Source organism: Stenotrophomonas sp. YJH_SMC_14-1, assembly GCF_059372275.1.
In genome coordinates this window covers 1-57671 of the sequence record NZ_JCAFVK010000008.1, presented here as the reverse complement: position 1 = coordinate 57671, position 57671 = coordinate 1, and the positions used below count along the sequence as shown (strand labels likewise).

Annotated in this window: 46 protein-coding genes, 1 rRNA gene and 1 riboswitch (1 of these 48 running past the window's edge); of the genes, 16 read left to right on the top strand and 31 right to left on the bottom strand. The window is 66.5% G+C overall.

The window, feature by feature from the left end; genetic code table 11:
* From cls to AC5P9P_RS16380, 7 genes are all read right to left on the bottom strand, one after another.
* Positions 1–524, bottom strand: the 5' end (the start) of a protein-coding gene (cls, locus tag AC5P9P_RS16410; RefSeq protein ID WP_005414897.1) for a cardiolipin synthase. The gene continues 895 nt to the left of window position 1, outside the view; the window shows 524 of its 1419 coding nt (coding positions 1–524); its start codon is at positions 522–524; its stop codon lies beyond the left edge, outside the window.
* Between the two features lie 125 nt (positions 525–649).
* Entirely contained in the window at positions 650–898 is a 249-nt protein-coding gene (locus AC5P9P_RS16405; RefSeq protein ID WP_005420350.1) for a hypothetical protein, read from the bottom strand.
* 491 nt (positions 899–1389) lie between these two features.
* Positions 1390–1557, bottom strand: a complete 168-nt coding sequence (gene rpmG, locus AC5P9P_RS16400; RefSeq protein WP_169411268.1) for a 50S ribosomal protein L33 — start codon at positions 1555–1557, stop codon at positions 1390–1392.
* A 10-nt stretch (positions 1558–1567) separates the two neighbouring features.
* Positions 1568–1804 (bottom strand): 50S ribosomal protein L28, encoded by a 237-nt coding sequence (gene rpmB, locus AC5P9P_RS16395; RefSeq protein ID WP_005411638.1) that lies wholly within the window; start codon positions 1802–1804, stop codon positions 1568–1570.
* Positions 1805–2275: 471 nt separating this feature from the next.
* Entirely contained in the window at positions 2276–3013 is a 738-nt protein-coding gene (locus AC5P9P_RS16390) for a retron Ec48 family effector membrane protein (RefSeq protein ID WP_495232962.1), read from the bottom strand.
* Positions 3010–4191 (bottom strand): reverse transcriptase family protein, encoded by a 1182-nt coding sequence (locus AC5P9P_RS16385; RefSeq protein ID WP_495232961.1) that lies wholly within the window; start codon positions 4189–4191, stop codon positions 3010–3012. Before AC5P9P_RS16385 ends, AC5P9P_RS16390 begins: the two co-directional genes overlap by 4 nt.
* A gap of 423 nt (positions 4192–4614) precedes the next feature.
* Positions 4615–5508 (bottom strand): LysR family transcriptional regulator, encoded by an 894-nt coding sequence (locus AC5P9P_RS16380; RefSeq protein WP_288419070.1) that lies wholly within the window; start codon positions 5506–5508, stop codon positions 4615–4617.
* Positions 5509–5616: 108 nt separating this feature from the next.
* Here AC5P9P_RS16380 and AC5P9P_RS16375 point away from each other — a divergent pair, with 108 nt between their 5' ends.
* The 5 genes from AC5P9P_RS16375 (at position 5617) to AC5P9P_RS16355 (ending at position 12274) form a co-directional block, all read left to right on the top strand.
* Positions 5617–6006: a RidA family protein gene (locus tag AC5P9P_RS16375; protein WP_414497836.1), complete on the top strand. Its 390-nt coding sequence runs from the start codon at positions 5617–5619 to the stop codon at positions 6004–6006.
* 203 nt (positions 6007–6209) lie between these two features.
* The gene (locus AC5P9P_RS16370) at positions 6210–6542 is read left to right on the top strand and encodes a hypothetical protein (protein ID WP_495232960.1); all 333 of its coding nucleotides are present in this window, start codon (positions 6210–6212) and stop codon (positions 6540–6542) included.
* 56 nt (positions 6543–6598) lie between these two features.
* Positions 6599–7852 carry a TolC family protein gene (locus AC5P9P_RS16365; protein ID WP_495232959.1) on the top strand — a complete coding sequence of 418 codons (1254 nt, stop codon included), beginning with the start codon at positions 6599–6601 and terminating at the stop codon, positions 7850–7852.
* Positions 7849–9054 (top strand): efflux RND transporter periplasmic adaptor subunit, encoded by a 1206-nt coding sequence (locus AC5P9P_RS16360; RefSeq protein ID WP_495232958.1) that lies wholly within the window; start codon positions 7849–7851, stop codon positions 9052–9054. Before AC5P9P_RS16365 ends, AC5P9P_RS16360 begins: the two co-directional genes overlap by 4 nt.
* Positions 9055–9064: 10 nt before the next feature.
* Positions 9065–12274 (top strand): efflux RND transporter permease subunit, encoded by a 3210-nt coding sequence (locus AC5P9P_RS16355; RefSeq protein ID WP_495232957.1) that lies wholly within the window; start codon positions 9065–9067, stop codon positions 12272–12274.
* 133 nt (positions 12275–12407) lie between these two features.
* On the opposite strand, the gene AC5P9P_RS16350 is transcribed toward AC5P9P_RS16355, so the two are convergent.
* The 9 genes from AC5P9P_RS16350 to AC5P9P_RS16310 form a co-directional block, all read right to left on the bottom strand.
* Positions 12408–14180 (bottom strand): DUF885 domain-containing protein, encoded by a 1773-nt coding sequence (locus tag AC5P9P_RS16350; RefSeq protein ID WP_049403624.1) that lies wholly within the window; start codon positions 14178–14180, stop codon positions 12408–12410.
* Positions 14181–14492: 312 nt separating this feature from the next.
* On the bottom strand, positions 14493–14840 hold the full coding sequence (locus tag AC5P9P_RS16345) for a lipid-A-disaccharide synthase N-terminal domain-containing protein (RefSeq protein ID WP_005414908.1): 348 nt from the start codon (positions 14838–14840) through the stop codon (positions 14493–14495).
* The gene (locus AC5P9P_RS16340) at positions 14840–15562 is read right to left on the bottom strand and encodes a glycosyltransferase family 2 protein (protein ID WP_033835348.1); all 723 of its coding nucleotides are present in this window, start codon (positions 15560–15562) and stop codon (positions 14840–14842) included. Before AC5P9P_RS16340 ends, AC5P9P_RS16345 begins: the two co-directional genes overlap by 1 nt.
* A gap of 89 nt (positions 15563–15651) precedes the next feature.
* The gene (locus tag AC5P9P_RS16335) at positions 15652–16617 is read right to left on the bottom strand and encodes an NAD-dependent epimerase/dehydratase family protein (protein ID WP_005411650.1); all 966 of its coding nucleotides are present in this window, start codon (positions 16615–16617) and stop codon (positions 15652–15654) included.
* 45 nt (positions 16618–16662) lie between these two features.
* Entirely contained in the window at positions 16663–17397 is a 735-nt protein-coding gene (locus AC5P9P_RS16330) for a suppressor of fused domain protein (protein WP_024957791.1), read from the bottom strand.
* A gap of 125 nt (positions 17398–17522) precedes the next feature.
* Positions 17523–18446, bottom strand: a complete 924-nt coding sequence (locus tag AC5P9P_RS16325; RefSeq protein WP_033835350.1) for a ParB/RepB/Spo0J family partition protein — start codon at positions 18444–18446, stop codon at positions 17523–17525.
* On the bottom strand, positions 18446–19243 hold the full coding sequence (locus AC5P9P_RS16320) for a ParA family protein (protein ID WP_005411653.1): 798 nt from the start codon (positions 19241–19243) through the stop codon (positions 18446–18448). Before AC5P9P_RS16320 ends, AC5P9P_RS16325 begins: the two co-directional genes overlap by 1 nt.
* A gap of 113 nt (positions 19244–19356) precedes the next feature.
* Positions 19357–19995 carry a 16S rRNA (guanine(527)-N(7))-methyltransferase RsmG gene (gene rsmG, locus AC5P9P_RS16315; protein ID WP_495232956.1) on the bottom strand — a complete coding sequence of 213 codons (639 nt, stop codon included), beginning with the start codon at positions 19993–19995 and terminating at the stop codon, positions 19357–19359.
* A 39-nt stretch (positions 19996–20034) separates the two neighbouring features.
* Entirely contained in the window at positions 20035–20634 is a 600-nt protein-coding gene (locus AC5P9P_RS16310) for a 4'-phosphopantetheinyl transferase family protein (RefSeq protein WP_049403623.1), read from the bottom strand.
* 84 nt (positions 20635–20718) lie between these two features.
* Here AC5P9P_RS16310 and AC5P9P_RS16305 point away from each other — a divergent pair, with 84 nt between their 5' ends.
* A complete protein-coding gene (locus AC5P9P_RS16305; protein ID WP_005411656.1) occupies positions 20719–20970 on the top strand; it encodes a GlsB/YeaQ/YmgE family stress response membrane protein in 252 nt (83 codons plus the stop codon).
* Positions 20971–21042: 72 nt separating this feature from the next.
* Here the strand turns inward: AC5P9P_RS16305 and xth are convergent, their stop codons facing one another.
* The 4 genes from xth to AC5P9P_RS16285 all read right to left on the bottom strand — a co-directional run bounded on the left by xth (position 21043) and on the right by AC5P9P_RS16285 (position 26735).
* Complete coding sequence (gene xth, locus AC5P9P_RS16300; RefSeq protein WP_033835352.1) at positions 21043–21810, bottom strand: exodeoxyribonuclease III; 768 nt, start codon at positions 21808–21810, stop codon at positions 21043–21045.
* Positions 21811–21941: 131 nt separating this feature from the next.
* Positions 21942–23351: a coniferyl aldehyde dehydrogenase gene (locus AC5P9P_RS16295; protein WP_049403622.1), complete on the bottom strand. Its 1410-nt coding sequence runs from the start codon at positions 23349–23351 to the stop codon at positions 21942–21944.
* A 213-nt stretch (positions 23352–23564) separates the two neighbouring features.
* Complete coding sequence (locus AC5P9P_RS16290) at positions 23565–25229, bottom strand: MFS transporter (protein WP_033835354.1); 1665 nt, start codon at positions 25227–25229, stop codon at positions 23565–23567.
* A 78-nt stretch (positions 25230–25307) separates the two neighbouring features.
* Positions 25308–26735, bottom strand: a complete 1428-nt coding sequence (locus AC5P9P_RS16285) for a DcaP family trimeric outer membrane transporter (RefSeq protein WP_005411660.1) — start codon at positions 26733–26735, stop codon at positions 25308–25310.
* Between the two features lie 245 nt (positions 26736–26980).
* On the opposite strand from AC5P9P_RS16285, the gene acs reads away from it, so the two are divergent.
* From acs to AC5P9P_RS16270, 3 genes are all read left to right on the top strand, one after another.
* Positions 26981–28924, top strand: a complete 1944-nt coding sequence (gene acs, locus AC5P9P_RS16280) for an acetate--CoA ligase (protein WP_005411661.1) — start codon at positions 26981–26983, stop codon at positions 28922–28924.
* 79 nt (positions 28925–29003) lie between these two features.
* On the top strand, positions 29004–29669 hold the full coding sequence (locus AC5P9P_RS16275) for a response regulator transcription factor (protein WP_005411662.1): 666 nt from the start codon (positions 29004–29006) through the stop codon (positions 29667–29669).
* A gap of 233 nt (positions 29670–29902) precedes the next feature.
* Positions 29903–29992: riboswitch (yybP-ykoY riboswitch) on the top strand.
* 88 nt (positions 29993–30080) lie between these two features.
* On the top strand, positions 30081–30656 hold the full coding sequence (locus AC5P9P_RS16270; RefSeq protein ID WP_033835355.1) for a manganese efflux pump MntP: 576 nt from the start codon (positions 30081–30083) through the stop codon (positions 30654–30656).
* Positions 30657–30812: 156 nt separating this feature from the next.
* Here the strand turns inward: AC5P9P_RS16270 and AC5P9P_RS16265 are convergent, their stop codons facing one another.
* Both AC5P9P_RS16265 and AC5P9P_RS16260 read right to left on the bottom strand, forming a co-directional pair.
* The gene (locus AC5P9P_RS16265) at positions 30813–34259 is read right to left on the bottom strand and encodes a hybrid sensor histidine kinase/response regulator (RefSeq protein WP_043034414.1); all 3447 of its coding nucleotides are present in this window, start codon (positions 34257–34259) and stop codon (positions 30813–30815) included.
* Between the two features lie 135 nt (positions 34260–34394).
* Entirely contained in the window at positions 34395–36542 is a 2148-nt protein-coding gene (locus AC5P9P_RS16260) for a S46 family peptidase (RefSeq protein ID WP_049403620.1), read from the bottom strand.
* A 297-nt stretch (positions 36543–36839) separates the two neighbouring features.
* On the opposite strand from AC5P9P_RS16260, the gene AC5P9P_RS16255 reads away from it, so the two are divergent.
* Complete coding sequence (locus tag AC5P9P_RS16255; protein ID WP_197629166.1) at positions 36840–37553, top strand: GIY-YIG nuclease family protein; 714 nt, start codon at positions 36840–36842, stop codon at positions 37551–37553.
* Between the two features lie 67 nt (positions 37554–37620).
* Here the strand turns inward: AC5P9P_RS16255 and AC5P9P_RS16250 are convergent, their stop codons facing one another.
* The 4 genes from AC5P9P_RS16250 to glyQ all read right to left on the bottom strand — a co-directional run bounded on the left by AC5P9P_RS16250 (position 37621) and on the right by glyQ (position 46602).
* Positions 37621–41478: a translocation/assembly module TamB domain-containing protein gene (locus tag AC5P9P_RS16250; protein ID WP_495232955.1), complete on the bottom strand. Its 3858-nt coding sequence runs from the start codon at positions 41476–41478 to the stop codon at positions 37621–37623.
* Complete coding sequence (locus AC5P9P_RS16245; protein ID WP_005414924.1) at positions 41475–43271, bottom strand: autotransporter assembly complex protein TamA; 1797 nt, start codon at positions 43269–43271, stop codon at positions 41475–41477. The genes AC5P9P_RS16250 and AC5P9P_RS16245 overlap by 4 nt, the downstream gene beginning before the upstream one ends.
* 256 nt (positions 43272–43527) lie before the next feature.
* Positions 43528–45603 (bottom strand): glycine--tRNA ligase subunit beta, encoded by a 2076-nt coding sequence (gene glyS, locus AC5P9P_RS16240; protein WP_495227387.1) that lies wholly within the window; start codon positions 45601–45603, stop codon positions 43528–43530.
* An 87-nt stretch (positions 45604–45690) separates the two neighbouring features.
* Entirely contained in the window at positions 45691–46602 is a 912-nt protein-coding gene (gene glyQ, locus AC5P9P_RS16235; RefSeq protein ID WP_033835361.1) for a glycine--tRNA ligase subunit alpha, read from the bottom strand.
* 83 nt (positions 46603–46685) lie between these two features.
* Here glyQ and AC5P9P_RS16230 point away from each other — a divergent pair, with 83 nt between their 5' ends.
* Genes AC5P9P_RS16230 through AC5P9P_RS16220 form a run of 3 tightly spaced genes read left to right on the top strand, consistent with a single transcriptional unit; the run spans position 46686 to position 50201 of the window.
* Entirely contained in the window at positions 46686–48521 is a 1836-nt protein-coding gene (locus tag AC5P9P_RS16230) for a GspE/PulE family protein (protein ID WP_005414929.1), read from the top strand.
* Positions 48493–49239: a glutamine amidotransferase gene (locus AC5P9P_RS16225; protein ID WP_033835362.1), complete on the top strand. Its 747-nt coding sequence runs from the start codon at positions 48493–48495 to the stop codon at positions 49237–49239. The genes AC5P9P_RS16230 and AC5P9P_RS16225 overlap by 29 nt, the downstream gene beginning before the upstream one ends.
* Positions 49240–49289: 50 nt before the next feature.
* Positions 49290–50201: a BPSS1780 family membrane protein gene (locus tag AC5P9P_RS16220; protein WP_005411674.1), complete on the top strand. Its 912-nt coding sequence runs from the start codon at positions 49290–49292 to the stop codon at positions 50199–50201.
* Positions 50202–50308: 107 nt separating this feature from the next.
* On the opposite strand, the gene tatC is transcribed toward AC5P9P_RS16220, so the two are convergent.
* The 4 genes from tatC to AC5P9P_RS16200 form a co-directional block, all read right to left on the bottom strand.
* Positions 50309–51058 carry a twin-arginine translocase subunit TatC gene (gene tatC / locus AC5P9P_RS16215; protein WP_005411675.1) on the bottom strand — a complete coding sequence of 250 codons (750 nt, stop codon included), beginning with the start codon at positions 51056–51058 and terminating at the stop codon, positions 50309–50311.
* The gene (gene tatB, locus AC5P9P_RS16210) at positions 51055–51516 is read right to left on the bottom strand and encodes a Sec-independent protein translocase protein TatB (protein WP_111173474.1); all 462 of its coding nucleotides are present in this window, start codon (positions 51514–51516) and stop codon (positions 51055–51057) included. Before tatB ends, tatC begins: the two co-directional genes overlap by 4 nt.
* A 15-nt stretch (positions 51517–51531) precedes the next feature.
* Positions 51532–51759 (bottom strand): Sec-independent protein translocase subunit TatA, encoded by a 228-nt coding sequence (gene tatA, locus AC5P9P_RS16205; RefSeq protein WP_005420453.1) that lies wholly within the window; start codon positions 51757–51759, stop codon positions 51532–51534.
* A gap of 75 nt (positions 51760–51834) precedes the next feature.
* Complete coding sequence (locus tag AC5P9P_RS16200; RefSeq protein WP_005411678.1) at positions 51835–52728, bottom strand: lipid-binding SYLF domain-containing protein; 894 nt, start codon at positions 52726–52728, stop codon at positions 51835–51837.
* Positions 52729–52893: 165 nt separating this feature from the next.
* Here AC5P9P_RS16200 and hemH point away from each other — a divergent pair, with 165 nt between their 5' ends.
* The 3 genes from hemH to AC5P9P_RS16185 all read left to right on the top strand — a co-directional run bounded on the left by hemH (position 52894) and on the right by AC5P9P_RS16185 (position 57103).
* Positions 52894–53856, top strand: a complete 963-nt coding sequence (hemH, locus tag AC5P9P_RS16195) for a ferrochelatase (protein WP_062605303.1) — start codon at positions 52894–52896, stop codon at positions 53854–53856.
* A complete protein-coding gene (locus AC5P9P_RS16190; protein ID WP_033835365.1) occupies positions 53853–54707 on the top strand; it encodes an alpha/beta fold hydrolase in 855 nt (284 codons plus the stop codon). Before hemH ends, AC5P9P_RS16190 begins: the two co-directional genes overlap by 4 nt.
* A 290-nt stretch (positions 54708–54997) precedes the next feature.
* Positions 54998–57103 (top strand): methyl-accepting chemotaxis protein, encoded by a 2106-nt coding sequence (locus tag AC5P9P_RS16185; RefSeq protein WP_033835366.1) that lies wholly within the window; start codon positions 54998–55000, stop codon positions 57101–57103.
* 479 nt (positions 57104–57582) lie between these two features.
* Here the strand turns inward: AC5P9P_RS16185 and rrf are convergent.
* A 5S ribosomal RNA gene (rrf, locus tag AC5P9P_RS16180) occupies positions 57583–57671 on the bottom strand; the annotation flags it as partial.

Here is a 57671-nt window from a genome sequence, read left to right as displayed (position 1 = left end):
AGCAGCACGCGGCACTGCACGCCACGCGCGGCGGCACGCTGCAAGGCCTCGACAATGGCCTCGCCGACCGCGTCGTCGAACATCAGGTAGTACAGCAGGTGCACGCGGTCTTCGGCCTGGTCGATGTCGGCGATCAGCGTGTGCAGCGACTCGTCGTAGTCGGTCAGCAGATCGACGGCGTTGCCGTGTACCGGCATGAAATCGCCTTGGCGCTGCACCAACGGCACGATCTCGGCGCTGGCGGTGTCGGGCTGTGGGGTCCAGCGCAGGCGATGCTGCAGCGCCTGCTCCTCACGGATCACCTGCGAGGCCTCGGCCTGGCGGCGGATGCGCTCGCGCGACAGCCACGGATGGCCGAACAGCAGGTACAGCGGCAGGCCCAGCAGCGGTACGAAGCCGACCAGCAGCAGCCAGCTGCGCGCCGCGCCGGGCGTGGTGCGGGTGGGAATCCAGCACAGCGCGACCAGCCGGATCAGCCAGTCGATCAGCAGCAGGTAGGAACCCAGCAACCACTCGAACAGCATCGTGTCGCCCGTCGGGAGGTGATGGGCCATTCTGCCCACCGGCCCTTGTAGAGTCGAGCCATGCTCGACTGCCTTTCGTTCCGACCGCAGAGCAGCCGAGCGTGGGCTCGGCTCTACAGAATGGCTCAGTGCCGCACCGGCACCTCGCACAGCTGGCGTACCGAATCGGCATGGCGGCGGCCGTTGAGCGCCATGCAGGCAATGGCCTGTGCGGCCCGCTCCAGCTGTGCCTCTGGAAGCGGCGACGGCGCACCGTTGGCCAGTGCCAGATGGTGATCGCACAGCAGCAGCGCCATGCCCTCGATGCCTTGCAACATGCGCTGCAGGCGCAGCCAGCCCAGTTCCAGGTCCTGGCGGTGTGATGGGGTGTTCATGCAACCTCCTTCAACGGATCTGGCCACCGTGAAGGTGGCGGACGATGCGTGGTTGCAATACCGGGAACGGTAGCCACCAAACCGGCGGGCGCGAGGCCCCCACGCACCGTCCGCCATAGAGGCAGATGGGTCGCCCGCCGTCGGCGGAGCTTTCCGGCAACGGCGGGCGAGTTTACTGGCTACCGATTCGACGGGATTGCAAGCCCGGCCACTGCAACCGCAGCGGCCAGCCATCATGGGCACGGCAGGGCCTGTCGTTCCAATCGATTTGAACCGCGCGAAGCGCCGGAGCCGGTAGGAACAATCACTTATCGCATTCAGCCCTTCGCACCGGACAGGACGCCATTGGCGACAGCCTGCGCAGGGAGTGCGGCAGTGCCGACCAAGGTCGGCACCCACCACAGCAATGCAGGAAGTACCCCCGAATGCCAGGCATGAAAAAACCCGCCACAAGGGCGGGTTTCTTCGCGGGGATCAGCAATCCGTGCGGATTACTTGATCTTGCCTTCCTTGTACAGGACGTGCTTGCGCACGACCGGATCGTACTTCAGGAATTCCATCTTCCCCGGGGTGTTCTTCTTGTTCTTGTCGGTCGTGTAGAAGTGGCCGGTACCGGCCGAGGAAATCATACGGACCTTATCGCGCTTGCCTGCCATGATGCTTTACTCCTCAGACCTTTTCGCCGCGCGCACGCAGCTCAGCCAGAACGGAATCAATGCCGTTCTTGTCGATGGTGCGCAGTGCATGCGCGGAAACACGAAGCTTGACCCAGCGGTTCTCGCTGGCCACCCAGAAACGGCGCTCGTGCAGATTCGGCAGGAAACGACGACGGGTCTTGTTGTTGGCGTGCGAGACGTTGTTACCCGTCTGCACTCGCTTGCCGGAAACCTGGCATACGCGGGACATTGCGCACCTCGATAGTAGTAGTTGTCAGCCCGTAGCCCGGGAGACGGCGGCCTCGATGGTTGCCCACCACACGTCAAGAGAATCAAAGGGTTACGCTGGCGTTGGGCGGCCGGGGACGTGCTCCCGGGGGCGCCGCCCGGTAGAAAACCGGACACAGCGAGCCGCGCATTATGCACGCAATCAACGCGTTACGCAAGTTGCTTCATCGGTCTTGCCTGAACGAGGCCTGCCATTGTGTCTGCCCCCCGGCCACCCCATGGAGCCGCCTTAACCAAAGCGCCAAGTTCGGGCTAATCATGACCTTTGCTTGAGGCCACGATCTGCTAGAAAACAGCGGCACATTGGCGGCTCACTGCGCTGATCAGACCTGCATACCCATTCGTCGCCAAAGCACTTCAGCCGTCGGATTGATCTTCACGATGCTACCCCAGCCCCTCTCAGCCACATACCGGGAGTAGGGCTGGGCGGAGCTCAGCGATATGTCCTCTGAGGAGGAGCAACTACGTAGTCGGGGGGAGAAAACACCCTACAAAGAACAACAATGAAGTCAATTACATCGTCCTCTGTCTCCAAAAAATCCATTCGGGCACTTGGATCCATTTCAATGCTCAGCAAGGCCATGGCCTTAATTACTCTTTGCCGATGATCATCAAACTTAAATAGACTCTTCCTCGAGTCGTAGTACGCCGAAGATTCCCTGATCACGGCAAACAACTGATCAACCGCTCCGGTAAAAGATCTCGCGGCAAATCTCTCGTTAGCATGACTCCGCGGAAACATCAGCTCATAGATTGCGAATACATCGATCTTCCTGAGCACCAGCCTTGGCCTTCTGGATATTTCAGAAACTACAAATCTCTCAAAGAATGTCACGTGAGATATGGCATTTCCAAACATGCCAACCTGAGATGCAGACAGATAACTTCTAAATGCCAGATAGGCACCGGAAACTAGCATAACAAGAGATGCCAAAGCGGCTCCGGCCTTCAGCATCTCTATCTGCGGAGTGAAAAGTTCACCCAGGAAAACATAACAGTCCACCCTTCCAGTGCACAATTCGTATTCATTATAGTTTGAAGCAAGGGCGACGGTGAGATAGATCGAAAAATTCAACGACGCCGCGATAATAGCCACGACAGAAATCAAGAGATATCGCGACAAGAACTCATCCACAGTGCTTACAAGTCCGCCCAAACGCAGTGAGTTCACTCCGGCCTCCTGTAATCCGGACGATAGTGCCTTCTCATGTACCTGCGAAGGGTTTTTGCCCAGCCTGGATTCTCAACGGCTATAAGATCCAGCCTAGCCATAAGAACATTAAATTTGCGCCAATACCATCTTCCACCCTTCTTCGCTCCATACAAGTCCCTCAAACGATATGCAACTACAGTGGCAATATCGTAGTCAGCAAAGTTCGGCAAGGGTGATACAGACTTCAACTTCGACAATGAAGATTTGTGGGAGCTACTTCGAACGCGTGACAGCTTATTAATCAATCCCATTGATCGATAGTATCTCCGTCTAAATCCATGAGTTCTTCGCCCCTCCTCACTCGCGTCGTTGATGGTTTGACGGCTCACTGATTTGATTCGCTTAACCTCTGCCTTTGGAAGCACTGGATGCTTATTCGCCACATTTAGGCCATGCACGACCAGCGGCTCCAAGCCCGATACACTTACGGACGTCTTCGCATCATTGATTGACAGACCTTTTGACAAAAGGAACTGATCAACCATCTTCACAATGGGAGAAAAATCGTAGGCTGAGTTCCTGGATGAAATCGTGATATCGTCAACATAGCGCGTGTAGACGAGCTTCTTGTACCCAACAATATTGAATATCTTGCTTTCCACATCATATATAGAAAGCAAAGCGAGATAACTGGAAGTTATTCCGCCCTGGGGAAGTGAGCCGTCTCTTGTACATAGATCAGCAAGAAGAATCGCAGGTGCTCTAGACCAACCTAACTGCACTACCATGGTCTCTACCACGATGTCATGCGTAACGTTGTCAAAGAAATTTCTAATATCCAGCTTAACCATCGATCGCGCACCGCAGTGCTTTTGAGCACACGCGACGTGATCCCGGCTTTCCCCTGGTGCCAAGGCATCACGATGTATTCCGCCATATATGAATGGCGGCCATTTTATTACGCGCGGATTTTTGAAGAATCGATTTACGATGCGTCTTTGAATCAATCGAACATCACGGGAAGGGCTGTACACTTCTCGCCTTGTTCCATCCAGTTTGGCTGGCGCCTCAACCAGCCTGTACTTTGACGATGTATCTCGGGCGATTACGTCCGAGAGGAACTTCTCAGTACATCCCAAAGCTCTAGCGAGTGCGCGGTTTGACCTGATTGGTCCAGCAGATCCTCGCAGCGTCATGCTCCATGCACTTCCTGATGTTTGCTGTTATGGCCTAGTCGAATACAAAAATTGCCTTGGGGGCAAACCTAGCCAGTCCTTGATCCAGAACCGAAGAGGAGGTCGGATACCACTTTCATCAACCACGAAAAGGCAACAGCTCTCCGACCTCCCGGCTAGGTCACCCATCCCCCGCTCCTGAGGAACGAAGGGGCGGGAGACTCGAGGTCTCCCGGTAGAGCCCAAACGGGCGCCCGACGCCCGGTCAGAGCGTCAAGCAAAGCCTTTCCGTAATACACGGTTGATTGCAGTGAACGACCCAATTGGGCCGCGCGCCATCTATTTATCACGCCAAGTTCACAAAGACAACTCGTGCAAACTTAGATTATTGTTGTTTCTGTCGGTCCTGCATGTTTGTCAGCGAATCTTGGAACGAGATCAGCATCACCCCAACGCCTCCACCACCCAATCAATGAACACCCGCAGCCGCTGGCTCATGTGCCGGTTCGGCGGGAACATCACATGCATCGGCATCGGCGGCAGCTGCCAGTCCTGCAACACCGGCAGCAGCTCGCCGCGCGCCACGTGCGGCTCGGCCATGTAGCTGGGCAGCGCCACCACGCCCAGCCCCGCCAACGCAGCGGCCAGATAGGCGTTTCCATCATCGAAGCCGACCGTATAGCGGCCCTGCACCTCAACGCGCTCATCGCCGCGCTGTGCAACGAACACGCGTGCGCGGCCACTGCGCGGGCTGAGGAAGCCGACCATGTGGTGGTCGCGTCCTTCCAGCGCGCGCGGATCGGTCGGCAGGCCGAAACGCTGCACATAGCCGGGGCTGGCGTGGAAACCGATCGGCAGGGCGCCGAGCGGTCGCGCCACCAGTGCCGGGTCGGTCGGGGTGCCACCCCGGATCACGCAATCGACGTTGTCGGCGATGACGTCGACCTCGCGGTCGCTGACGCCGATGTCCAGCTGGATCTCCGGGTAGCGCGCCTGGAAATCCGGCAACGCCGGCACCAGCCGCAACCGCGCGTACGGCCCGGGCACATCCACGCGCAGCCGCCCGCGTGGCTGGGTGGCCGCGTCGCCCAGCCCGCCCTCCACTTCTTCCAGCTCGGCCAGCAGGCGGGCGATGCGCGGGTAGTAGGCTGCACCGTCGGTGGTGACGCTGACCCGGCGCGTGGTGCGGTTGAGCAGGCGCAGCCGCAGGTGTGCCTCCAGCTGCTGCACCAGCTGGGTGACCGTGGTGCGGCTGATCTGCAGCGTGTGCGCGGCGCGGGTGAAGCTGCCGGTTTCCACGACCCGGGCAAACGCCCGCATCGACTCGAAACGGTCCATGGCGGGCCATGATTGTTTGGAATTGGCAATCAATCTAGGCTGATCATCGCGGTTTATCCAGACAGCACTGGCGCGGAGGATGGCGTTCTCTCCCACGGGATCTTCCCCATGTCACAGCGTGATGTCGTTTTCCCCGCCGGCCGCCAGGCCCTGTACGAGCGCAACGGCTACTCGCCGGCGATCCGATCCAATGGCTTCCTGTTCGTCTCCGGCCAGGTCGGCAGCCGCGAGGACGGCTCGCCCGAGCCGGATTTCGAAACCCAAGTGCGCCGCGCGTTCGAGAATCTCAATGCGGTGCTGGCCTCCGCCGGCTGCACCTTCGATGACGTGATCGACGTGACCGTGTTCCTGGTCGATCCAGAGAAGAACTTTGAGAAGGCCTGGGCGATCGTGCCCGAGTACTGGGGCGAGGCGCCGCACCCGACCCTGACCGGCATCGGCGTGACCTGGCTGTATGGATTCCAGTTCGAGATCAAGGTGATCGCGAAGCTGCCGTGATACGGGTAGTGCCGGCCGCTGGCCGGCAACGCGGTGGGGTCGAAAAGCGTGTCGACCAAGGTCGACACCCACCAAGGCAGGAAGTCCGCACCCACCAGGGCAGGATGCCCCCAGGCCGTCCACCTGAACGGGAGATTCCGACGTATTCCCGAAGCGGCCATTGATATTGTATCCGGCGAAAACCGCTTGCTAGCCTCCCTTCCATGCGCCGGATCACCCGCCAACTGCGTACGTACCTGCTGATGCTGCTGATGGCGGCATTCGTGGTCGTGCCGGTGGCCGACGCGCTGGCCTGCACGGTGGAACCGCACGCCAGCACGGCGCACGTGGAGTCCGCACCGGATGCCGATGGCGATATCGACGGCAAGCATGTTGGTGCCTGTGGCCACAACCACTGCCACCACTCCAACCTGAGCCTGCCGGCCAGTACCCTCGCCGCCTTCGGTGCGCCACTGCCGGCGCGCTGGATGAATGCCGGCGACGCGGCGACCTATGCGGTCGCCCAGGATGAATTGACGCGTCCCCCCCGGGCGTGAGTTGAGCGCGTCCCGCGATTGCGGGCTCCCGTTTCACTCACAACCGGAATCCCCCTATGTCGATCCTGACACCTCGGTCGCCGCGCGCGGCCGGGCTGGTCGTCGCTGTGTTGCTGGGCCTGGCCCCGGCGGCATCGGTGATGGCGCAAGCCGCCCCTTCCTACGACGCCCTGCTTGAACGCCTGGACCAGCTGCCCGGCACCCGCGTGGGTACGGCACTGGCCGAGGCCGCCGATGCGCGCGCCGACCAGGCGCGTGCGTTGCCCAACCCTTCCCTGTCCTACTCCGCCGAAAACGCCTGGGGCACCGGCTCCTACGGCGGCATGGGCAAGGCCGATACCGTGCTCACCCTGTCCCAGCCGCTGGAGGTCTGGGGCCAGCGTGGCGCGCGCGTCCGTGCGGCCCGGGCCGAAGCACAGGCCGCCAACCTGCGTGGTGCCCAAAGCCGCAGCGACGTGGCCAGCCAGCTGGCGGTGGTCTACGCACAGGCGGAAAGTGCACTGCGCCGCTACACCCTGGCCGAAGAAGCACTGACCCTCACCCGCGCTGACGCCAACGCCGTCAACGCGTTGGTCAAGCAGGGCCGCGAACCGCAGCTGCGTGCGGTGCAGGCGCAGAGCGAGGTGGCCAACGCCAGCGCAGCGCTGGATGAAGCGCAGGCGTTCCGCGATGCCGCGCTGGCCCGCCTGGCCGGTGCTGCACTGCTGGATGCAGCGGTGCAGTCGATCAACGACAGCCTGCTCGACCGTGCGCCGCCGCTGCCGCGCGGTGCCACCGACGTGGCGCTGGCGGTGCGCATTGCCGAAGCCGAAGCCGATGCGGCGGGCAAGCTGGTTGAGGTGGAACGCAAGCGCGCCCTGCCCGACCTCAGTGTCACCGCCGCGCAGACCCGCTTCCGCGAAGGCGGCGAGCGCGCCTACAACCTCGGGGTCAGCCTCAGCATCCCGCTGTTCGACCGCAACCGCGGTGGCATCCGCGCCGCCAATGCCGACCAGCGCGCGGCCGAAGCACGCCTGGACCAGCAGCGCCGCGACAGCGAGGCCGAGCGCCTCTCTGCGGTGGCCGGGTTGAAGGCCGCCAGTAGCCGTACCCGCGCCGCCGATGAAAGCGTGGTCGCCGCCGAAGAGGCGTATCGCTTGGCCCGCATTGGCTTCGACGCCGGACGCATCTCGCAGCTGGAACTGCGCAGCACGCGCAGCGCCCTCATCGCCGCCCGCGGCACCGCCGTGGATGCGCGCCTGTCGCGCGTCGCCGCGGAAATCGATCTTGCCCGCCTGGAAGGGCGCGCACCCTTTGTGGAGGCTCCATGACTCTCTCCCGTACTTTCCCGCTGATCGGCGGCGTGCTGCTGACCGTCCTGCTGGCTGGCTGCGCCGGCAACGCGCAGACGCCTGCCAATGAAAACCCCGCTGCGGCCAAGGCCGGCACCGACGATGGCCACGGCCATGCCGCCGGCAGCAAGGAAGCCAAGGCAGAAACCGCGAAGGCACCTGCTGACGCCGACGAAGGCGTGGTGCAGCTGACCCCGAAGCAGATCAAGGCCTCCGGTATCGAAGTGGTCGCGATCGGTCGCGGTGGCGGTGGCTCCACGCGCCTGTCCGGCCGGGTCGAACCGTCGGTCGGTGCACGCGCCTCGGTGGCGTCGACCGTGACCGGCCGCGTCGAACGCGTTCTGGTCGCACCGGGCACCGCGGTGAAGCAGAACCAAGCACTGGCGATCGTGGTCAGCGGCGAAGCGGCGGTGTTCCGCGCCAATGCGCTGGCCGCAGCGGCCGAAGCCGAAGCCGCGCGGCTGGCCTATGGCCGCGACAAGGCGCTGGTCGACCAGGGCGTGGTCGCCCGCCAGGAGATGGAAGCCTCCCGTGCACGTTCGCTGGCGGCACAGGCCCAGGCTGCTGCCGCGCAGGCCCAGGCCGCCGCCAACGGTGCGCCCGATGCCAGCGGTCGCGTGCGCATCACCAGCCCGGTGGCCGGCATCGTCGGCAACGTGCAGGTCACGCCGGGCGGCGTGGTCGCCGCCGGCAGCGCGGTGGCCGACGTCGCCGACCCGACGATGAACGAGCTGGTGTTCACCGCACCGCCGGCGCTGGCCGCGCAGGTCACGCCCGGCATGAAGCTGGAAGTCAGCGTGCCGGGTGGCAGCTTCACCGCCACCGTCACCGGTTCGGCTGCCGATGTGCGCCAGCAGGGCGGCGTCGCGGTCATCCGTGCCACGCCGGTGGATGCGTCGCTGCCGCCGGCCGGTTCGCCGGTATCGGCGGTGGTGGTCACCGAAGGCCAGGACGGCTCGCTCAGCGTCCCGGCCGATGCAGTGCAGAACGTCGATGGCAGCAGCGCGGTGTTCGTCGCCGTCGAAGGCGGCTTCAAGGCGCAGCCGGTGCTGGCTGGGCGCCGTGCCGGTGACCGCATCGAGATCCTCGGTGGCCTGACCGGCAGCGAGCGCATCGTTGGCAGCAACGCCTTCCTGCTCAAGGCCGAACTGGCCAAGGGCGAAGCCGAGCACGGCCACTGAGGAAGCGACCATGTTCAAGCTGATCATTGAAACAGCGGTGCGCCACCGCTGGCTGGTGGTGTTCATGGCGGCGCTGATTGCTGCGGTGGGCCTGTTCCAGCTGGGCAAGCTGCCGATCGACGCGGTGCCGGACATCACCAACCGCCAGGTGCAGATCAACACGGTGGCACCGGCGCTGACCCCGGAGCAGATCGAGCGGCAGGTGACCTACCCGCTGGAAACCGCGCTGGCCGGCATCCCCGGCCTGACCACCACGCGTTCACTGTCGCGCAATGGCTTCTCGCAGGTCACCGCGATCTTCACCGATGCGACCGACATCTACTTCGCGCGCCAGCAGGTGGCCGAACGCATGCGCGAAGCATCCGAAGACCTGCCCGATGGCGCGTCGCCGATGCTGTCGCCGGTCACCACCGGCCTTGGCGAGGTGCTGATGTGGACCGTGGACTTCACCGCGTTCGATCCGGCCAGGCTGGCCAAACCCGATGAAGCCGGCTGGCAGGCCGGCGAGGTCTACCGCACGCCGGAAGGCAATCTGCTGCGCACGCCGGAAGAACGTGCCACCTACCTGCGTACCGTGCAGGACTGGATCATCGCGCCGCAGATGCGTTCCAGCCCGGGGCTGGCCGGCGTCGATACGGTCGGTGGCTACGTCAAGGAATATGGCGTGCATCCGGACAGCGCCCGGCTGGCCGCGCACGGCCTCGGCCTGGCCGATCTCGTCACCGCCCTGCAGCGTTCCAACGTGCAGGCCGGTGCCGGTTTCGTGCAGCGCGCCGGCGAAGGACTGGTGGTGCGTGCCGATGGCCTGGCGCTGACCACCGAGGATCTGGCACAGGCCCCGGTGGCGACCCGCAATGGCGTGGTGGTGCGCGTGGCCGATGTGGCCGAGGTCGAGCTGAGCCGCGCGCCGCGCCTGGGTGCGGCCAGCCGCAACGGCCATGAAGCCGTGCTGGGTACCGCGCTGATGATTGCCGGCGGCAACAGCCGCACCGTGGCGCAGGCAGCTGCGGCGCGCCTGGAACAGGTGAACAAATCGCTGCCGGCCGACATCGTGGCCGCGCCGGTGCTGGACCGCAGCGTGCTGGTCAATTCCACCATCAAGACCGTGGCCAGGAACCTCACCGAGGGCGCGCTGCTGGTGGTGGTGGTGCTGTTCCTGCTGCTGGGCAACCTGCGTGCAGCAACGATCACCGCGCTGGTGATTCCACTGTCGTTCCTGTTCGCAGTGATCGGCATGAACCGCTTCGGCATCAGCGGCAACCTGATGAGCCTGGGTGCGCTGGACTTCGGCATCCTGGTGGACGGTGCGGTGATCGTGGTCGAGTCGACGCTGCTGATGCTGGGCCAGCGCCGCGCCGAACTGGGCCGTGCGTTGACCGCGATGGAGCGGCTGCGCGTGGCCGCCGATTCGGCGATGAAGATGGCGCGCCCTGCGGCCTTCGGCCAGCTGATCATCCTGCTGGTGTTCGCGCCGATCCTCACGCTGGAAGGTGTGGAGGGCAAGACCTTCCACCCGATGGCGGCGACCTTCATGCTGGCCCTGGTCGGTGCCTTCCTGTTCTCCTTCACCTTCGTTCCGGCGATGGCCGCGCTGCTGGTGCGCGAGCCGAAGGTAAAGGACGGCGATACGCATGCCGAAGATGGCGAGCACGAGACGAAGCTGATCCGCGTGCTGCGTGCACGCATCGAACCGGTGGTGCGCAAGGCCGTGGCGCATCCGCGCACGGTGCTGGCAGCTGCGGTGATGATGGTGGTGGTGGGCATCGGCGCGTTCTCGCTGCTGGGCCGCGAGTTCATGCCGACGCTGGACGAAGGCAACGTGGCGATGCAGGCCCTGCGCGTGCCGTCGACCTCGCTGGAGCAGTCGCTGGCGATGCAGCTGGCACTGGAAAAGGCGATCGCCACGCAGCCGGAAGTGGAGACCGTGTTCTCGCGTACCGGTACCGCCGAGGCGGCCATCGACCCGATGCCGACCAACATCTCCGACAGCGTGATCGTGCTGAAGCCGCGCAAGGACTGGCCCGATCCGAAGCTGGACAAGGAGGCACTGGTGGCACGCTTCGAGAAACTGGCCGGGCAGCAGCTGGGCAACAGCTTCGAGTTCAGCCAGCCGATCGAACTGCGCTTCAACGAGCTGATCTCCGGCGTGCGTACCGACCTGGCGGTGATGATCTTCGGCGATGACTTCAGCCAGCTGCAGAAGGTGGCCGACCAGGTGGCGCTGAAGCTGCGTGCGGTGAACGGCGCGGCCGACGTGCGGGTGGAACAGATCTCCGGCCTGCCTACGCTCAACGTGGCGATCGACCACGTGGCGGCGGCGCAGTACGGCCTGACTGCCGCAGACGTCAGTGATGCACTGTCCACCGGCATTGGCGGCACCGCGGCCGGCAAGATCTTCGAAGGTGATCGCCGCTTCAACGTGGTGGTGCGCCTGGACGATGCCTCGCGCAACGATCCGGACCAGCTGGCCTCGCTGCCGATCGCCACGCCTTCGGGGCTGGTGATTCCGCTGTCGTCGGTCGCGCGCATCACGGTCAGCGAAGGACCGAACCAGATCAGCCGCAACAACGGCAGCCGCCGCGTGGTAGTGCAGGCCAACGTGCGTGGCCGTGATCTGGGCGGCTTCGTGGGGGAAGCACAGGCGGCGGTGGCAGACGTGGCGCTGCCGCCGGGTGCGTACCTGACCTGGGGCGGTCAGTTCGAGAACCTGCAGCGCGCGGAGAAGCGACTGGCAACGGTGGTGCCGGTGGTGTTCCTGCTGATCGGCAGCCTGCTGTTCATGGCCCTGCGCAGCGGCAAGGAAGCCATTCTGGTGTTCAGCTGCGTACCGTTGGCGCTGGTCGGCGGCATCCTCGCACTGCTGCTGCGTGGCATGCCGTTCTCGGTGTCGGCGGCGGTCGGCTTCATCGCCGTCTCCGGCGTGGCGACCTTGAACGGCCTGGTGCTGATGCAGGCGATCCGCGAACGCCTGGATGCCGGTGACCTGCCGCTGCAGGCAGCGATCAACGGTGCCTCCAGCCGCATCCGCGCGGTGCTGACCACGGCGCTGGTGGCGATCGTCGGCTTCATTCCGATGGCGATTGCCAGCGGTTCCGGTGCGGAAGTGCAGAAGCCGTTGGCGACGGTGGTGATCGGTGGCTTGATCACCGCCACCGTGCTGACCCTGCTGGTGCTGCCGACCTTCGCGGCGCGGGTAGCCAAGCCGCGGGCGGTGGGGTGAAAGACCACGGGGTCGGATCCTGTGATCCGACCCCGTTTCCCGGTCCGAGGTAGTGCCTGCCGCTGGCCGGCAATGTCGAACGATCGCGGTGCGTGCAGGTTGCCGGCCAGCGGCCGGCACTACCCGGTAACGGTCAGGCCTTCTTGCGTTCGGCGATGTAGGCCTGGATCTGCTGTTCCAGCACCGGCAGCGGCACCGAGCCCTGCTTGAGCAGGGTGTCGTGGAAGCCCTTGATGTCGAACTTGTCGCCCAGTTCCTTCTCGGCCTGCGCGCGCAGGCGCACGATGGCGATCTCGCCCAGCTTGTAGCTCAGCGCCTGGCCCGGCCAGGAAATGTAGCGGTCCACTTCGGTGGTCACTTCATGCTCGCTCAGCGCGGTGTGGTCACGCAGGTAGGCCAGCGCCTGCTCGCGGGTCCAGCCCTTGCTGTGCACGCCGGTGTCGATCACCAGGCGCGTGGCGCGCCACATCTCATAGGTCAGGCGGCCGAAATCCTCGTAGGGGGTTTCGTAGATGCCCATCTCCACGCCCAGCTTCTCGCAGTACAGCGCCCAGCCTTCGCCATAGGCGGAGATGTAGGCGTTGCGGCGGAACTCGGGCAGGTTCTTCTGTTCGGCGGCGATCGCGCCCTGCAGCGCGTGGCCCGGATCGGACTCATGCAGCGTCAGTGCCGGCAGGTTGTACAGCGGGCGCGACGGCAGGTTGTAGGTATTGAGCCAGTAGGTGCCCATGCCACCACGGCCGGCGGTCCAGAACGGCGCGATATCCGGCGGCACCGGCACGATGGTGAAGCGCGCGCGCGGCAGCGTCATGTACTTGCCGAGCTGGCCGTCCGCCCGCTTGGAGATCCACGCGGCACGCGACAGCAGCTCTTCCGGCGTCTTGGCATAGAACTGCGGATCGGTACGCAGGAAGGTCAGGAACTCGGCGAAGCTGCCCTTGAACTTCACCTGCTTGATGATGTCGTTCATTTCCTTCTGGATGCGTGCGACTTCATCCAGGCCGATGCGATGGATCTCGTCCGGCGACAGGTCCAGCGTGGTGTATTCGTGGATCTGCTGCTTGTAGTACGCCTTGCCATCAGGCATCGCTTCGGCGGCCAGGGTGGTGCGCGCCTGCGGCACGTACTCCTTGACGAAGAAGGTGCGCAGCTGCTGGAACGCCGGCACCACCTTGCCGCTGATCGCTTCACGCGCCTGCGCCTGCAGCTTGGCCTGCTCGGCGGCCGGGATGGTGGTGGGCAGCTTCTTGAACGGCGCGTACAACGGCGATCCGGTCGGGTCCTTCAGCTCGGCGACGGTGGCGATGGACACTTCGCGGCCATCGAGCACGGCACGCGGCACGCTGAAGCCACGCTTCAGGCCGGCACGCATGTTCTCGGTCTGCTGGCCGAAGTAACGCGGCACATCGTTCAGCCGTGCGATGTAGTTCTGGTAGTCCTGCACGGTCTTCATCTCGCGCCGGGCCATGAAGGACAGGTTGGACCAGAACGAGGAGTCGGCGTTGAACGGCATCTCGTAGCCGCGCAGGCGCGTCTCTTCGGCCAGGTTGAACACCTGGTCGTGGTAGATCGCGTAGTTGACCTGGTTGTCGGGCGACAGGGTCTTCGGGTCGATCTTCTTCAGCGCGGCGAGGGTCTCGTCCCACACCTTCAGGCGCGCCTGCTGCGCGGCCGGGCCGACATCGGGCATGCGGGTGGCATTGGCCGGCGCGTCTTCGTCCTCGCTGGCCTCACCGCCGCCCTGCTGGCGCCACTTCCATTCCTTCTCGTACAGCGCGCGGAAGGCGGCATCGGCGGGCGATTCGGTGGCCACGCTGGCCGGTGCGGCGGTGGCAGGGGGCACGGCAAGGGCCACGGCGGGCGCGGACAGGGCAATCAGCAGGGCAACGGCAAGACGGGTTTTCACGAGCACAGGTTCCCGGGAAGGCAGACCCCGATGATGGCACCGCCCACGGCCCGTGGCATGGGACGAAGGTCCTGCCTGCAGCGCAGGCAGGACCGGGAACCGACCGCAGGCCGGGGCCCCAGCGCCGAAGGCGCGTGGTAGAGCCGACTGTCAGTCGGCTGCTCTTCCGCCAGACGTGGCAAAGTCCGCGCTCCGCGCGAAAGTCGACTGACAGTCGACTCTACCCACGGCAGGCAGGGCCGGGAACCGGCCGCCGAACATGCAGTAGATCCACGCCATGCGTGGATGCGTCGGGGATCCGAACCCGGGGCCTCAGTGACTGGCCTTGTCCCGCTTCCAGCCCCGGTGCTTGATGTCCAGCTGCAGGCTGTACAGCGCGGTGAACGCCGGGAACAGGTTCTGCAGCACGCCCACCGAGTCCTGCTTGGCCGAGAACAGGAAGTAGCTCAGCGTCATCAGGCTGCCGACCACGCTCATGTACCAGAACAGGCGCGGGATCACCGGCTTGCCCGCACGCTTGGACGCGATGAACTGGACCAGCCAGCGGCCGCCAAACATCAGCGCGCCGGTATAGCCGATCAGCTTCCAGCCGGTCACATGCAGGCCGGTCCAGTACAACCAGGTCAGCGGCTGGTCGAGCCAGTGCAGCTCCAGATCCATCAACGCTCCTCCACTGCGGTGCGCTTGCTGCGGGTGATCAGCCACGCCACGCCGCGCAGGTCACGGATGCCGACCAGTGCACGGCCCAGGTTGTTGTACTTGGACACGCCGGCGGTACGGTGGCGGTGGTTGACCGGCACGCTGGTGGTCTTCCAGCCGGCACGCTGCATCAGCGCGGGCAGGTAGCGGTGCATGTGGTCGAAGTACGGCAGGTCGAGGAACGCGCTGCGCTCGAACAGCTTGATGCCGCAGCCGGTATCGGGCGTATCGTCGCGCAGCATGCGTGCGCGGATGGCGTTGGCCCACTTGCTGGCCCAGCGCTTGCTGCCGCTGTCCTGGCGGTTGACCCGCCAGCCGGCGAACAGCTTCACCTGCGCCTCGGCGGCATCGCGCGCGGCCAGCAGCTTGGGAATGTCGGCCGGATCGTTCTGGCCATCGCCATCCAGGGTCGCGATCCACGGCGCACGTGCGTGCTTGACGCCGGTGCGCACGGCGGTGCTCTGCCCGCTCTGGTTCACATGGTGCAGCACCCGCAGTTCCGGCGTGGTCGCCTTCAGCCCCTGCAGCACCGCCAGGGTGTCATCGCGCGAGTGATCGTCGATGTAGATGATCTCGAACGGCAGCCGGCCACGCAGTGCAGCGGTGATTTCGGCAACCAGCGGGGCGACGTTGTCGCGTTCGTTGAACACCGGGACGACAACGGAAAGCTCGGGTTGGCTCATAAGGCACTCGGCCAAAGGGGGACAAAGACCGCGCATTCTCCGAAGCCGAGGTTATCCGAAGATGAATCCGGCTGTGTGAGGATCCGACCTCAGGCGCGGTCGCCAAAATACTCGCGGCACCACTGCACGACGGGGGGCAACCCTTCTTCGATCGGGGTCACCGCGTCGAAGCCGAATGCGTCATGAGCGCGCCGGGTATCGGCCATCGTGCGCACCATGTCGCCCGGCTGCATCGGCTTGTAGACCTTCTGCGCGGGGCGACCGGCGGCCTGCTCGATCACGCTGATGAAGCGCTCCAGCTCGACCGGCGTATGGTTGCCGAGGTTGAACACCCGGTGCGGTACCGGACCATCGGCCGGATGCGCGAGCGCGCCGAGGATACCCGACACGATGTCGGAGACATGTGTGAAATCACGCTGCATGCGGCCCTCGTTGAACACGTCGATCGGCCGCCCGGCCAGCACCGCACGCGAGAACAGCAGCGGTGCCATGTCCGGCCGGCCCCACGGGCCATACACGGTGAAGAAGCGCAGGCCGGTGGCATGCAGGCCGTACAGCTGCGCGTAGGTGTAGGCCATCAGCTCGTTGGCCGCCTTGGTCGCCGCGTACAGCGAGCGCGGCTGGTCCACGCGCTGGTCCTCGGAGAACGGCGGCGTGGCCGAATCACCGTAGACCGAGCTGCTGGAGGCATACACCAGGTGCTGCACGCCACGGTGACGGCACAGTTCGAGCATGTTGACGAAGCCGACCAGGTTGCTGTCGACGTAGGCGTGCGGGTTTTCCAGCGAATAGCGCACGCCGGCCTGCGCGGCCAGGTGGATCACCGCAGTCGGCTTCACCTCGTCGAACAGTGCCGCCAGGCCCTGCTGGTCGGTCAGGTCCAGGGTGCGCAGGTCCAGCGCCGGGCACAGCGCAGCCACGCGGTCGCGCTTGATCTGCGGGTCATAGTAGTCGTTGAAGTTGTCCAGGCCGACCACGGGCTGGCCGGCCTCCAGCAGCGCGCGGGCGGTGTAGGCACCGATGAAGCCGGCAGCGCCGGTGAGCAGGATGGTCATGACAGGGGCCTGGAAACGAAGTTCAGGCCCCTGATGTTACCGGTCTCAGAACAAACCGAAACGCTTCTTCGCCACGTTGGTGCGGCCGGGTTCGATCACGTCCTGGATGTTCTTCGCATCGAAGCGGTCGAGCAGCACCTCGGCGCCCTTCCTCAGCTTCAGGTCCATCTCTTCCGGGTACAGCGGAACCAGGCTCATGAAGCTGATGGTCCTGCCGTCCTCCAGCGCCAGCGTGGCGAAGTCCTCCGGGGCGGTCACCGGCGACAGCACGATGGCACCGTCGAAACCCACGCCCGGCGCGTAGGGCTCGCTGGGATGGCCGTTGGGAATGGTGTGGCCGAAGCCCAGCCAGGTGTCGTACTCGTGCGGCAACCGCGCCATGCCCTTCAGCAGGCGCACCGGCCAGTAATTGCGCTCGTCCTCGAAGGCGTCCTGGGAGATCGGCCAGTCGGCCGGCAGGGTCACCATCAGTTCCATGTAGCGCGGCACGTCCGCGTCCACCTCGGCGGGCACGGTCATCGGCAGGTCGCTCATGCCGGAGGTGACCAGGCGCAGGTACGGGCAGTGGTCATTGGCCGGCACCACGTGCACGTCGATGTGCACCAGGTCGGAGATGATCTCGTGGAAGACACCGGACACCGGGCCCAGATGGCGTTCGAGGTGGGCGCTGATCGCCTCGATGTGCTGTTCTTCGCCGATGGCGGGCACGAAGTCCTTTTCGCGGCGATGTACCAGTATCTGGGTGCCGTCCGGGCTGACGTCCTCGTATTCGTTGCTCATGTCCTGTTCCCTGGATGAGGCCACGGACCGGAGAGCAGTGCATCCCCGGCACGCGCGGCGGTGCGTTCCCTGTCATCTGCAGGACGCGGCGGGAACAGGCCGCACCCCCTGGCGCTGCGCCGGGCTCAGCCCTGGCGCGTACGCAGCTTTTCCAGCACGCCGTCCAGGGTATCCAGATCGGTGTAGTGGATGATCAGCTTGCCCTTGCCGCCCCGGCCGTGGTTGATCGCCACCTTGGCACCCAGTGCTTCGGACAGTTCGGTTTCCAGCGAGGCGATGTCGGCCTGCTGCACCTTCGGCGTCGCCACCGGGCGGTTGCTCGGCACCTTGCCGGCGGCGAAGGCCTGCGCACGGCGCTCGACCTCGCGCACCGACCAGCCTTCATCGGCCGCTTCCTGCGCCAGCTTGCCAGCCAGCTCGGGAGCCAGGGTCAGCAGCGCGCGGGCGTGGCCCATTTCCAGGCGGCGGGTTTCCAGCAGCAGCCGGATCGCCACCGGCAGCTCCAGCAGGCGCAGCAGGTTGGACACCGCCGCGCGCGAGCGGCCGACGGCCTCGGCGGCCTCGGCATGGGTCAGGGTGAACTCGCTGATCAGGCGCTGCAGCGCCTCGGCTTCTTCCAGCGGATTGAGGTCTTCGCGCTGGATGTTCTCGATCAGCGCCATCGCGATGACGGTGCGGTCTTCCAGCTCGCGCACCACCACCGGCACTTCGTCCAGGCCGGCCAGCTGCGATGCGCGCCAGCGGCGCTCACCGGCGACGATTTCGTAGTTGCCTGCCGGCAGCTGGCGCACCAGGATCGGCTGGATCACGCCCTGCGACTTGATCGAGTCGGCCAGCTCGGAAAGCTTGCCCTCGTCCATCTCGCGGCGCGGCTGGTACTTGCCCGGCTGCAGCTGGCCGACCGGCAACTTGCGCAGCACTTCACCCGGCAGCGGTTCGATCACCGCAGCGGTGGCCTGCACCTGGCTGACCGCGCCTTTCGGGCCCAGCAGCGCGTCCAGGCCACGGCCGAGGCCTCGCTTCTTGGCTGCCGGCTTGCTGCTGGTCATCAGACGGTCTCCACGGCCTTGGCGGCCTTGTTGCGTTCGTTGTTGCGGCGGATGATCTCGCCGGCCAGGCCCAGGTAGGCCACGCCACCGCGCGAGGCGCGGTCGTAGCCGACGATGCTCTGGCCATGGCTGGGCGCCTCGGCCAGGCGCACGTTGCGCGGCACGATGGTGCGGAACACGCGGTCGCCGAAGTGCTCGGTGAGCTCGGCCGACACTGCGTTGGCCAGGTTGTTGCGCACGTCGAACATGGTGCGCAGCACGCCTTCGATCTCCAGCGCCGGGTTCAGGCTGGTGCGCAGCGCTTCGATGGTTTCCACCAGCGCACTCAGGCCTTCCAGTGCGTAGTACTCGCACTGCATCGGCACGATCACCGAATCGGCGGCGGCCAGCGCGTTGAGCGTCAGCAGCGACAACGCCGGCGGGCAATCGATCAGGATGTAGTCGTACTCGTCGCGGATCGGCGCCAATGCGCGCTTCAGGCGCTGCTCGCGCTCGCTCTGGCCCATCAGCTGGATCTCGGCGGCGGTCAGGTCGATGTTGCCCGGCAGCAGGTCGTAGCCTTCGGCGGTCTGCACGCGCACATCGGCGGCGCTGTTCTCGCCCAGCAGCAGATCGCAGGTGGAGGCCGCCAGCTCACGCTTGTCCACGCCGCTGCCCATGGTCGCGTTGCCCTGCGAGTCCAGGTCGACCAACAGCACGCGCTTGGGTGCGTTGGCCAGGGAAGCGGCCAGGTTGACGGCGGTCGTGGTCTTGCCGACGCCACCCTTCTGGTTGGCGATGGCGATGATGCGGGCCATGCGGGTGTGCCTCGTCGACGGATGGTTGGGACCGGTCATTATGCGTACAACCGGCCCCTTGCGGAAATCGTGGATCGCCAACCCGTTGTTCCACAAAGGGCTGGCGGCGGGAATCAGGGACCTGTAACGGTGACCAGGTGGCGTTCGCCGGCCAGGCCGGGCACCCTCAGCGGGGTCACCTCACGCACCTGCCAGCCAGCCGGCAGTTCCGCGATCTCCTCATGCGGGTAGACACCCTTCATGGCCAGCAGCACGCCACCGGGGCGCAGCAGATGGCCACCGACACGGACGATGCCGGCCAGGGTATCCATTGCGCGCGCGGTCAGCTGGTCGTAACGACCGGCCTCGTCCAGCGCTTCGGCCCGCGATTCGGCCACGCGGGCGTTGCCCAGGCCGAGCTGGCGCACGGCCTCGCGCATGAAGCGCGCCTTCTTGCCGTTGCTCTCCACCAGGGTGACCTGCAGGCCCGGGCAGGCGATCGCCAGCGGGATGCCGGGCAACCCGGGGCCGGTACCGAGGTCGGCCAGGCTGCCATCAGCCACGAACGGCTGCATCGCCAGCGAATCGAGCAGGTGGCGGGTGACCATCTCCTGCGGATCGCGGATGGCGGTGAGGTTGTAGGTGCCGTTCCAGCGGTGCAGCAGGGCCAGGTAGCGCAGCAGCGGCGGCGCCAGCGCGGCGTCCAGGCCCATGCTGGCCAGGCCCTGTTCCAGCGTGGCAGCCACGCTGGCGGGAAGTGGGTGTTCGCTCATGCCGCCATTATCGCCGGTTTTGCGCGCTGATTCCCCGCTTCAGTGCGGATACCAGGCCAACGCCGCACGGAACTGGCCGGTGGCCTGCCATTCGTGCAGGTGCCAGCGCGCGGCCTCGCCCAGTTCCGGGTCGCACCAGCGCAGGTGCAGGGCGCCATCGGCCCCCGGCGCCAGCTGCAGGCGGTGCAGCCCGAACGAGATGCCCTGCCCGTGCGACTTCAGGATCGCCTCCTTGACGCACCATACGCGGAAGAACCAGTGCTCGCGGTCGGCCTCGTCCAGGCGTTCCAGCCAGGCCACCTCCTGCGGGTGGAAGAAGCGCCGCACGATTTCCAGAAGACGCGGCCGCGGCCGCAGCAGTTCCAGGTCCACGCCCAGCCGCACGCCTTCGCCCAGCGCCACCAGCAGCACCTCACCGCTGTGGCTCCAGCCGGTCCCGTAGTGGGCCAACGGGCCGCTCAGCTCCGGCCGGCCCTTGTCATCGCGGACCAGTGGCAGCGTCTGCGGATCGGTGCCCAGCGCCTGCGCCAGTACCTGCCGGGCCTGAGGTTCACCGCGCTGGCCCGGCACGTGCGGACGCCGCCAGACCGTTACCGGACCGAAGCGCCACGGACCGTCGAGGGTGGCTGGCAGGCTCATCCGCACGCGCCCATCACGCAATTGCACGACGGGTTCACAGCCCTGCGCGTCAACTGGTCACAGTTCCCCACCCGAGGTTCGATCATGGGCATCATCATCTGGCTGATCGTCGGCGGCATCGTAGGCTGGCTGGCCAGCATCATCATGAAGCGCGATGCCCAGCAGGGCATCATCCTCAACATCGTGGTCGGCATCGTCGGCGCGCTGATTTCCGGCTGGCTGTTCGGCGGCGGCATCAACGAAGCGATCACCATCCGCACCTTCCTGTTCTCGCTGATCGGCGCGGTGATCCTGCTGGCGATCGTCAACCTGTTCACCCGCAAGAGCATACGGTGATCTGAGGGTAGTGCCGGCCACTGGCCGGCAGATGTTCCAGAACGGGCCCGGCAATCGTCGGGCCCTGTTCGTTCAACCGATCTGCACCCAGGCCGGCGCATGGTCGCTCGGGCGTTCCCAGGTGCGCGGCTCGCGGTCGATGCCCGAGGCCACCGCGCTGCCCTTCAGCGCGTCGGAGACCAGGGTCAGGTCGATGCGCAGGCCCAGGTTGCGGCGGAAGCCGGCGGCACGGTAATCCCACCAGCTGAAGGTGCCCGCCTCGTCGTTGTGCAGGCGGAAGCCATCGTGCAGGCCCAGCTGCAGCAGCTTGTTGAGCGCGCCGCGCTCGGCGGTGGAGGTCAGGATGTGGTTGTCGTTCCACACCTCCGGATCGTGCACATCGCGCGCGTCCGGGGCGATGTTGAAGTCACCCATCACGATCAGCTTCGGATGCCGCTGCAGTTCTTCGGCGATCCAGGCATGCACCGCTTCCAGCCAGCGCAGCTTGTAGTCGTACTTGTCGGTGCCGATGTCCTGGCCATTGACCACGTACAGGTTGATCACCCGCAGGTCGCCGAAGGTACCGGCAATGACGCGCTTCTGTTCGTCCTCGAAGCCGGGAATGCCGATCTGCACGTCCTGCGCCGGCTCACGCGACAGCAGCGCCACGCCGTTGTAGGTCTTCTGGCCGGCGAACACGCTGCGGTAGCCGGCGGCGATCAGCGCAGAATCAGGGAACTTGTGGTCCTCCAGCTTGGTTTCCTGGATACCGACGATGTCCGGGCCGAACTCCCTGAGCCACTGCTCCAGGTGCGGCAGGCGGACATTGAGCGAATTGACGTTCCACGAGGCGATCTTCATGCGGGCATTCTACCCGGGTGCGCTTGGCACGCGTGCCACCCCAGGTGGGCACCCGCCGGTAGTGCCGGCCGCTGGCCGGCAACCCCATGAACCGCCGGCAAGACCCCGCAGTTGCCGGCCAGCGGCCGGCACTACCGAAGCAGCAGCTTCAACAACCCCGCAATCTTTGAGTACGGCGGGCGCAGCCGGTCGCTGGCGGCCCAGCGCGACTGCCACAGCACCGGCAGCCGCTTGCTCATCGCATCGAACCCGGCCCGGCCATGGTACGCGCCCATGCCGCTGGCCCCGACCCCGCCAAACGGCAATCCATCGGCGGCGAAGTGCAGCAGCGTGTCATTCACCGTCACCCCGCCGGCCACCACCTGGCCGAGGATGCGCTCTACCGTCGCCGTGTCGTGGCTGAAGGGATACAGCGCCAGCGGCCGGTCGCGGGACAGCACGTCGGCCAGCGCCGCCTCCAGGTCCGGATAGGCCCGCACCGGCAGGATCGGCCCGAAGATCTCCTCGCGCATCAGGTCCAGGTCGTCCGGCGGGTCCAGCACCACGGTCGGCACCAGCAGGCGCTCGCGGTCGGCGCGCGCGTCGTCCACCTGCGCCAGCGGAATCACCGGCACCCCGCGCTGCCGCGCCTGTGCCAGGTAGCCCTGCAGGCGCCGGTACTGGCCTTCATTGATGATGCGGGTGTAGTCGTCGGCATCGCTGAAGTCGCCATAGCGCTCGCGCACCTGCTGCTGCAGCGCCTGTACGAACTCGCGCTGGCGGACCGTATCGATCAGCACGTAATCCGGCGCGATGCAGGTCTGGCCCGCGTTGAACCACTTGCCGGTGGCCAGCCGCGCGGCGGCTTTGTCCAGCGGGAAATCGCGGCAGACAATCGCCGGCGACTTGCCGCCCAGCTCCAGCGTGACCGGCACCAGATGCTCGGCAGCGGCCGCCATCACCTTGCGACCGACGGCGGTCGAGCCGGTGAACAGCAGATGGTCCAGCGGCAGCGAGGACACCGCCGCCGCCACATCCGCCCCACCCTGCACCACCGCCACGCGATCGGGCGGGAACACACTGGCCAGCAGATCGGCCAGGAATGCGCTGGTGCGTGGTGTGTGTTCCGAGGGCTTCAGCAACACATGGTTGCCGGCGGCAATCGCGGTGGCCAGCGGCACCAGCGCCAGCGTAACCGGGTAATTCCAGGGCGAGATCACCCCGACCACGCCCAGCGGCGTCGGCCGCAGCTGCGCACGCGCCGGCCACAGCTTCCAGCCTGCACCGACCCGCTGCGGCTTCGACCAGCGCCGCAGGTGGCGGCGCAGGTGGTCGATGGCCGACAGCACGCTCATGCCATCGGCCAGTTTCGATTCAACGTGGGCGCGATGGCCGAAATCCTCGGCGATGGCCTGCGCCATTTCGTCCAGGCGTGGCTTCAGCGCCTCGCGCAGGCGGCGCAGGTCAGCTTCGCGCTGGTCCAGCGACGGGCGCTGCGACTGCCAGGCGCTGCGCAGGGTGTGCAGGAGGGCGGGGAGGTCTTCCGGCGTAGTGGCGGTCATGGGCCGACTATACGGGGTGCTGCGCGACGCAAAGGTAGTGTCGGCCGCTGGCCGGCAAGGGCTTCATGTCCGCGGAGATTCATGAGGTTGCCGGCCAGCGGCCGGCATTACCGGATTGCGAGCCGAGTGGGCACGCCCCACAAACAGAAAGGCCGCGGTCTGCACCGCGGCCCTTGAAACCCGGTGGGTGCCGACCGTTGGTCGGCACACCGGTTACTTGGTGATATCCACGTCCTTGGTCTCACGCAGGAACAGGCCGCCGATCACCACCGACATCAGCGCGATGATGATGGGGTACCACAGGCCGTAGTAGAGGTTGCCGGTACCGGCCACCAGCGCGAACGAGATCGCCGGCAGGAAGCCACCGAACCAGCCGTTGCCGATGTGGTACGGCAGCGACATCGAGGTGTAGCGGATGCGGGTCGGGAACAGTTCGACCAGGTAGGCGGCGATCGGGCCGTAGACCATGGTCACGTACAGCACCAGCAGCCACAGCATGAAGATGGTGCCGGCGATGTTGATGCGGGCGCCATCGGCCTTGGCCGGGTAGCCGGCAGTGGTCAGGGCGGTCTTCAGTTCCGCACCGAACGCGTCAGCCTTGGCCTTGCCTTCTTCCTTGGTCAGGCCGGCGGCCTCATACGAGGTGACGCTGGCGCTGCCCACGTTCACCATCGCCAGCGAACCGGCGGCGGCTGGCTGCACGTCGTACGGCACACCAGCCTTGGTCAGTGCGGCGGTGGCCACGTCGCAGGAGCTGGTGAACTTGCGCAGGCCAACCGGATCGAACTGGAACGAGCAGGTAGCCGGATCGGCCACGACCAGGGCCGGCGAGCTGCTGCGGGCTTCTTCGATGGCCGGGTTGGCGAAGTGGGTCAGGCCCTTGAAGATCGGGATGTAGGTGATGGCCGCCAGCAGGCAGCCGGCCAGGATGATCTTCTTGCGGCCGATGCGGTCGGACAGCCAGCCGAAGAAGATGAAGAATGGCGTGCCCAGCGCCAGCGCTGCGGCGATCAGCAGGTAGGAGGTGGTGGCATCGACCTTCAGCATGCTGCTGAGGAAGAACAGCGCGTAGAACTGTCCGCCGTACCAGACCACGGCCTGGCCAGCCGCTGCACCGAGCAGGACCAGCAGCATCAGCTTCAGGTTGCCGCCCTTCAGGCTGTCGCGGAACGGGGTCTTGGAGCCCTTGCCTTCAGCCTTCATCTGCTGGAACAGCGGCGATTCGCTCAGCTGCAGGCGGATCCATACCGAAATGCCCAGCAGCAGGATCGAGACCAGGAACGGAATGCGCCAGCCCCAGGCTTCGAAGGCCTCGTTGCCCAGCGTCATGCGGCAGGCCAGGATGATCAGAAGCGACAGGAACAGGCCGAGCGTGGCGGTGCACTGGATGAAGCTGGTGTACAGGCCACGCTTGTCGTCCGGCGCGTGCTCGGCCACGTAGGTGGCGGCACCGCCGTACTCGCCGCCCATCGCCAGGCCCTGGGCCAGGCGCAGGATGATCAGGATCACCGGTGCGGCGAAACCGATCGAGGCGTAGTTGGGCAGCACGCCGACCAGGAAGGTCGAGATGCCCATGATCAGGATGGTGACCAGGAAGGTGTACTTGCGGCCGATGCGGTCGCCGAGGCTGCCGAAGAAGGCCGCGCCGAACGGACGCACGAAGAAGCCGGCGGCAAACGCCAGCAGGGCGAAGATCATGCCCGTGGTTTCATTGACGCCACTGAAGAACTGCTTGGCGATGATGGCCGCGAGCGAGCCGTACAGGAAGAAGTCATACCACTCGAACACCGTGCCGAGGCTCGATGCGAAGATGACCTTCTTGTGGCCCTTGGTCAGGGTGCCCGCCGCATTGTGCGGGCTGGATGCAGTGCTGGACATGGGACGTTTTCCCTCTGTAGATGCCGACCTTGGTCGGCATTCAATCTCGGTAGGTGCCGGCCGCTGGCCGGCACGCTCTTAGAAGCTGTACTTCGTAGTGAACTGCAATCGGGTGATGTCACCCTTGTTGCCGTTCTCCACTTCGCGACGGCCGTACATCAGCTCGGCGCCGATATCGACCTTGGGCAGCGGCGAGTAGAAGATGTTGCCGCGGATGCTCTGCACGCTCTTGGTCACCAGCGGGCCCAGGATGCTGTCGTTGTCGTAGTCGCTGCGCGCATAGATCAGGTTGGTGCGCAGCTTCGGCGAGAACGCATGCCGCCAGCCCACGTAGCCGGCCAGCACGCCGGTCGGGTTGAGCTCGTCGCGGGCCACGTCATAGGCGCTGTCGGCGGTGATGCCCAGGCCGATGTAGCGGGCGATGCCTTCGCCGCCGGTCAGCTGGTAGTGCAGCGAATCGCTGTCGCCCATCACCCATTTGCCGCCCAGGGTCAGGCCGCCAGCCACCTTGTCGGCCTTGGCGCCGGTGGCCTGGTTGTCGACCTTCAGCTGACGGACGATGCCGCCGACACCGAAGGTGCCCCAGTCACCCTTCCAGCCATAGCGCAGGGTCAGGTCAGGCAGGCTGCCACGGTCGGAGTTGGCGCTGGTGTTGGTCCAGGCGCCGGTGACCGGGTTGCGGGTACCGGTAAGGGTGGTGGTTTCCGGGTTTTCCAGCGCGACGCTGAAGCCACCCTGGGTGTAGCGCACCTGGGCCTGGCGCACGAAGATCACGCCGTCGGTGGGCCCGACGAAGTCGACCGCTTCGGGCAGCGCGGCCGCGTCCATGAAGTTGGACCAGGTCTGGCCTGCCATCCAGTTGTTCCAGTACATGTAGGCGTGGCGCAGGGTCACACCGTAGGTATTGGTGGCGGTCTGGTTGCCCAGCGAGTTGCCGAAGAAGTCCATCTCGAAGAACGCACCGGCCTTGTTGCCCGATTCGCTCACGTTGTCGATGCCCAGGTTGAATCGCGAGAACTTGGCATGGGCGTTGAAGTCGGTGCCCGAACGCTTGCCGCTGCCGCCGGCGCCTTCCACCGGGGTCTGGCCCGGCAGGTACAGCGAGCGGCCGGTGGCGTCGTCGGCCAGCTGGCCATCGCTGGTCTGGGTGGCCAGGAAGTCGGCCTTGATGAAGCCGCCGATCTTGACCGTGGTACCCGGCGCGGCGCCCGGGGTGATGGTGGTGACCTGGATCGGCTGCTTGCCGGCCGGCACCGAAGCAACCGGCTTCTGCCCGGCCTGCACCGTGCGCACTTCGGTCACCGCCTGCTGGGTCTGGCTGATCTGGGTCTGTTGTTGTTGCTGCGAAGACAGCAGCAGCTGGACCTGGCGTTCCAGTTCGGCAACGCGTGCTTCCAGTGCCTTCTCTTTGGCGGTCTCAGCGAACGCCATGCCCGGTGCGACCAGGGCGACCAACAGGCAGGCCGCCAAAGGTGTGCGCACGGCTTTCAACGTACGGTGGCTCATGTTGCCCTCTCTCCCAAGTGGCAAGGTGATGCCGCGCGTGGGGCACGGTCGAGCCGAGACTGCGGGGCGATTATGTATAGCGGCTATTCGCCATTGGTCGAACCCGGCCCTGCTGGGCGCTCACTTTCGACCATGGTCTAACCAGAGTGGTGACGCGGCCGGGGGTGGATGGGGCAAACTGAGGGGGATCGGTCGCTGCGATGCTGCGACCGCACATACAAAGTCAACGTGCAAGTGAGGGTGCCATGGCTGATATCTACCCCGTCGATCCGCAGTTCGCCGCCAAGGCACGCATCGACAAGACGTCGTACGAACAGCAGTACCAGGCGTCGGTGACCGACCCGGATGGTTTCTGGGGCAAGGCCGCCGAGCGCCTGCAATGGATGCGCAAGCCGACCAGGATCAAGAACGTCAGCTACGACCTGTCCGACTTCCACATCAAGTGGTTCGAAGATGGCGAGCTCAATGCCAGCGTGAACTGCCTGGATCGCCAGCTGGAAACGCGCGGCGACAAGACCGCCCTGCTGTTCGAGCCGGACGGCCCGGATGCACCGGCCCAGCACGTGACCTACCGCGAGCTGTACGAGCGCACCTGCCGCCTCGGCAATGCACTGCGCAATCTCGGCGTCAAGAAGGGCGACCGCGTCACCATCTACCTGCCGATGATCGTCGACGCCGCCGTGGCCATGCTGGCCTGCGCGCGCATCGGTGCGATCCACTCGGTGGTGTTCGGTGGCTTCGCGCCGAACTCGATCGCCGACCGCGTCAGCGACTGCCAGAGCAAGCTGATCATCACCGCCGACGAGGGCCTGCGCGGTGGCCGCAGGATTCCGCTGAAGGCCAACGTTGATGCCGCGCTGAAGCTGCCGGGCACCAATACCGTGGAAACCGTGCTGGTGGTGCGCCACACCGGCGGTGCGGTGGACATGCAGGCCCCGCGCGACCGCTGGTTCCACGATGTGGTGGACAGCCAGCCGGCCACCTGCGAACCGGAACGCATGAACGCGGAAGACCCGCTGTTCATCCTCTACACCTCCGGTTCCACTGGCAAGCCGAAGGGCGTGCTGCACACCACCGGCGGTTACCTGCTGTACGCGGCCTACACCCATGAAGCGGTGTTCGACCTGCGCGAGGACGACATCTACTGGTGCACCGCCGACGTCGGCTGGGTCACCGGCCACAGCTACATCGTGTACGGGCCGCTGGCCAACGGCGCGACCTCGCTGATGTTCGAAGGCGTGCCGAACTACCCGGACACCTCGCGTTTCTGGAACGTCATCGACAAGCACAAGGTGACCATCTTCTACACCGCCCCGACCGCCATCCGCGCGCTGATGCGCGAAGGCGAGGAGCCGGTGAAGAAGACCTCGCGCGCCTCGCTGCGCCTGCTCGGCAGCGTCGGCGAGCCGATCAATCCGGAAGCCTGGCGCTGGTACTACGAGGTGGTTGGCGACAGCCGCTGCCCGATCGTCGATACCTGGTGGCAGACCGAAACCGGCGGCATCCTGATCTCGCCGCTGGCCGGCGCGATGGATCTCAAGCCGGGGTCGGCCACCCTGCCCTTCTTCGGCGTGCAGCCGGCGCTGGTCAATGCCGATGGCGAGATCCAGGACGGCCCGACCGAGGGCAACCTGATCATCCGCGATTCCTGGCCGGGCCAGATGCGCACGGTGTACGGCGACCACCAGCGTTTCATCGATACGTATTTCCGTACCTACCCGGGCAGCTACTTCACCGGCGACGGTTGCCGACGCGACGAGGACGGCTACTACTGGATCACCGGCCGCGTCGACGATGTGATCAACGTGTCCGGCCACCGCATCGGCACCGCCGAAGTGGAAAGCGCGCTGGTTTCGCACCCGAAGGTGGCCGAGGCGGCCGTGGTCGGCTTCCCGCACGACGTCAAGGGCCAGGGCATCTACGCCTACGTCACCCTGGTGGCCGAAGAGGCACCGAGCGATGAGCTGCACAAGGAGCTGATTGCCTGGGTGCGCAAGGAGATCGGCCCGATCGCCACGCCCGACCACCTGCAGTGGGCACCGGGCCTGCCGAAGACCCGCTCGGGCAAGATCATGCGCCGCATCCTGCGCAAGATCGCCGAGAACGCGCCCGACCAGCTTGGCGACACCTCGACCCTGGCCGATCCGTCGGTGGTGGCGTCGCTGGTGGACGAACGCAAGGTGCGCTGACGTACGACCGGGGTCGGATCCCTTTCCGCAAGGAAAGGGCTCTGACCCCATCTGCTTTCCCTCACGGTTCCCCCCGACCATGACCACCCTCCTGATTGCCGATGACCACCCGCTGTTCCGCGAAGCCCTGCGCGGCGCCGTGCAGCGGGTCATCCCCGGCGTGCAGCTGTTCGAGGCAGACAGCGTGGAAGCGCTGTACGCGCTGGCCGACCAGCACAACGACGCCGACCTGGTCCTGATGGATCTCAACATGCCCGGTGCGCAGGGTTTCAATGCACTGGTGCACATGCGCTCGCTGCATCCGCACCTGCCGGTGGTAGTGGTGTCCGCGCGCGAAGAGGCGACGGTGATGCGCCGCGCGCTCGACCACGGCGCGCTGGGCTTCATTCCGAAGTCTGCGGATTCGGACACCATCGGCCACGCACTGGGCACCATCCTCGATGGCGAGACCTGGGCGCCGCCGGAAGCGCACAACGTGCCGCCCACCGAGCGCGAGGAACGCGAAGTCGGCCAGCGACTGCGCGAGCTGACCCCGCAACAGTTCCGTGTGTTGCAGATGCTGGGCGCAGGCCGCTTGAACAAGCAGATCGCTTACGACCTCAACGTCTCCGAAGCGACGATCAAGGCCCACGTCACCGCCATCCTGCGCAAGCTGGGCGTGACCAACCGCACCCAGGCCGTGCTGATGGCCGGCAAGCTGGCGATCGACGACGACGCCATCGTGCTGCCGCCGGAAGAAGACTGACGGTAGTGCCGGCCGCTGGCCGGCAATCGCCTTCAGCCCCTGAAATCACCCGAAACCGCTTCGGTAGGTGCCAAGCTTGCGTGGCACGCTCTCGCCGTTGCGCATGCCGGCCAGCGGCCGGCACTACCAGGCACCGCTGCGCCCACGATATAGCCTTCGCTATACAAACCAGCCGTGCCTGCGCGTTTCGCTGGAAATGCGCCACGCGCGAATCGCGATGCTAAGCTTCGCGTCCCCTTGGGGAGTAGCCGGATTCCTTTGCAGGAATCGTCCACGTCAACATACTCGGCCGGTGCGCCGTGGCGTGGACAACCATGATGGTTGGCGAGACCAGCGGCCCGCGCGCGCAACGTCAGGTTGGGCGCGAGCGCAGGCCGTGCGTCCGTCCTAGCCCGACCTCAGCAGCTGCCCATGTCCCCCATTTCGATCCTCCTGATCGGCTTTGCCATGTCCACCGATGCCTTCGCTGCGGCGATCGGCAAGGGTGCGGCCATGCGCAAGCCGGTGTTCCGCGATGCACTGCGGGCCGGCATCATCTTCGGCGTCATCGAGGCGATCACGCCCATCATCGGCTGGCTGCTCGGCCGCGCCGCGCTGCAGTACGTCGAAGCCTTCGACCACTGGATCGCCTTCGGCCTGCTCGGCGCACTGGGCATCCACATGATCTACAACGGCCTGCGCCCGGAAAGTGCCGACGAGGACGAAGACCCCTCCCAGCACCATGGCTTCTGGAAGCTGGCGTTGACCGGTTTCGCCACCAGCATCGACGCGATGGCGGTGGGCATCGGCCTGGCCTTCATGGACGTGCATATCGGCGTGATGGCCGCGGTCATCGGCCTGTGCACGCTGACCATGGTCACCGTCGGCATCATGCTCGGCCGCGTGCTGGGCAGCATGGTCGGCAAGCGTGCCGAGATCATCGGTGGCGTGATCCTGGTGATCATCGGCGCGACGATCCTGTACGAGCACCTGCACGGCGTGGGGTAACGCTTCCGCGATTACGTGGTTGCCGGCCAGCGGCCGGCACTACCTGACGTCACATCCACGCATGGCGTGGATCTACTGCCAGGCCGATGAAGCTTTGGTAGATGCCAGGCTTGCCTGGCATGGTTTCACGTCGTGGTTGCCGGCCAGCGGCCGGCACTACTGCGCGTCGCGCAGCGCGCCGAGGAAGGCGCGCAGCGAGGCCGGCTTGATCGGCTTGGTCAGCACGCGATAGCCACGCTCGCGCGCCATCCGCTTCAGCTCGTCGCGACCATCGGCGGTCAGCAGCGCACCCGGCAGCGGGTAACCGGCGGCTTCACGCAGCGCCACCAACGCATCCAGGCCGTCCATGCGGTCGTGCAGGTGGTAGTCCACCAGCATCACCTGCGGCCGCTCGGCCACCTTCTCCAACGCCTGATCCACCGTCGATGCCGTGATCACCTGCACCTGCCAACGGCCGAGCAGTGCGCGCATGCCGTCGAGGATCTCCTCGTCGTTGTCCACGCACAGCACGCGCAGGCCCGCCAGCGAATCGCTGCGTACCGGTGCGGCCACCGCCTGTACCGGCGTGGCCAGTTCGGTGTAACCCGGCAATGGTGCCACCCGCGGCAGGATGATCGAGAACATCGATCCCTTGCCAACCCGGCTGCGCGCATTGAGGCGATGGTCAAGCAGACGCGAGATGCGCTGGCAGATCGACAGGCCCAGACCCAGGCCCTGCTCGCCCCAGTCGAACGGCTGCTGGTAGCGGTGGAACTCGTCGAAGATCTGCCGCATGTGGTGCTCGGGAATGCCGGGCCCGGTATCCCAGACCTGCAGCTCCACTTCGTCGCCGCGCTGGCGCACGGCCAGCACGATGCGTCCCTGGCGGGTGTAACGCAGCGCATTGGCCAGGAAGTTCTGCAGCACGCGGCGCAGCAGGCGGCGATCACTGCGCACCCATGCCGGTCGCGCGAACAGGTCCAGGCGCAGGCCACGGCCGGCGGCGACCGGGGTGTACTGCGCGGCCAGCTCACGCATCAACGCACTCACGTCGAACTCGCCGATCACCGGGTGCAGGCCACCGGCATCCAGCCGCGACACATCCAGCAGGCCATCGAGCAGCTCTTCGGCCGCACGCAACGACGCATCCACACGCTCGGCCAGGTGCTTCTGCTCATCGCTCACGTGATCGCTGTCGCGCAGCGCGGAAGCGAACAGGCGTGCGGCGTTCAGTGGCTGCAGCACGTCATGGCTGATCGCCGCCAGGAAGCGGGTCTTCGACTGCTGCGCGACCTCGGCCTCATGCGAACGCTCGGCCACGCGCTGTTCCAGCGTTTCGTTGGCTTCCAGCAGGGCCTTTTCCGCGTGCTTGTAGTCGGTGATGTCGTTGTAGCTGGTCACGTAACCGCCGCCGGGCAGCGCCTGGCCACGCATCTCGATCACCTTGCCATCGCTGCGGGTGCGCTCGAACACGTGCGGTGACCCCGCGCGCATGTAGCCGATGCGTCGATTGATCTGGACTTCGATATCACCCTCGCCCAGCTCGCCGCGCTCGGCGTTGTAGCGGATCAGGTCGGCCACCGGGCGACCTACGTAGAGCATGCCGTCGGGGTAGCCGAACATGTCCTGGTAACGACGATTCCATGCGGTCAGGCGCATGTCCGGATCGACCACGCTGACCCCGGCGCTGATGTTCTCCAGCGTGGTCGACAGGATCTCGCGGTTGAAGCGCAGTTCCTGCCCGGCTTCGTCCAGCACCGCCACCACTTCGCCCAGGTCCATGCCCGAGCCGCGCAGCAGGCTGGTCAGCAGCAGGCGCGCCGAGGCCGCACCAATCGACGCGGCCAGCAGGCGTTCGGTGAACTGCACCCACGGCCGGTCGGCCGGCGCCGAGGATTGCAGCTCGCGGCCCAGCGACTGTGCCTGCTCGAAGAACGAGCGCCGCGCATGGCGCTCGCCGACCACGCGCGAAGCCAGTGCCAGCAGGTCGCCCACATGCACATGACCGGGCCAGCCACCGGCCACCGACGGGCGCTCGGCATACGGGTCGAGGAACGGCGCGGCGCGCAGCCGCTCGTCCACACCGGGCCGCCAGCGTGCGGACACCAGCATCATCGTCGCCGCATTGACCAGCAGCGACCAGAACGTGCCATGGGTGAGCGGGTCCCAGCCGGTCATGCCGAACAGCTGCTGCGGGCGCAGCCACTCGATGCCGAACGGGCCGTGCTGCACCCAGCCAGCATCGACCCAGCCGGCCATGGTCATCGCCGGCAGCAGCAGGGTGTACAGCCAGGTGGCGAAGCCCAGCAGCATGCCCACCTCGACACCACGCCGGCTCGCGCCGCGCCAGTACAGGCCGCCGATCAGCCCGGGCGCGAACTGCGCCACTGCCGCGAACGCCATCAGGCCGTACGAGGCCAGCGTGCTGTCGTTGCTGCTGGTGCGGTAGTAGCTGTACGCCATCAGCGCCAGCAGCAGGATCGCCAGGCGGCGGATCCACAGCACGCGCGAGGCAACGTCGGCGGCTTCCTGATGGTCGCCACTGCGGCGCAGCAGCACCGGCATCACCAGGTCGTTGCTGACCATGGTGGCCAGCGCAATGGACGACACGATGACCATGCCGGTGGCGGCGGAGAAGCCGCCCACATAGGCAATCAGCGCCAGCGCGTTGCGGCCTTCGGCCAGCGGCAGGGCCAGCACCATCGAGTCGTCGGCGACGCTGCCGCCGGTGCCGAACAGGGTCACGCCGGCGGTGGCGATCGGCAGCACCATGCCCGAGATCAGTACCAGGTAGCCACCGAACATCCAGCGCGCGCGGCGTACGTCGCGCACGTCACCGCACTCGACCACGGCCACGTGGAACTGGCGTGGCAGGCAGATGATGGCCAGGAAGCTGAGCAGGGTCTGCGAGATGAAGCCCACCGGCGGCAGGCCGGTGAACAGCGTATGCACCGACTCGACCACCGCATCGGTGCGGTTGCTCAGCCACAGGTAGGCGAACACGCCCACGGCCAGCATCGCCAGCAGCTTGATCACCGATTCGAAGGCGATCGCCAGCATCATGCCGTGGTGGTGCTCGGTGGCGTCGACCTGGCGGGTGCCGAACAGGGTGGCGAACAGCGCCATCAGCAGCGCCACGTACAGCGCCGGATCGGTGAAGAAGCCGGTCGGGCCGCTGTTGCCGGTCAGCACCTGCAGGCTCATCGCCACCGCTTTGTACTGCAGGGCCAGGTACGGAATGATGCCGATCAGGGCGATGATCGCCACCAGTGCGGCCAACCGCCGCGAGCGGCCGAAGCGCGAGGAGATGAAATCGGCGATGGAGACCACGTTCTGGCTGCGGGCGATCAGCGCCAGGCGTTCGATGATGCGCCAGCCGAACAACAGCAGCAGCAACGGACCGATATAGATCGGCAGGTAGCCGATGCCGTTGCGCACGGCCGTACCCACCGCGCCGTAGAAGGTCCACGACGAGCAGTACACGGCCAGCGCCAGGCTGTACACCACCGGCCGCAGCCACGGCCGGTCGGGATACATCGGCCGGCGGTCACCCCACCACGCCACGCCGAACAGCAGCGCTGCATAGGCAACCGAGACGAGCAGCAAGATCCAGCTGGAGACCACGCGTGCGTTTCCGTCGGAAGAACCCGCAGTGTAGGCCAGGCATGGCCGGGGGTGCGGGCTCGTTGGGAGCAACCACCCCCACCAAGGTGGGGGCCTACGCGGTGCGGGCCACGACCGTTGGTCGTGGCCGGCTTCTTATTGGGCCGGCACGCCCATTTCCTTCAGCAGCTCGGGCGCCGGGTAGACCTTGGCCAGCAGCCAGCGCAGGTAGCGCATGTCCACGTGCACAGCGCGCTTGTAGCGCGGATCGAACCACCAGCTGGCGCTGACCGATTCCCAGTTGCTGTCGAAGTTCAGGCCGATCAGTTCACCCTTGGCGTTGAGCACTGGCGAGCCGGAGTTGCCGCCGGTGGTATCCAGGTTGGTCAGGAAGTTGACCGTCTGGGTCTTCAGCGCCGGGGCGGCGGTGCTGCCGAAGTCACCCTTGGCAATCGCCGCCAGCAGCGGCTTGGGCGCATCGAACGGATAGGCGTTGGTGTTCTTCTCGACGATGCCGGCCACGGTGGTCACCGGCGAGTAGGTCACGCCATCGCGCGGGTGCAGCGCCTCGACCTTGCCGTAGCTGATGCGCAGGGTGCGGTTGGCATCCGGGTACACGGCGCGGCCCTGCTTGGCACGCCAGGCGAACAGCGCCTGCATGTAGGCGGGGCGCAGGCGCAGCTGCTCGCCTTCGCGGGTCTTGCTCTCGTTCTCGATGCGCAGCTGCGCGGCCACCAGCGGGCCGGCCACGGCGATCAGCGGATCGGCGGCCAGCGCCTTGCCTTCGCGTGCGGCAGCGAAACGCGACAGGCGCTGCGCCTCGTCACCCAGCTGGGTGCCCGCATACAGGGTGTCCAGCGCCTTGGCCAGCTGCTGCGGGGTACGGCCGAAGGCCGCGTCGAACTCGGCCACGCGCTGCGCGTCCGGCAGCTGCTGGTAGCGGGTCAGCAGGGTGGTCAGCAGCGCCTTCTCGACCTCCGGTGCGTAACGGCGCTGGACCTGCTTGAGCACGCCTTCGATCATCGCTTGGTCGCGCTGCTGGTAGCCGCTTTCGCGCTGCGCGTCCGGCTTGGCCGATTCGATGCGCAGGCGCTCCAGCAGCAACGCCGAACGCAGCAGCTGGCTCTGCGCGGCCATCTGCTCCAGCAGCAGGTCGCGCTCGCCCACCGCCGCGCCCTGCGACAGGTTGGCCAGCAACGCCTTGATGTCGCCCTGGTACTTGCGGTCGGTGGCAGCGAGCATCGCCGTCTCGTCGGCGGCACGCTGGGCCTTGGCGTCGCTGCGCAGCAGGCCTTCCAGCTCACCGGCAGCGCGCTTGCGGTTGTTCTTCAACGACTGCAGCTGCGAGGCGTAGCGGGTGCGCGCCTGTGCATCCTTGGCGCTGGCGGCCTCGATGGTGTCGATCATCTGCTGGAACACCGATACGCGGCGCGGCAGCACGGTATCGATCTGGCCAGCGAATTCGGCCGCGGTACGATGGCGGTAGGTGATGCCCGGGTAACCGGCCAGCATCGCGTAGTCGCCTTCCTTCGGGCCTTCCACCGACATCTGCAGGTGTGCCGGCGCCTGGTAGGGCACGTTGTCCTTGCTGTAGGCGGCCGGCTTGCCGTCCTTGCCCACGTAGGCGCGCAGCAGGGTGAAGTCACCGGTGTGGCGCGGCCACATGAAGTTGTCGATCTCGTCGCCGTAGTTGCCGATCGCGCGCGGCGGCGCGTACACCAGGCGCACGTCGCTCAGTTCCAGCTGGGCGATCCGGTAGAAATCGGTGCCGTAGTACATGTTGGCCACCGAGCAGCGCACGCTGCCGTCCTTCTCGCACTCGGCCACGATCTGCTTGCTGGCCGCGTCCACGGCGTCGAAGTAGGCACGGCCGGTCTTGCCACGGGCCTGCGCCAGCACCTGGTCGGTCACCTTGTCGAAGCCGACGGTAACCAGCACGCGGAAGTCCGGGTTGGCCGGGCGCTCGTCGGCACGGCCGTTGGCGATGAAGCCACCAGTGATCAGGTCGTGCTCGGGCGAGCTGTTGTACTGGATCACGCCCATCGCCACGTGGTGGTTGGTCAGCAGCAGGCCGTCGGCGGACACGAACGAACCGGTACCACCACCGGCGCGCACCACGGCGCTCAGCGGCGGCGCGGTGACATTGGCCAGGTCGGCCGGATTGCCCTTGAAACCTGCGGCCTGCAGCGGCTTGGCCAGCTCCGGCAGCTGCGTCGGCATCCACATGCCTTCATCGGCGTGGGCACCGGCGGCGAGGGTCAGGCCCAGGGCCAGGGCGGTGGGAAGGGCTTTGCGTGATGACATGAGGCAATCCGGTACGACAGAACAGCCCGGGACCATAGCCGCTGGGGCCGGATGGGGCAACGGCCGATGGTTGGGGGTACTGCCTTTTCGCGTCGCACGCCGCCGGATACGCTATTGAATCCGGAATCACGCAGGGCGTGCTCTTTGAATTCCCGACCCCAAACAATCCAGATCTTTCTCCCACATGGCGATCCAACTGGCATCCGGATTGCCGAGATCACCACGCGAACAGTGCGAGCCGTGGAGATTCCTAGAAAGTTGCTGTCCCGATTTCTGGAAATGCCGGAGTCAACGCAAGTGGGACTTTACTTCCTGTTTGGAAGTGAGGATGACGAAAGTTCGCCTTCAATGTACATCGGCCAAACTGGGGCACTCAAAGATCGCCTGTACACGCATCAAGGTACTCGTGATTCCTGGAATCGGGCTGTTGCCGTACTTTCCCTAACCAATGCTTTCACCAGTACCCATGTCGGCTATCTGGAATGGCATTCCATTCAGGAGGCACGGAAAGCCGCACGTTTCCGGCTAGAGAACGTCAATGGAGGATCTCGGCCCCATACGCCGCCTCCGCTGGAAGCCGATTGCCAAGAGATACACGAGACAGCTTCCGTCTTGCTGGCTACATTGGGCTACACACCGTTCAAACCACTCGCAGATAGAAGCCAAGCAACAGAACTTCTCTGCAAAGGCCCTGATACGGAAGCGAAGGGACTTTACGGCAGCGAAGGAATGGTTGTCCTCAAAGGATCTGTGGGGCGTCGGGAGGTCGTCGCGTCCTTCGGCGCCGCTTCCAGAGCGGTTCGAGAGCAGCTGCTCGCCGAGAAAGTAATCATCGAAGACGGCCGAAACATCCGATTCACTCAGGATCATCAGTTCCGATCTCCCAGCGCCGCCTCTGGTTGTCTGCTTGGACGACCATCCAACGGATGGGACGACTGGAAATCGGCTGACGGGCGATCATTGGACGAACTTGAGCGCCGCGCTTCTTTACAGCTGGCCAAAGACAACTGACCAACACGAATCTCTCGCATGAATCGGGCGCGGCAGGGTCCGGCGCTACCGGAGAAAAGGCGGCGGGTTACTTCTCCCGCCGCCAGTTGATCGACCCCCGGTTTTCCACCGTGCTCGACTCCACTTCCACGTCGAAGCCGCGGCGCAGCAGGTACTTCAGCGTGATCACCGAACCGGCACCAACCAGCGACACGCCGTAGCCGACGTACAGCTTGGGCGAGATGTACTTGCCAACACCGATCACCGAGCCGCCCAGCGCGCGCGACTGGCTCACGCCGGCATCGTCCAGGCCCAGCTTGGCGCCCAGCTGCGACGCCAGCAGGCCGCTGCCAGCCGAGAGCGCCGCCGAGGCCGCGTTGACCTGCTGGGCCTGGTCGCTGCTGGCACCGGTCAGGCTGCGCCCCAGCACCAGGTAGGCCAGTGCCTCGGACTGCGACATCGCCGGCTCGGACCACACGTCCGCGCGCGGCTGCTGTGCACGCCCGGTCACGTCGATGCCGGCGGTGACATCACCGATCCGGCGCTCGGCACGGATGTTGATGCGCGGGTCGGACACCGCGTTGTAGTTCCAGGTGAGGTTGCCACGGGTGATGGTCAGGTCCTGCCCGTATGCCTTGTAGCGACCACTCACTTCCAGGCCACCATTGGCGGTCATTTCGCGGCCAGGTTTGGCCCAGACCTGCATCTTGCCGGTCAGTGCGCCCTTCAGGCCGAAGCCGGTCATCTTCACCTTGTCACCGAGGCTGACGGTCAGGTCCATGTCCAGTGGCGAGGTGCGCGACTCTTCCGGGTCGGCCGGGTCCAGCACCACCACGTCCTCGGACACCGAGGTGCCACGATCCAGGCGTTCGAGATCGATGTCGGCCTCGGGCACGTGCACGGTGCCGCGCAGCTCCATCGCCGCCTTGGCCAGGGTGAAGTCGAGGTTGGGGTTGGCGACGATGCGCAGCTCGCTGGTGTTGGACAGCAGCACGTTCTCGCCGTGGATCTTCAGCTGCAGCGGCTGTGCATCACCAAACCACGACAGGCCACCATCCACGTACAGCGTGCCCTGGCCCGAGTTGGCCTGCGCGGTGATCTTTGCCGAACCGTCGGGCTGGGCCACGAAGCTGCCCTTGCCCTGGTCGAAGGTCAGGCCCAGCGCGGGGAATTCGCCCTTGAAGTTGCTCAGCTGCGCGTCGCCGCCCAGCGACGGCTGCCCGCGCGTACCGCGCAGGCTGACGTGGCCCTCGATCAGGCCGGTCGGGCGCACGATGTCCGGCGAGAACAGCTCCAGCCAGTACAGCCGCGACATGTTGAGGTAGAGCTCGCCGTTCAGCGGCGCACTGGCCTCCCAGCCGGTCTGCATCCTGGCATCGACGAAGCCGTTGCCCTGGAAGCCCATGCCCAGGTAGCCCTTGATGCTGGCCGGGGTCATGTCGAGCTTGAGCGAGAACTGGTCATAACGCACCAGCTCGCCGCGGGTGGTATCCCCCACGGTGTTGCGGTTCTCGCCCAGGCGCACGCCGCCTTCCTTCGAGCGCACCTCTACATGGCCTTCCCAGGCATTGCCACGCGGGCGGATCTGCGCGTCCAGGCTGACATCGCCGCGCAGATAGACGCGGCGGCCGGACTGCGGCGGCAGCCACGGCTGCACCAGCGCCAGCGGCAGCGCGTCACTGCGCACCACCAGGCCTTCGCGCGGCCAGTTGGCCTGTGCGCACAGCGCGCCGCTGCTGGCGGCGGCCAGGCAGGCTTCGGACAGGGTGTAGGTGCTGCCGTTGATCGCGAACGCCGCAGGTGCACGCAGCGACCACGCATCACCCTTCACCGGTGCGATGCGCAGCGAGGCCAGCTCGCCACGCCACTGCGCCCCCTGCTGGCGCACGCTGCCCTGCAGCTCGATCGCGCCCATCTCGTTGCGGGTCTGCGCCGCCAGGCGCAGGTTGGAGACACTGCCCTGCGCATCCACGTTCAAGCGTTCCAGCAGCATGCCGGCGTTGACCTGCTGGCCCTGCACCGCCAGCGTGCCGCTGTCGCCGCGCCATGGCAGGTGGCCCTTGATGCTCACGCTCTCGGCGCCGTAGCCGTCCCAGTTGAGGTTGTTGCCGACCAGGTCGGCGGTGATGTCCGGCGCATCGCGCGGGCCCTTCACCTGTACCTGTCCACGCAGGCCGCCATCGGCGCCGGGCAGCAGATCGCTCAGCTGCAGCGGTTCGAAACGCGCGTCGATGTCGAGGCGGTCGCCGACCTTGCCCGACGCGGTCACCCGGCTGCTGCCCAGCGACAGCTTCAGATCGCCCTGGCCCTGCGCGCCCTGCAGCGCGAACTTGCCCTGTGCGTCGAGATTGCGCTGGCGCAGTATGCCCTTCAGCGACGGCAGGTCGACGGTGGCTTCCAGCGTGCCGGCCGTGCCCGGCGGCGCGTTTGCCGGCGGCGGCAGCTGGCGGCCCTTGGAGGCCAGGTTGCCGGACAGGCGGCCGTTCCAGCCCGGCACGAAATAGCCGGGGTCGAAGTCCTTCAGCGTGGCCTTGGCATCCCAGTCCAGCTGCGGTGCCCACGCCACCTGGCCTTCCACCTGCAGCTGCCCACCCGGCGTCTGCGCCTGCAGCTGGTGGATCGACGCGGCCTGGTCATTGCCGCGTACGTCGAACTGCAGCTGTGCCTTCTGCTTTTCGCGTTCGACATCGGCACGGCCGATCGCGGCCCACGCCTTCAAGGTACCGGCCAGGCCGAAGCGCGCTTCCTTCAGGGTGACCGGCACCGGTGCGCTGCCGGCCGCGTTCGGATCGGGCGCCGGCACGTAGGTCAGGTCATGGGCGACCACCGAGAAATTGAGTTTCTGCTGATCTTCCTGGCTGAAGTCGGCGGTGCCTTCCAGCCGTGCCTCACCGCCAAGCCCTTTCACCAGCAGGGGCGACACCTTCAGCACCTGGTCCTGCAGCGACACCACCGACGGTGCCAGCTCCAGCTCCTGATCACCCTGCTTCACCTTGCCACGCAGGTTGGCGTTGCCGCCCTTGCCAGCCGCGGTGAAGTCCAGTGCGAGTGGTGCGATCGCCGAGCTGGCCAGTGCCGGCGACAGCAGCGCCAGATCGAGTTCGTCGCTGCGGATGCTGGCGCTCCAGCTCGGATCGGTGCGGCCATCGAACACCAGCATCGCGTGCAGCGGCTTCGGCGCGCGCCCGGCTACGGCCACTTCCATGTGCGCCAGGTCACCGCGTGCCACCAGCCCCACCGTCGCTGCGGTACGGCCACGCGGGGCCGGCAACACTGCGGTGACGGTCACGTCGGTGTCGTAGTCCTTGGCCGGGATGTAGCGGCCCTGGGCGGTGAAATTGCCCATGTCGCTGTCCACGACCAGTTTGTGCGCCTGGAACTCGCCGTTGGCGATCTCGATGCCACCCCGCACACGGCTGATGTCGATCACCGGCTCGTTGGCCTGGCTGATGCGGAAGCCGTCGATGGCAATGGCATCGGCCTGGATCGCCAGCGGCATTTCGATCTGCGGCAGCGAATCGGGCCACGACGGCAGCTTGAACGGCTCGTCACTCTTGGCCAGGTTCAGCGTCGCGTTGGTCAGCTCCAGCTTGTCCAGCAGCAGCTTGCGGCCCAGCAGCGGGCGCAGGTCCGGCTCCAGGTGCGCGCGCTCGGCGTGGAAATGGATGTCGTCGTAGCGGAAGTCGACGTTGTACAGGGTCAGCGGACCGGCCACCGGGCCGTCCACCTTGTCCCAGGTGAAGCTGGCGCCCACCGGCAGCCGCGCCACCACCTGTGCCAGCAGCACATCGCGGCCGGCCACGGTCTGCAGCAGCCAGTACACCGCCAGCAACGCCAGCAGCACCAGGCCGATCACGCCCACGCCGGACCACGCCCAGAAGCGGCGGCGGCGGTAGAAACGCACGCGCGGCGGCGGCGTGTTCGGGGTGGGTGCGGGCGTGCTCACAGGTCCGCTCCGATGTTGAGGTAAAGCTGGAACTGCGAATCCGGATTGTTCAGGCCATGCGCGATATCCACGCGCACCGGGCCCACCGGCGATTTCCAGCGCACGCCGAAGCCGACGCCGGTGTGCAGATCAATGGTGTTGTCGAATGCGCTGCCGGTATCGACGAACACCGCCGCGCCCCACGGGCCGCCATTGAAGTAGTGCTCGTACTCGGCCGAGCCGATCACCAGGTTCTTGGCGCCCAGCGCGTATTTGTCGGGTTTGGGTGTGCGCGGGCCGACTTCGCGGTAGGCGTAACCGCGGATGCTGCGGTCACCACCCGCGAAGTAGCGCAGGCTCGGCGGCATCGCCACCAGATCGCTGGTCCAGGTGGTACCCCCCTCGCCGCGCAGGATCAGGCGGTTGCTTTCACCCACCGGGATGTACCAGCGCAGCACGGCGTTGGCCTGTACAAAGCTGGTGTCCGAACCCGCGCCCTCCACACCGGCGCGCATCGTCGCAGTACCGCTGATGCCCTTGCGCGGGAACATCTCGTCGTCGACGTTGACGTAGTCGGCAACCATCTGCGGGTACACCAGCGTCGAGGTGTTGTAGACGGCATCGGTGAATTCAGTGCCGGAGGCATAGCGCCAACGCTCGCGCAGTGCGTTGATCGAGGCGATCGCGGTCCAGTGCTCGTTGATCTCGCCGCTGCGGCTGGCGATCAGCTTGAAGTTGCGCAGGTCGATGTAATCGGTCTGCTCGTCATACGCACTGGCGGCGAAGGTGTACCAGCCGTCAAGCCAGTTGAAGGCGGGGATGCGGTAGCTGGTCACCAGGCTCTTGCGCTTCTGCGCATAGTCCAGCTGCGTGTTCATCTTGTGCCCGCGGTTGTTCAGGAACCGCCGCTCGATGCCGCCGCGCACACCCGGGCCACTCTCGCTGCCATAGCTCAGACCCGCGGTATAGATGGTGCGCTTGGCGCGGGTCAGCTTCACATCCACCGGCACTTCGCCGTTGGCATCGGCCTGGTCGGGCCGTGGCTGGATGTCGATCACGCTGAAGTAGTCCAGCTTGGTCAGCGACTCGCGCAGCCGGTCCAGCTTGCCCTCGTGGAAGTAGCTGCCCTGTTCCCAGTACACCAGCGGGTCGAACAGCTTGTCGACGAAGTAATCCTGCTCGAAACGCACCGGCCCCATGTTGTAGCGGCGGCCGCTGTCCCAGGTCAGGTCGATGTCGGCTGCGTTGTCGGCGCGGGTGATCTGCACCTGGCGCTGGGTGTAGTCGGCATCGAAGTAGCCACGCTCGGCCAGGCGACGGGTGATGGTGATCTTGCTGGCTTCGTACTGCGTGTGCTCGAAGCGCTGGCCCTTGCGGGGCTTGAACGCGGCCAGGTCATCCTGCAGGTACTGGTCATACATCGCCGGCCCGGTGATGTCGATGTGCTCACGGCGAACGGTCACCGGGGTGCCCTTGTCGACATGGATCAGCACCCGCACATGCTCGTCCTCACGCGGCGCCTCGACCTTGATCACCGGGTTGTAGTACCCGAAGGGTTCCAGTGCCTGGCGGGTCTGCCGCTCGGCCTGTGACAGCAGGTACTCCAGGCGCGATTCGCCCTGTTCCTTGCCGATCGTGTCGTACAGCGACAGCGATTCCTGGATGTTCTCGATGATTGCGGCGTCGTCGCCCTTGTCCAATCCCTTGATGTCCACCTTGTCGATGGTGCCGCGCGCGTGGGCCACGGAGGTGGCGGCCAGCGACAGGACCATCAGCGGCAGGGCGTATTTCTTTGGCTGCATGCGGCACAGCATACCGACCGAAGGTGACGATGCGAAATGCATCACGTCATTCGGGATCGGTTGTTAAGTGGCGGTCAAAATACGCGCCTTTGGGGCGATCCTCGTGATCGCAGGCGAGGATGCCGGCATCCTGCGCGATGCCGGCAATGATCCCGATGGACATCCGCCGACGGTGTTCCGGTAGTGCCGGCCGCTGGCCGGCAATCCACAGGTCGATGCGATGCGCGGTGGCAATGCCGGCCAGCGGCCGGCACTACCGATACGGGCATCAGCTCGACAGATGCTCGATCGCTGCCACCTTGCCCAGGCGCTCGCCCAGCATCGTCAGCAGCGCCAGGCGGTTGCCACGCAGCGCCGGATCTTCCGCATTGACCATCACCCCGTCGAAGAACGCATCGACCTGCGGACGCAGGCGGGCCAGGCGCGCCAGCACCGCCACGTAATCCTTCTGATGCAGGCTGGCGCCGGTGTCGTCGATGGCCGCAGTGACCGCTTCAGCCAGCGCGCGCTCGGCGTCTTCCTGCAGCAGCGCCGGGTCGATCTGGGCCGGAATGTCGCCTTCAGCCTTGCGGAGGATGTTGCGGATGCGCTTGTTGGCCGCAGCCAGCGCCCCGGCTTCCGGCAGCGCGGCGAAGGTGCCGATCGCGTCCAGGCGGCGGTCGAAGTCATACAGCGAGACAGGCTTCAGTTCGGCCACCGCATTGAAGTGCGTGGCTGGCACGTTCTTGTCGCCGTAGTAACCCTTCAGGCGGTCGAGGATGAAGTCGTACAGCTCGCCAACGTCGGCCTGCACGTTGCGTGCGGCCAGGCCGGCGTTGGCGCTGGCCAGCAGCGCGCGCAGGTCCAGCTCGAAGCCGCTTTCGATGATCGTGCGGGCCAGGCCCAGCGCGTTGCGGCGCAGGGCGAACGGGTCCTTGTTGCCGGTCGGCTTCAGGCCTGCGGCGAAGCCACCGGCCAGCGTGTCGACGCGCTCGGCAATCGCCAGCACCTTGCCCAGCGGCGACAGCGCGATGTCATCACCACCGAAGCGCGGCTGGTAGGCCTCGTCGATGGCCAGCGCCACCTCGGCCGATTCGCCACCGGCCACGGCGTAGTGGCGGCCGGCGATGCCCTGCAGCTCCGGGAACTCGTTGACCATCCGCGACTGCAGGTCGTTCTTGGCCAGTTCGGCAGCCCGCCTGGCCTGCGCGGCATCGGCGCCAACCTGGGGTGCGATCACTTCGGCCAATGCAGCCACGCGCGCCACCTTGTCGGCCACGCTGCCCAGCTTGGCCTGGTAGGTCACCGTCTTCAGCCCCTCACCCATCGACACCAGGCCCTGCTTCAGGTCCTCGTCGAAGAAGAACTTGGCATCGGCGAAACGCGGACGGATCACCCGCTCGTAGCCCTTGGCCACTTCGGCCACGTTCTTCGATTCGATGTTGGCGATGCCGATGAACTTCTCGGTCAGCGTGCCTGCGGCATCCAGCACCGGGAAGAACTTCTGGTTGATCTCCATCGTCTCGATCAGCGCTTCCTGCGGCACCGCCAGGAACGCGCGCTCGAAGCTGCACAGCACCGCCGACGGCCATTCGACCAGGTTCACCACCTGCTCCAGGTTGTCGTCGGTGATGCGGGCGCTGCCACCGGCCTTGGCCGCAGCGGCCTCGACCTCGGCGACGATGCGCGCGCGGCGCTCGCTCGGGTCGACCAGCACGAACGCGGCGCGCAGCGCTTCAACGTAGTCCTGCGGCTGCGCCAGCGACACCGCCTGGTCATGGTGGAAGCGATGGCCACGGCTGACGCGGCCGGCCTGCAGGCCGAACAGTTCGGCCTCGACCACGTTGGCGCCGTGCAGCAGCACCAGCCAGTGCACCGGGCGCGCGAAGCCCCAGGCGTGGTCGCCCCAGCGCATCGGCTTGGGAATCGGCATCGCCGCGATCGCCTCGCGCAGGATCTCCGGCAGCAGGCTGGCGGTGCTCGCGCCCGGGGTCACCGCGCGGTGCACGAAGCGCTCACCCTTGTTGTCGGTGGTCTTCTCCAGCGCGGTCCAGTCGATCCCGGCCTTGGCGGCGAAGCCCTGCAACGCCTTGGTCGGCTGGCCTTCGGCGTCCAGCGCGATGTTCAGGTACGGGCCCAGCACTTCGCTGTGCTGCTCCGGCTGTTCCAGGCCGACGCCCGGCAGCAGCACGGCCAGTCGGCGCGGGGTCGACAGCGGGCGCGCATCGTCCAGTTCCAGCGCGACGCCGCGCTTGCGCAGGCCTTCGACGACACCGTCGAAGAACGCCTGGGCCAGGCCCGGCAGCGCCTTGACCGGCAGTTCCTCGGTGCCCAGTTCGATCAGCAGGGGGGACAGTTGGCTCATCGGTTCGATCCTGTGGTGGGGGCGCAGCGCGCAACGCGTCCGGCGCCCCGGGTAGTTGATGAAAAGCGGGTCGGTGCGGGAGGACCGTCAGGCCTTCTTCGCGCCCGGGAAGCCCAGCTTCTCGCGCTGCTCGTAGTACGCCCTGGCCACCGCCTGGGCCAGCGCGCGCACGCGCAGGATGTAGCGCTGGCGCTCGGTCACGCTGATCGCACGGCGCGCATCCAGCAGGTTGAAGGTGTGGCTGGCCTTCATCACCTGCTCGTAGGCCGGCAGCGGCAGGTTCACTTCCACCAGCTTCTGCGCCTCACGCTCGCAGGCGTCGAAACGGTGGAACATTTCTTCCACGTCGGCGTATTCGAAGTTGTAGGTGCTCTGCTCCACCTCGTTCTGGTGGTAGACGTCACCGTAGGTCACCGGCTGGCCGTCCGGGCCGTAGGTCCAGACCAGGTCGTAGACGTTGTCGCAGTTCTGCAGGTACATGCACAGGCGTTCGAGACCGTAGGTGATCTCGCCCAGCACCGGGCGGCATTCCAGGCCACCGGCCTGCTGGAAGTAGGTGAACTGGGTCACTTCCATGCCGTTGAGCCAGACTTCCCAGCCCAGGCCCCACGCGCCCAGCGTCGGCGATTCCCAGTTGTCCTCGACGAAGCGCAGGTCGTGCACCAGCGGATCGATGCCCAGTGCCTTCAGCGAATCCAGGTACAGCTGCTGGATGTTGTCCGGCGCCGGCTTCATCGCCACCTGGTACTGGTAGTAGCGCTGCAGGCGGTTCGGGTTCTCACCGTAACGGCCATCGGTCGGGCGCCGCGACGGCTGCACGTAGGCCGCATTCCAGCCTTCCGGACCGATCGCACGCAGGAAGGTGGCCGGGTGGAAGGTACCGGCGCCCACCTCCAGGTCGAGCGGCTGGATGAGCACGCAGCCCTGCTGGGCCCAGAACTGGTTCAGGGTCTGGATCAGGCCCTGGAAGGTGATCGGAACGGTCGGGGTCGCGGACATGCGTACGAGTCTTGGCCGGCAAGGGGGTGCGCTAGTATAACGGCCGACCTGCGGGGCATTCCGTACCCGGGAGGAGCAGGCAGATGGAACATCGGCTGCCGGCAGGCACGCCCGGCGAGGCGGACGGCGTCCCGCTGCCCTGGGGACGGCTGCATTTCGAGCAGATTGCCGCGGCCCTGACCGCCGATGGCCTGGTGGCCGAGCAGGACCGCGAGCGCATGCGGTTTTCCGCACAGGGCGCGCGCAACGCCAGTGAAGTGCATCCGCTGGTACTGCTGTCCAACCTCAAGCTGGCCGCCACCGGCGGCGGCGAACTGACCCTGGAACGCCTGACCGAGTGGCTGGCGCAGCGCACCGGCAGCCGTTACCTGCGCATCGACCCGACCCGGGTGGACGTCGCTGCGGTGACCGCGCTGGTGTCGCATGCCTACGCCCGCCGCCATCGCTTCCTGCCACTGGCGGTGGATGCCGAGCGCGTGCTGGTAGCCACCAGCGAGCCGCTGGTGCAGGAATGGCGTCGTGACCTGCAGCACCTGACCCGCCGCCGCATCGAGCTGGCGGTGGTCAACCCGCTGGACCTGCACCGCTACACCATGGAGTTCTACGGGGTGACCCGCTCGGTGCGCGGCGCCCGTGGCGATGTGCGCGGCGAGGCCAGCACCACCCTGCCCAGCTTCGAGCAGCTGGTGGAGCTGGGCCGCACCGGCGACGTCAATGCCGACGACCAGCACATCGTGCACATCGTGGACTGGCTGCTGCAGTACGCCTATGAGCAGCGCGCCTCGGACATCCACCTGGAGCCGCGCCGCGAGATGGGACGCATGCGCTTCCGCATCGACGGCGTGCTGCACAAGGTGTTCGAAGTACCGCCGGCGGTGATGACCGCCGTGGTCAGCCGCATCAAGGTGCTGGGCCGCATGGACCTGGCCGAGCGCCGGCGCCCGCAGGATGGCCGCATCAAGACCCGCTCGCCGGGTGGCCGCGAGGTCGAGATGCGCCTGTCGACCATGCCCACCGCCTTCGGCGAGAAGTGCGTAATGCGCATCTTCGACCCGGATGCCGCGTTCAAGAGCATCGACCAGCTCGGTTTCAGCCCGCAGGAGGCCGCCGGCTGGAATGCGCTGGTCGAGCGCCCGCACGGCATCGTGCTGGTCACCGGCCCGACCGGCTCGGGCAAGACCACCACCCTGTATTCCACGCTGAAGCGGCTGGCCACGCCGGACGTGAACGTGTGCACGGTGGAGGACCCGATCGAGATGATCGCGCCCGAGTTCAACCAGATGCAGGTGCAGGCCAACATCGACCTGGACTTCGCCAGCGGCGTGCGCACCCTGCTGCGGCAGGACCCGGACATCATCATGATCGGCGAAATCCGCGACCTGGAGACCGCACAGATGGCGGTGCAGGCCTCGCTGACCGGCCACCTGGTGCTGTCTACCCTGCATACCAACGACGCGCCCTCGGCGGTCACCCGCCTGCTCGACCTGGGCGTGCCGCATTACCTGCTGGCCAGCACCCTCAACGGCATCCTCGCCCAGCGCCTGGTGCGCACGCTGTGCCCGCACTGCAAGCAGCCGCACAGCCTCGGCGCGGCCGATTGGGCGGTGCTGGCTGATAGCCATGCTGCATATCCAGATGCCGCCACGCCCTGTCGGCCGGTCGGTTGCCTGGAATGCCGGCGCACCGGATTCCTCGGCCGCATCGGGCTGTATGAGTTGCTGCCATTGGGTTCGCGGCTGCGCGGGCAGATCCGCGCCGACATGGACCTGGCCGGTTTCACCCGTGCCGCGCGGGCTGAAGGGCTGCGAACCCTGCGCCAGGCCGGGCTTGAAAAGGTGGCGCAGGGGCTGACTACAATCGAGGAAGTCCTGTCAGTGCTGCCGCCCCCGGATGAACCCAGCCCCGTTCCTGATCCTTGAAACCGGCCGACCGGTGCCGTCATTGCGCCGCTACGGGCGCTTTCCGCACTGGATCCGCGTCGCCGCCGGGCTGGAAGAACACGAGACGGTGGTGGTCGATGTCGAGCACGGTGGCGCTCTGCCCGACCCTCATGCCTTCGCCGGCGTGCTGGTGACCGGCTCGGCCGCCTTCGTCACCGACCATGCCGACTGGAGCGAGCGCAGCGCCGCGTGGCTGCGCCAGACCGCCCACGACGACCTGCCGGTGTTCGGCATCTGCTACGGCCATCAGCTGCTGGCACATGCGCTGGGTGGCGAAGTGGCCTACAACCCGGCCGGCCGCGAGTCCGGCACGATCGAACTGGAACTGCAGCCGCAGGCGGCGCAGGACCCGCTGTTCCAGGGCCTGCCGCAGCACTTTGCCGCCCATGCCACCCATCTGCAGACCGTGCTGCGCGCGCCCGATGGTGCCGAGGTGCTGGCCCGTTCACCGCTGGATGGCTGCCATGCCTTCCGCTGGGGCCGCCAGGCCTGGGGCGTGCAGTTCCATCCGGAGTTCGCCACCCACCACATGCGTGGCTACGTGCGTGCCCGCGCCGACTGCATCGGCCGCCATGGCGGCTGCGCCCGCAGCATCGAGCGCGCGGTCAGTGCCGCGCCGCTGGCCCGCCAGCTGTTGCGCCGCTTCGTCCGCCAGGCGCGGCTGTCTTCAGCCCAGCCGGCGGCAAAACAGGGATAATCGGCGGCACGGGCAGCCGCCCGGCCCCCTCCTGTCCTTCCCGGATGTCCATGAAAGAGATTCGCAAGCTGCCGGCTTCGGCGGGCGCCCAGTGGTTGCTGGATACGTTCTCGCTGTACCGGCGTGCGCCGCTGCAGCTGGCCCGGATCGGCCTGACCTGGCTGCTGGTGAGCTGGGTGGTCACGCTGTTGTCGACGCTGATTCCCGGCGCTGCCGGCATGGCCGTGCAGCTTATGACGCTGGCCATTTCGCCGATCATGTTCGGCGGCATGCTGTATGCCGTGGGCGAGATCGATGAAGGCCGCCCGGGCCTGGCCTCGCACCTGCTGCAGCCGATCCGCGACCACCGCGTCAGCCACCTGCTGGTGCCGCTGGCGATCCAGGTGCTGGCGGTGCTGCTGCTGGGCGCGCTGCTGTTCCTGATGATCGGCCGCGAGGGCTTCACCGCCTTCAGCGAGGTCATGACCAAGATGGAAGAGATCAGCCGCAGTGGCCAGCAGATCAAGCCGGACGATGCCGCCGCGCTGGTTGCCAACCTGCCGGCCAAGCGCATCGCGCTGTGGATGCTGCTGGTGTTCCTGAGTGCGGTCGCGCTGTCGCTGGCGATGTTCACCCAGCCGGCGCTGGTGGTGTTCGACAAGCAGAGCGGCATGCACGCGTTGCGCCTGAGCCTGCAGGGCTGCATCGAGAACATCGGTGCGATGATCGTGTTCGCCGCGCTCGGCCTGATCGCCGCGTTCTGCATGTACATCCTGTTCGTGATCGTGATCCAGATCGCGATGCTGATCGGCGGCCCGCTGGCCGCCGCCTTCATCGCCCAGCTGGTACTGACCACGGTGCTGATGCCGCTGTATGTCGGCGCGGTCTACGCCGCGTGGAAGCAGATGTTCGTGCACCGCGGCAGCCGCGCGGCGCCGCCGATCCCGACCACGCCGACCTCCAGCGACGTGTTCCACGCCTGACCAGAACGCAGGTAGGTCCACGCCATGCGTGGATAGAAAAGGGGACGGAGGGGATTAAGTCGTTTTTGCCTTTAACGACTTAATCCCCTCCGTCCCCTTTTTGTCTTTCAGGCGGCGGGCTTCTTCACTACCGACGACGGCACCAGCCAGCGTGCGGCGTGGATGCCCAGCTCGTACAGCAGGCACATCGGAATCGCCAGCATCAGCTGCGACACCACGTCCGGCGGGGTCAGCACCGCCGCCAGCACGAAGATGCCGACGATCGCGTAGCCGCGGCCTTCCTTGAACTGCTGCGGCGTCACCCAGCCCAGCAGCACCAGGATCACCATCGCCACCGGCAGTTCGAAACTGCCACCAAAGGCGAAGAAGATCGCCAGCACGAAGTCCAGATAGGCATTCGCATCCGGTGTGATTGCGATCACGTCCGGGCTGAAGGTGGTGAGGAAGTGGAACACCGCCGGCAGCACCAGGAAATACGCAAAGGCGCAACCGGTGTAGAACAGCAGCACCGATGACACCAGCAGCGGCACCGCCAGGCGCTTCTCGCGTGCATACAGACCGGGCGCGACGAACGCCCACAGCTGGTACAGCAGCCACGGTACCGCCACGAACAACGCGACGAAGAAGGTCAGCTTCAGCGGTGCGAAGAAGGCACCGGCCGGGTTGGTGGCGATCATCGTCTGCCCGTTCGGCAGCTGCGAGACCAGCGGTTCGGCCAGCGCATTGTAGAGCTTCTGGGTGAACGGCAGCAGCGCCAGCAGCACCACGCCCAGGCCCAGCAATGCGCGCACCAGCCGGCCGCGCAGTTCCACCAGGTGTTCTACCAGCGAGCTCTCGCCGAAATCCTGTTCACTCATGGGTGGCGCTCCGGGCTCTGCGCCGGCGGCGGCGTACCAGCTTCAGCGGGCGCGGCCGAAACCGGCTCGGCGGCACCACCGTCCTGCGCTGGTTCAACGGCATCGGGCGCGGCGCTCATGTGCGGCGGCAGATCCGCGGGCGCCGGTGCACGGACTTGCTGCACCAGGTCATCGCCCTGCTGCTGCGCCTGCTGGGCTTCGCGACGGATAGCTTCACCGCTGGCGCGCAGCTGGTTCTCGGTGTCCTGCATGCCCTGGCGCACGTCCTGCATCTGCCGCTTGATGTCCTCGGCCTGCAGTTCGCGCTCCAGTTCCTGTTTCACCGAATCCCATTGATTGCGGGCGCGACGCACCCACAGGCCGGCGAAGCGGGCCGCCTTGGGCAGGCGCTCGGGACCGAGCACCACCAGGGCGACCACTGCAATCACCAGCAGTTCGCTGAAGCCGATATCGAACACCGCAACCGCTCCGGATCAGCGAGCGTTACGGTCGTGCTCGTCCTGCGCGGTGCGCGACGCGTCCTGGCTGCGCGACTCATCGCCCAGCTGCGCGTTCGGCTTGTCCTCGTCGCGCATGCCCTTCTTGAATTCCTTGACCGCCGAACCGAGGTCCTTGGCGCCGCTGGTCAGGCGCTTGGTGCCGAACACCAGCAGGACGATGGCCAGCACGACCAACCAATGCCAGATGCTGAAACTGCCCATAAAGACGCTCGTTACGTTAGTGATCAGGCTGTCGAGCATAGCGCACCGGCTGTCAGCCGGCGCGCGTGACGAAAGTCAGTTTCCGCCCAGCGTTTCCGTACGGATCTCGCCGTCATTCACCGGCTGGAAGCCCTGCTGCTGCGGCGGCGGGGTCTGCGGCACGTTCTGCAGCGGCGCGGTGGTGGCCTCAGCCGGCGCAGCCGGTGCTGCCTGAACAGGCGCCGGGGCAGCTGCCGGGGCGGCAGCCGGGCGCGGCGCGCTGCCGCCGTTGCCGCTGCGGTTGTTGCGCGCCGCGTAGGTGGCCTCTTCCAGGCGATCGCGGAAGGCGACCACATCCATCGACGGCGAACCGGCGGCGCGGCCTTCGAAGATCATCCGCGGCGTGGTGTTGCTGCCGTAGGCGTCCAGATTGGCGGCATCGTCGATCTGCAGCACCGCGCCATCCAGCGCGACGCCGGCAAACAGGCCGCGGGCGCGCGACCAGGACCAGATCTCGGCCTTCAGCTGGCCGTCGGTGGCCGCGGCGGCGTTGCGGCCCACCGGACCGGCGGCGACGCCAGCGTCGGCACCCAGCGTGAACTTGCCGTTGACCAGGTTGTCCAGGCTGCGGTCGTTGCGGAACACCAGCACCACATCGGAGGACTGCACGCCGGCCTGGAAGCCGATGCTGCCGCCGGTGAGCTTCACGAACACCGGGTTGGACCAAGCGCCGTTGGGCATGCGCACCGACATCAGGCCGTGGCCACGACGGCCGCCAATGACCAGACCGGCCTTGATCGTGTCGGGAATGACGATGACCGCGCGGCCTTCGTCCAGCAATTTATCCGGAATGCCCTGTTCAGGGATTTCCTGGATTTCAGCCAGCACGCGCACGGCATTGCGCGCACGCTGGTCTTCCTGCGGCCCGGCCATGGCCTGGCTGGACAGCAGGCTGGCGGCGATCAGCAGGGCTTGGATCGGGCGACGCATGGCAGGCTCCAGAAGTCAGTCCATAGGAAGATATAGCAAGTGACTGAAATTAGTAGCGTTGTCATGAATCCCCAATGAGCGTTCCCTGCTCACATTGATGCGCGCTATGCCTGCAATCCGAACCCTGCATCCCGGCGCGACACCGGATCGGCGACAATACCGCCCATGCTCGACGCACCCGATACCGCCGTGCTGGCGGTCAACCTAGGCACGCCCGAGACGCCGACGGCCCCCGCCGTACGCCGTTACCTGGCTGAATTCCTGTCCGACCGCCGCGTGGTCGCGATCCCGCCACTGCTGTGGCAGCCGCTGCTGCGCGGACTGATCCTGCCCCTGCGCAGCAGTCGTTCGGCGGCCAAGTACGCCCAGGTCTGGCTGCCCGACGGCTCACCGCTGATGGTGCATACGCGCCAGCTGGCGCAGGCCATGCAGGCCCTGTTGCCGACCCTGACAGTGCGCCATGCGATGCGTTACGGCGAACCGGCGCTGGCCAGCGAGCTCGACCGCCTGGCAGCCGATGGTGCGCGCCGCATCGTGGTGCTGCCGCTGTATCCGCAGTACTCCACCACCACCACTGCCTCGGTTGAAGACCGCGTCGATGCCTGGCAGCGCCGCAATCCTGGCGTGACCGTCAGCCTGGTGCGCGACTATTCGGTCGATCCGGGCTGGGTCGAGGCCGTGGCCGGCTCGATCCGCCGCTACTGGGAACAGCACGGTCGCGGCCAGACACTGATGTTCTCCTTCCACGGCATCCCGCAGCGCCTGGCCGATGCCGGCGATCCGTATCCGCAGCGCTGCGAGGCCAGCGCACAGGCCATCGCCAAGGCGCTGGAACTGGGCAGGGACGAGTGGCAGATGGGTTACCAGTCGCGTTTCGGCCGCGAGCGCTGGCTGCAGCCATATGCCGAGCCCAGCCTGTGGGCGCTGGCCGAATCCGGCGTGAAGCAGATCGACGTGGTGTGCCCCGGCTTCGCCACCGATTGCCTGGAGACGCTGGAAGAGGTCGCCATGGGCTTCACCGAAACACTGGCCGAGCGCGGCGCGACGATGCGCTACATCCCCTGCCTCAACGCCGAACCGGAGCACGCACGCGCGCTTGCGCGGCTGGCCGTGGCCTCGCTGGCATGAGTCTGCAACCGTTTGAACTGGAGGTCGGTGGCGCGCGCGTCGCCGGCCTGCGCAACCACGGCGATGGCCCGCGCGTGCTGGCCCTGCACGGCTGGCTCGACAACGCGGCCAGCTTCGTGCCGCTGGCGCCGCACCTGTCGTCGCTGCAGCTGGTTGCCATCGACCTGCCCGGTCATGGCCACAGTGCACATCTGCCGGCCGGTGCCAGCTACACCACGGCCGCCGCGATCTGCCACGTGCTCGACGTCGCCGATGCACTGGGCTGGGACCGCTTCAACCTGCTCGGCCATTCGATGGGCGCCGGCATCGCCAGCCTCACCGCCTCGGTCAGTGACCGCGTCGAGCGCCTGGTGGCGATCGAAGCACTCGGTGGCCTGCGTGGCCCCGAAGAGGACACCGCGCATCGCCTGCGCGAACACGTGAACGCGACGCGGGCGCTGGCACGCAAGCAGCTGCGCGTGTTCCCCGACCTCGCCGCGCCGATCCGCGCACGGATGATGACCAACCAGCTCAGCGAGCACTGTGCACGGCTGCTGGTCGAGCGCGGCGTGGAACCGGTCGAGGGTGGCTACCGCTGGTGCAGCGATCCGCGCCTGATGCTGCCCACTGCGATCCGTCTCAGCGAAGGCCAGATCGACAACCTGCTGCAGGCCATCGCCTGCCCGACGCAGGTGATCTATGCCACGCCAGCGCAGTCCTACTACCCCGAGCCGATGCGCAGCGATCGCCTGCAGCACCTGCGCGATGGGCGGTTGGCGGTGTTTCCCGGCAACCATCACCTGCACATGGAAGATCCAAAACAGATCGCAGGCGTGATCCTGCGCTTCTTCAGCAACGACAACGCGGGCTGAGCAAAGGTATCCGCGCGCTTCACTCTGCGCGTCTGCGGCCGATACATCAGTTGCGGTCCCCTGCGTCCGCAGCACGCAGGTCCGGTCGGGCCTGCGGCGTGTGTCTGGTTCTGCAAGGAAGTCCGCATGCCTGCTCCATTGCACCGTCACCCACAGGATGTGGCCGCGGTGTCCCGTCTCCGCGTCGCTGATCGCGTCGCATTCCCCGAATTCCCGGCTCGCGCCCTGGTCACGCACTCCTGCGTGCGCCGCGGCGTGGCCGTTGTCGTCTGCTGATCCAGGAGTCGCCGATGTCCGTTGCATCCTCCCGTCCCCCCGATACCGCCCGCCTGCCGCACCTGCAGCAGCTCGCGCACCGCGCTGACCGCCGCCTGCTGATCGGCAGCGCGGTACTGGCCTTGGCTGGCCTGGCGCTGGCCCTGCGCGGCCCGCAGGTGCAGGCTGCCGCGTTGGCGGCCGTCGCCGTGCTGCCAGCCGCGTGGTTGGGCGGGGCCCAGGCGGGCCGGGCCGTCGCCCGCAACGGTCTGGCGTTGCTGTTGTCGCTGCAGCTGGCCGTGTTGTGCGCGATCATCAGCCTGTCACCGGCATTGCCGATTGCCCTGCTGCTGGGCGTGCTGCTGGGCCATCGCGATCGCCTTCCGGTGTGGCTGGCCGGTGGCGTCGGTACCCTCGCCCTGCTGGCACCGCTACAGGGCGGTGCCGCGCTGTGGCCGACGCTGCTGCAGGCCGGCATGCTCGCGGGCCTGACCCTGTTCCTCGGCCAGGTCGCACTGCGCCTTCGGCAGCAGACCGAGGCCCTCGGCCACGGCCCGCGTCGGCTTGCCGCGCTCGCACGCGATATCGCCACCGGTGCCGATCTTGGCGCGCATGCCGATACCGGCGCCTATGCGCCGGGTTCACTGGCCCATGCCCTGGCCGACACTGCACGCCACGTGCAGGCCCAGCGTGGGCGCGAAGCCGCGTCACATGCCGAGAACGCGCAGATCCGCCAGGCCCTCGATGCCTCGCGCACCGCGATGATGATCGCCGACAACGACCATGTGATCCGCTACGTGAACCGCTCGGTGGTGGCACTGCTGCGCAACCAGCAGGCGACGTTGCGACAGGCCTTCCCCGATTTCGACGCCGAGCGCCTGGTCGGCAGCAGCATCCATCGTTTCCACGCCAACCCGGACCGCATCCGCGCGATCCTCAACGGCCTGCAGGTAGCCCACAACGGCAAGGTGCAGATCGGCCCGGTGCACTTCGCGCAGGTGGTCACACCGGTGTTCGACGCGCAGGGCGTGCGCCTGGGCTTCGCCGTGGAATGGCATGACCGCACCCATGAGCTCGCGCTGGAGAATGCCGTGGCCGGCATCGTCGCAGCGGCAGCGGCCGGTGACCTCGACCAGCGCCTGCAGGCCACTGAAGGCGCCAGCTTCCTCGATGGCCTGACCGGTGGCATCAACCAGCTGCTCGATACGCTCGGCAGCACCGTCAACGAAGTGCGGCAGATGCTCTCGGCACTGGCCAACGGCGATCTGGATCGGCGCATGCACGGCGAGTATCACGGCGCCTTCGCTGCCATCCAACGCGATGCCAATGCCACGGCCGGGCAGTTGGCACGCATGGTCGGCCGCATCCAGGAATGTGCGGCGTCGATCAGTACCGCCGCCAGCGAGATTGCGGCCGGCAACGGCGCATTGTCCGAGCGCAGCGAGCGCCAGGCCGCGCACCTGCAGGAGACCGCAGCATCGATGGAGGAACTGACCGCCACCGTGCGCCAGAACGCCGCCCATGCGCGTGAGGCCAGTGCGTTGGCCGCCTCCACGCAGAACGCTGCCAGTGACGGCAACACGGCCATGCAGCGGGTGGTGGATACCATGCAGGCCATCGAAGGTGCCTCGAAGCGGATCGGCGACATCACCGGCGTCATCGACGGCATTGCCTTCCAGACCAATATCCTGGCGTTGAACGCAGCGGTGGAGGCGGCACGCGCCGGCGAGCAGGGCCGAGGCTTTGCCGTGGTGGCCAGCGAGGTGCGCGTGCTGGCGCAGCGTTCGGCGGCGGCCGCACAGGAGATCAAGAAGCTGATCGACGAAGCGGGCCGGCAGGTGGGCGAAGGTGCCCATCTGGTGGCCGATGCCGGCCAGCGCATGCAGGGAATCGTCGGCGGCGTGGAGGATGTCAGCCACCTGATGCGCGAGATATCCGCGGCGTCGCAGGAGCAGTCGATCGGTATCGAGCAGATCAACCAGACAGTGGTGCAGATGGATCAGGCCACGCAGCAGAATGCGGCGCTGGTGGAAGAAGCCACCGCTGCCGCACGCGAGCTGCAGAACCAGGCCGGCACATTGACCGAAGCAGTCTCGGTATTCCGCCAGCAGGAACCGCTCGAGGTCTCGCGGGTCGCCTGATCCGGACCTTCCATTCGAGTTTGATCAGGACGGCGCCCGCAGGGCGCCGTCTTTTTATGCGTGACCTGCCCCTGGTAGTGCCGGCCGCTGGCCGGCAACCGATTGCTGTGTGGGCCTGCTGTTGGTAGCGGCCAACCTTGGTTGGCACCGCTGCTCGTCGCAGGGGGTATCCACGCATGGCGTGGATCTACCGGGCGATGTAATGCCATCGGGTTGCCGGCCAGCGGCCGGCACTACCCGGTGTTTACCGCGCACAAAGTTGCCGGCTGCTGCCCGGCAATCGATTGCTGTGCGGGCCTGCTGTTGGTAGCGGCCAACCTTGGTTGGCGCCTTGGCTCCTCGCAGAGGGCATCCACGCATGGCGTGGATCTACCGGGTGATGTAATGCCATCGGGTGCCGGCCAGCGGCCGGCACTACCCGCATTTACTGCGCACAAAGAAAAACCCCGCTGCGTGAGCAGCGGGGTTTTGGGTGTAAACCCTGGCGATGACCTACTCTCGCATGGCTTGAGCCACACTACCATCGGCGCAGCTGCGTTTCACTTCCGAGTTCGGGATGGGATCGGGT

Bases quoted from the DNA above. Each gene is read 5' to 3' on its own strand.
- AC5P9P_RS16345 (WP_005414908.1), bottom strand. From the start codon at position 14,840: ATGGATCTGGAGCTGCACTGGCTCGACCAGCCGCTGACCTGGTTGTAC.
- tatC (WP_005411675.1), bottom strand. From the start codon at position 51,058: ATGAGTGAACAGGATTTCGGCGAGAGCTCGCTGGTAGAACACCTGGTG.
- AC5P9P_RS16375 (WP_414497836.1), top strand. From the start codon at position 5,617: ATGTCACAGCGTGATGTCGTTTTCCCCGCCGGCCGCCAGGCCCTGTAC.
- AC5P9P_RS16285 (WP_005411660.1), bottom strand. From the start codon at position 26,735: ATGAGCCACCGTACGTTGAAAGCCGTGCGCACACCTTTGGCGGCCTGC.
- AC5P9P_RS16365 (WP_495232959.1), top strand. From the start codon at position 6,599: ATGTCGATCCTGACACCTCGGTCGCCGCGCGCGGCCGGGCTGGTCGTC.
- AC5P9P_RS16355 (WP_495232957.1), top strand. From the start codon at position 9,065: ATGTTCAAGCTGATCATTGAAACAGCGGTGCGCCACCGCTGGCTGGTG.
- AC5P9P_RS16370 (WP_495232960.1), top strand. From the start codon at position 6,210: ATGCGCCGGATCACCCGCCAACTGCGTACGTACCTGCTGATGCTGCTG.
- AC5P9P_RS16190 (WP_033835365.1), top strand. From the start codon at position 53,853: ATGAGTCTGCAACCGTTTGAACTGGAGGTCGGTGGCGCGCGCGTCGCC.
- tatA (WP_005420453.1), bottom strand. From the start codon at position 51,759: ATGGGCAGTTTCAGCATCTGGCATTGGTTGGTCGTGCTGGCCATCGTC.
- AC5P9P_RS16340 (WP_033835348.1), bottom strand. From the start codon at position 15,562: ATGAGCCAACCCGAGCTTTCCGTTGTCGTCCCGGTGTTCAACGAACGC.
- AC5P9P_RS16230 (WP_005414929.1), top strand. From the start codon at position 46,686: ATGGAACATCGGCTGCCGGCAGGCACGCCCGGCGAGGCGGACGGCGTC.
- AC5P9P_RS16275 (WP_005411662.1), top strand. From the start codon at position 29,004: ATGACCACCCTCCTGATTGCCGATGACCACCCGCTGTTCCGCGAAGCC.
- AC5P9P_RS16385 (WP_495232961.1), bottom strand. From the start codon at position 4,191: ATGACGCTGCGAGGATCTGCTGGACCAATCAGGTCAAACCGCGCACTC.
- AC5P9P_RS16325 (WP_033835350.1), bottom strand. From the start codon at position 18,446: ATGACCAGCAGCAAGCCGGCAGCCAAGAAGCGAGGCCTCGGCCGTGGC.
- acs (WP_005411661.1), top strand. From the start codon at position 26,981: ATGGCTGATATCTACCCCGTCGATCCGCAGTTCGCCGCCAAGGCACGC.
- glyS (WP_495227387.1), bottom strand. From the start codon at position 45,603: ATGAGCCAACTGTCCCCCCTGCTGATCGAACTGGGCACCGAGGAACTG.
- AC5P9P_RS16320 (WP_005411653.1), bottom strand. From the start codon at position 19,243: ATGGCCCGCATCATCGCCATCGCCAACCAGAAGGGTGGCGTCGGCAAG.
- xth (WP_033835352.1), bottom strand. From the start codon at position 21,810: ATGAAGATCGCCTCGTGGAACGTCAATTCGCTCAATGTCCGCCTGCCG.
- AC5P9P_RS16185 (WP_033835366.1), top strand. From the start codon at position 54,998: ATGTCCGTTGCATCCTCCCGTCCCCCCGATACCGCCCGCCTGCCGCAC.
- rsmG (WP_495232956.1), bottom strand. From the start codon at position 19,995: ATGAGCGAACACCCACTTCCCGCCAGCGTGGCTGCCACGCTGGAACAG.
- AC5P9P_RS16305 (WP_005411656.1), top strand. From the start codon at position 20,719: ATGGGCATCATCATCTGGCTGATCGTCGGCGGCATCGTAGGCTGGCTG.
- AC5P9P_RS16270 (WP_033835355.1), top strand. From the start codon at position 30,081: ATGTCCCCCATTTCGATCCTCCTGATCGGCTTTGCCATGTCCACCGAT.
- AC5P9P_RS16360 (WP_495232958.1), top strand. From the start codon at position 7,849: ATGACTCTCTCCCGTACTTTCCCGCTGATCGGCGGCGTGCTGCTGACC.
- AC5P9P_RS16245 (WP_005414924.1), bottom strand. From the start codon at position 43,271: ATGCTGTGCCGCATGCAGCCAAAGAAATACGCCCTGCCGCTGATGGTC.
- glyQ (WP_033835361.1), bottom strand. From the start codon at position 46,602: ATGTCCGCGACCCCGACCGTTCCGATCACCTTCCAGGGCCTGATCCAG.
- AC5P9P_RS16225 (WP_033835362.1), top strand. From the start codon at position 48,493: ATGAACCCAGCCCCGTTCCTGATCCTTGAAACCGGCCGACCGGTGCCG.
- rpmB (WP_005411638.1), bottom strand. From the start codon at position 1,804: ATGTCCCGCGTATGCCAGGTTTCCGGCAAGCGAGTGCAGACGGGTAAC.
- AC5P9P_RS16405 (WP_005420350.1), bottom strand. From the start codon at position 898: ATGAACACCCCATCACACCGCCAGGACCTGGAACTGGGCTGGCTGCGC.
- AC5P9P_RS16380 (WP_288419070.1), bottom strand. From the start codon at position 5,508: ATGGACCGTTTCGAGTCGATGCGGGCGTTTGCCCGGGTCGTGGAAACC.
- AC5P9P_RS16330 (WP_024957791.1), bottom strand. From the start codon at position 17,397: ATGAGCAACGAATACGAGGACGTCAGCCCGGACGGCACCCAGATACTG.
- AC5P9P_RS16290 (WP_033835354.1), bottom strand. From the start codon at position 25,229: ATGTCCAGCACTGCATCCAGCCCGCACAATGCGGCGGGCACCCTGACC.
- hemH (WP_062605303.1), top strand. From the start codon at position 52,894: ATGCTCGACGCACCCGATACCGCCGTGCTGGCGGTCAACCTAGGCACG.
- AC5P9P_RS16260 (WP_049403620.1), bottom strand. From the start codon at position 36,542: ATGTCATCACGCAAAGCCCTTCCCACCGCCCTGGCCCTGGGCCTGACC.
- AC5P9P_RS16335 (WP_005411650.1), bottom strand. From the start codon at position 16,617: ATGACCATCCTGCTCACCGGCGCTGCCGGCTTCATCGGTGCCTACACC.
- AC5P9P_RS16310 (WP_049403623.1), bottom strand. From the start codon at position 20,634: ATGAGCCTGCCAGCCACCCTCGACGGTCCGTGGCGCTTCGGTCCGGTA.
- AC5P9P_RS16295 (WP_049403622.1), bottom strand. From the start codon at position 23,351: ATGACCGCCACTACGCCGGAAGACCTCCCCGCCCTCCTGCACACCCTG.
- AC5P9P_RS16220 (WP_005411674.1), top strand. From the start codon at position 49,290: ATGAAAGAGATTCGCAAGCTGCCGGCTTCGGCGGGCGCCCAGTGGTTG.
- AC5P9P_RS16200 (WP_005411678.1), bottom strand. From the start codon at position 52,728: ATGCGTCGCCCGATCCAAGCCCTGCTGATCGCCGCCAGCCTGCTGTCC.